The organism is Nocardiopsis sp. LOL_012 (genome assembly GCF_048060475.1).
GTDB lineage: Bacteria > Actinomycetota > Actinomycetes > Streptosporangiales > Streptosporangiaceae > Nocardiopsis.
In genome coordinates, this window is sequence record NZ_JBHMIV010000023.1 from 1 (window position 1) to 54890 (window position 54890).

At 71.9% G+C, this 54890-nt stretch carries 55 protein-coding genes and 1 tRNA gene (2 of these 56 only partly in view); 30 read left to right on the forward strand and 26 right to left on the reverse strand.

What is annotated here, in order from left to right:
• The first annotated feature begins 165 nt into the window (after positions 1 to 165).
• The gene (locus ACFHWE_RS15580) at positions 166 to 798 is read left to right on the forward strand and encodes a class I SAM-dependent methyltransferase (RefSeq protein ID WP_416602428.1); all 633 of its coding nucleotides are present in this window, start codon (positions 166 to 168) and stop codon (positions 796 to 798) included.
• Between the two features lie 241 nt (positions 799 to 1039).
• Entirely contained in the window at positions 1040 to 4192 is a 3153-nt protein-coding gene (locus ACFHWE_RS15585; RefSeq protein WP_416602363.1) for a transglycosylase domain-containing protein, read from the forward strand.
• A 52-nt stretch (positions 4193 to 4244) separates the two neighbouring features.
• Here ACFHWE_RS15585 and ACFHWE_RS15590 read toward each other — a convergent pair whose 3' ends face one another.
• The 4 genes from ACFHWE_RS15590 to ACFHWE_RS15605 form a co-directional block, all read right to left on the reverse strand.
• On the reverse strand, positions 4245 to 5285 hold the full coding sequence (locus ACFHWE_RS15590; RefSeq protein ID WP_416602364.1) for a prenyltransferase: 1041 nt from the start codon (positions 5283 to 5285) through the stop codon (positions 4245 to 4247).
• Entirely contained in the window at positions 5285 to 6004 is a 720-nt protein-coding gene (locus ACFHWE_RS15595) for a class I SAM-dependent methyltransferase (RefSeq protein WP_416602429.1), read from the reverse strand. The genes ACFHWE_RS15590 and ACFHWE_RS15595 overlap by 1 nt, the downstream gene beginning before the upstream one ends.
• A 15-nt stretch (positions 6005 to 6019) precedes the next feature.
• Positions 6020 to 7327, reverse strand: coding sequence for a glycosyltransferase family 4 protein (locus ACFHWE_RS15600; protein WP_416602365.1), 1308 nt, complete (start codon positions 7325 to 7327; stop codon positions 6020 to 6022).
• Between the two features lie 148 nt (positions 7328 to 7475).
• Positions 7476 to 8486, reverse strand: a complete 1011-nt coding sequence (locus ACFHWE_RS15605; protein WP_416602366.1) for an MBL fold metallo-hydrolase — start codon at positions 8484 to 8486, stop codon at positions 7476 to 7478.
• A 254-nt stretch (positions 8487 to 8740) separates the two neighbouring features.
• On the opposite strand from ACFHWE_RS15605, the gene ACFHWE_RS15610 reads away from it, so the two are divergent.
• Positions 8741 to 9328 (forward strand): TetR family transcriptional regulator, encoded by a 588-nt coding sequence (locus ACFHWE_RS15610; protein WP_416602367.1) that lies wholly within the window; start codon positions 8741 to 8743, stop codon positions 9326 to 9328.
• 8 nt (positions 9329 to 9336) lie between these two features.
• Here the strand turns inward: ACFHWE_RS15610 and ACFHWE_RS15615 are convergent, their stop codons facing one another.
• Positions 9337 to 10710, reverse strand: coding sequence for a sigma-70 family RNA polymerase sigma factor (locus ACFHWE_RS15615; protein ID WP_416602368.1), 1374 nt, complete (start codon positions 10708 to 10710; stop codon positions 9337 to 9339).
• A 150-nt stretch (positions 10711 to 10860) separates the two neighbouring features.
• Complete coding sequence (nadA, locus tag ACFHWE_RS15620; protein ID WP_416602369.1) at positions 10861 to 11859, reverse strand: quinolinate synthase NadA; 999 nt, start codon at positions 11857 to 11859, stop codon at positions 10861 to 10863.
• A 166-nt stretch (positions 11860 to 12025) separates the two neighbouring features.
• Between nadA and ACFHWE_RS15625 the strand changes: the two genes are divergently transcribed.
• Positions 12026 to 12727 carry an NUDIX hydrolase gene (locus ACFHWE_RS15625; RefSeq protein WP_416602370.1) on the forward strand — a complete coding sequence of 234 codons (702 nt, stop codon included), beginning with the start codon at positions 12026 to 12028 and terminating at the stop codon, positions 12725 to 12727.
• A 35-nt stretch (positions 12728 to 12762) separates the two neighbouring features.
• Positions 12763 to 13437 carry an HAD family hydrolase gene (locus ACFHWE_RS15630; protein WP_416602371.1) on the forward strand — a complete coding sequence of 225 codons (675 nt, stop codon included), beginning with the start codon at positions 12763 to 12765 and terminating at the stop codon, positions 13435 to 13437.
• Between the two features lie 33 nt (positions 13438 to 13470).
• Here ACFHWE_RS15630 and ACFHWE_RS15635 read toward each other — a convergent pair whose 3' ends face one another.
• Both ACFHWE_RS15635 and sppA read right to left on the reverse strand, forming a co-directional pair.
• The gene (locus ACFHWE_RS15635; RefSeq protein WP_416602430.1) at positions 13471 to 13929 is read right to left on the reverse strand and encodes a flavin reductase family protein; all 459 of its coding nucleotides are present in this window, start codon (positions 13927 to 13929) and stop codon (positions 13471 to 13473) included.
• Between the two features lie 20 nt (positions 13930 to 13949).
• A complete protein-coding gene (gene sppA, locus ACFHWE_RS15640) occupies positions 13950 to 15677 on the reverse strand; it encodes a signal peptide peptidase SppA (protein ID WP_416602372.1) in 1728 nt (575 codons plus the stop codon).
• A 163-nt stretch (positions 15678 to 15840) separates the two neighbouring features.
• Between sppA and ACFHWE_RS15645 the strand changes: the two genes are divergently transcribed.
• The 4 genes from ACFHWE_RS15645 (at position 15841) to ACFHWE_RS15660 (ending at position 20830) form a co-directional block, all read left to right on the forward strand.
• On the forward strand, positions 15841 to 16524 hold the full coding sequence (locus ACFHWE_RS15645; protein ID WP_416602373.1) for a hypothetical protein: 684 nt from the start codon (positions 15841 to 15843) through the stop codon (positions 16522 to 16524).
• A gap of 152 nt (positions 16525 to 16676) precedes the next feature.
• Entirely contained in the window at positions 16677 to 18005 is a 1329-nt protein-coding gene (locus tag ACFHWE_RS15650; protein WP_416602374.1) for a M16 family metallopeptidase, read from the forward strand.
• 36 nt (positions 18006 to 18041) lie between these two features.
• Entirely contained in the window at positions 18042 to 19388 is a 1347-nt protein-coding gene (locus tag ACFHWE_RS15655; RefSeq protein WP_416602375.1) for a M16 family metallopeptidase, read from the forward strand.
• A gap of 281 nt (positions 19389 to 19669) precedes the next feature.
• The gene (locus tag ACFHWE_RS15660; RefSeq protein ID WP_416602376.1) at positions 19670 to 20830 is read left to right on the forward strand and encodes a serine/threonine-protein kinase; all 1161 of its coding nucleotides are present in this window, start codon (positions 19670 to 19672) and stop codon (positions 20828 to 20830) included.
• A gap of 200 nt (positions 20831 to 21030) precedes the next feature.
• Here ACFHWE_RS15660 and ACFHWE_RS15665 read toward each other — a convergent pair.
• Positions 21031 to 21105, reverse strand: a tRNA-Leu gene (locus tag ACFHWE_RS15665).
• Positions 21106 to 21168: 63 nt separating this feature from the next.
• Positions 21169 to 21651, reverse strand: a complete 483-nt coding sequence (locus ACFHWE_RS15670; RefSeq protein WP_416602377.1) for a peroxiredoxin — start codon at positions 21649 to 21651, stop codon at positions 21169 to 21171.
• 264 nt (positions 21652 to 21915) lie between these two features.
• On the opposite strand from ACFHWE_RS15670, the gene ACFHWE_RS15675 reads away from it, so the two are divergent.
• Positions 21916 to 23031 carry a CDP-alcohol phosphatidyltransferase family protein gene (locus ACFHWE_RS15675; protein WP_416602378.1) on the forward strand — a complete coding sequence of 372 codons (1116 nt, stop codon included), beginning with the start codon at positions 21916 to 21918 and terminating at the stop codon, positions 23029 to 23031.
• A gap of 18 nt (positions 23032 to 23049) precedes the next feature.
• Complete coding sequence (locus tag ACFHWE_RS15680) at positions 23050 to 23448, forward strand: DUF3618 domain-containing protein (RefSeq protein WP_416602379.1); 399 nt, start codon at positions 23050 to 23052, stop codon at positions 23446 to 23448.
• Between the two features lie 28 nt (positions 23449 to 23476).
• Here ACFHWE_RS15680 and ACFHWE_RS15685 read toward each other — a convergent pair whose 3' ends face one another.
• Entirely contained in the window at positions 23477 to 24688 is a 1212-nt protein-coding gene (locus tag ACFHWE_RS15685; RefSeq protein WP_416602380.1) for an alanine racemase, read from the reverse strand.
• A 166-nt stretch (positions 24689 to 24854) separates the two neighbouring features.
• Here ACFHWE_RS15685 and purU point away from each other — a divergent pair, with 166 nt between their 5' ends.
• From purU to ACFHWE_RS15730, 9 genes are all read left to right on the forward strand, one after another.
• On the forward strand, positions 24855 to 25739 hold the full coding sequence (gene purU, locus ACFHWE_RS15690; protein ID WP_416602381.1) for a formyltetrahydrofolate deformylase: 885 nt from the start codon (positions 24855 to 24857) through the stop codon (positions 25737 to 25739).
• A 309-nt stretch (positions 25740 to 26048) separates the two neighbouring features.
• Positions 26049 to 26522, forward strand: coding sequence for an Asp23/Gls24 family envelope stress response protein (locus ACFHWE_RS15695; RefSeq protein ID WP_416602382.1), 474 nt, complete (start codon positions 26049 to 26051; stop codon positions 26520 to 26522).
• A gap of 2 nt (positions 26523 to 26524) precedes the next feature.
• Positions 26525 to 26827 (forward strand): hypothetical protein, encoded by a 303-nt coding sequence (locus ACFHWE_RS15700; protein ID WP_416602383.1) that lies wholly within the window; start codon positions 26525 to 26527, stop codon positions 26825 to 26827.
• 35 nt (positions 26828 to 26862) lie between these two features.
• Positions 26863 to 27036, forward strand: a complete 174-nt coding sequence (locus ACFHWE_RS15705; protein ID WP_197024184.1) for a hypothetical protein — start codon at positions 26863 to 26865, stop codon at positions 27034 to 27036.
• 10 nt (positions 27037 to 27046) lie between these two features.
• On the forward strand, positions 27047 to 27412 hold the full coding sequence (locus ACFHWE_RS15710; RefSeq protein ID WP_416602384.1) for an Asp23/Gls24 family envelope stress response protein: 366 nt from the start codon (positions 27047 to 27049) through the stop codon (positions 27410 to 27412).
• A gap of 1 nt (position 27413) precedes the next feature.
• Positions 27414 to 28019 carry a DUF6286 domain-containing protein gene (locus tag ACFHWE_RS15715; protein ID WP_416602385.1) on the forward strand — a complete coding sequence of 202 codons (606 nt, stop codon included), beginning with the start codon at positions 27414 to 27416 and terminating at the stop codon, positions 28017 to 28019.
• 13 nt (positions 28020 to 28032) lie between these two features.
• Positions 28033 to 28611 (forward strand): alkaline shock response membrane anchor protein AmaP, encoded by a 579-nt coding sequence (locus ACFHWE_RS15720; protein WP_416602386.1) that lies wholly within the window; start codon positions 28033 to 28035, stop codon positions 28609 to 28611.
• A 102-nt stretch (positions 28612 to 28713) separates the two neighbouring features.
• The gene (locus tag ACFHWE_RS15725; RefSeq protein ID WP_416602387.1) at positions 28714 to 28965 is read left to right on the forward strand and encodes a type II toxin-antitoxin system Phd/YefM family antitoxin; all 252 of its coding nucleotides are present in this window, start codon (positions 28714 to 28716) and stop codon (positions 28963 to 28965) included.
• Positions 28958 to 29218 (forward strand): type II toxin-antitoxin system RelE family toxin, encoded by a 261-nt coding sequence (locus ACFHWE_RS15730; protein WP_416602388.1) that lies wholly within the window; start codon positions 28958 to 28960, stop codon positions 29216 to 29218. Before ACFHWE_RS15725 ends, ACFHWE_RS15730 begins: the two co-directional genes overlap by 8 nt.
• 66 nt (positions 29219 to 29284) lie before the next feature.
• Here the strand turns inward: ACFHWE_RS15730 and ACFHWE_RS15735 are convergent, their stop codons facing one another.
• The 4 genes from ACFHWE_RS15735 to gcvT form a co-directional block, all read right to left on the reverse strand.
• Positions 29285 to 29938, reverse strand: a complete 654-nt coding sequence (locus ACFHWE_RS15735) for a hypothetical protein (protein ID WP_416602389.1) — start codon at positions 29936 to 29938, stop codon at positions 29285 to 29287.
• Between the two features lie 174 nt (positions 29939 to 30112).
• Positions 30113 to 31384, reverse strand: a complete 1272-nt coding sequence (gene glyA / locus ACFHWE_RS15740; protein ID WP_416602390.1) for a serine hydroxymethyltransferase — start codon at positions 31382 to 31384, stop codon at positions 30113 to 30115.
• Positions 31385 to 31391: 7 nt separating this feature from the next.
• Entirely contained in the window at positions 31392 to 31772 is a 381-nt protein-coding gene (gene gcvH / locus ACFHWE_RS15745) for a glycine cleavage system protein GcvH (RefSeq protein WP_416602391.1), read from the reverse strand.
• A gap of 49 nt (positions 31773 to 31821) precedes the next feature.
• Positions 31822 to 32937 (reverse strand): glycine cleavage system aminomethyltransferase GcvT, encoded by a 1116-nt coding sequence (gene gcvT, locus ACFHWE_RS15750; protein WP_416602392.1) that lies wholly within the window; start codon positions 32935 to 32937, stop codon positions 31822 to 31824.
• A 331-nt stretch (positions 32938 to 33268) separates the two neighbouring features.
• Here gcvT and blaOXA point away from each other — a divergent pair, with 331 nt between their 5' ends.
• On the forward strand, positions 33269 to 34159 hold the full coding sequence (blaOXA, locus tag ACFHWE_RS15755) for a class D beta-lactamase (protein WP_416602393.1): 891 nt from the start codon (positions 33269 to 33271) through the stop codon (positions 34157 to 34159).
• A 42-nt stretch (positions 34160 to 34201) separates the two neighbouring features.
• Here the strand turns inward: blaOXA and ACFHWE_RS15760 are convergent, their stop codons facing one another.
• Both ACFHWE_RS15760 and ACFHWE_RS15765 read right to left on the reverse strand, forming a co-directional pair.
• Positions 34202 to 35260 carry a 3-deoxy-7-phosphoheptulonate synthase gene (locus ACFHWE_RS15760; protein WP_416602394.1) on the reverse strand — a complete coding sequence of 353 codons (1059 nt, stop codon included), beginning with the start codon at positions 35258 to 35260 and terminating at the stop codon, positions 34202 to 34204.
• Between the two features lie 193 nt (positions 35261 to 35453).
• Complete coding sequence (locus tag ACFHWE_RS15765; protein WP_416602395.1) at positions 35454 to 37172, reverse strand: AMP-binding protein; 1719 nt, start codon at positions 37170 to 37172, stop codon at positions 35454 to 35456.
• A gap of 159 nt (positions 37173 to 37331) precedes the next feature.
• Here ACFHWE_RS15765 and ACFHWE_RS15770 point away from each other — a divergent pair, with 159 nt between their 5' ends.
• Both ACFHWE_RS15770 and pip read left to right on the forward strand, forming a co-directional pair.
• The gene (locus ACFHWE_RS15770) at positions 37332 to 38189 is read left to right on the forward strand and encodes a DUF4429 domain-containing protein (protein ID WP_416602396.1); all 858 of its coding nucleotides are present in this window, start codon (positions 37332 to 37334) and stop codon (positions 38187 to 38189) included.
• A 56-nt stretch (positions 38190 to 38245) separates the two neighbouring features.
• Positions 38246 to 39205: a prolyl aminopeptidase gene (gene pip, locus ACFHWE_RS15775; protein WP_416602397.1), complete on the forward strand. Its 960-nt coding sequence runs from the start codon at positions 38246 to 38248 to the stop codon at positions 39203 to 39205.
• A 27-nt stretch (positions 39206 to 39232) separates the two neighbouring features.
• Here the strand turns inward: pip and ACFHWE_RS15780 are convergent, their stop codons facing one another.
• Together ACFHWE_RS15780 and ACFHWE_RS15785 are read right to left on the reverse strand one after the other, a co-directional pair.
• Positions 39233 to 40501: an NAD(P)/FAD-dependent oxidoreductase gene (locus ACFHWE_RS15780; protein ID WP_416602398.1), complete on the reverse strand. Its 1269-nt coding sequence runs from the start codon at positions 40499 to 40501 to the stop codon at positions 39233 to 39235.
• 37 nt (positions 40502 to 40538) lie between these two features.
• The gene (locus ACFHWE_RS15785; RefSeq protein WP_416602399.1) at positions 40539 to 41510 is read right to left on the reverse strand and encodes an asparaginase; all 972 of its coding nucleotides are present in this window, start codon (positions 41508 to 41510) and stop codon (positions 40539 to 40541) included.
• A 220-nt stretch (positions 41511 to 41730) separates the two neighbouring features.
• Between ACFHWE_RS15785 and ACFHWE_RS15790 the strand changes: the two genes are divergently transcribed.
• The gene (locus tag ACFHWE_RS15790; RefSeq protein WP_416602400.1) at positions 41731 to 42645 is read left to right on the forward strand and encodes a PolC-type DNA polymerase III; all 915 of its coding nucleotides are present in this window, start codon (positions 41731 to 41733) and stop codon (positions 42643 to 42645) included.
• Here ACFHWE_RS15790 and ACFHWE_RS15795 read toward each other — a convergent pair.
• The 3 genes from ACFHWE_RS15795 to ACFHWE_RS15805 all read right to left on the reverse strand — a co-directional run bounded on the left by ACFHWE_RS15795 (position 42626) and on the right by ACFHWE_RS15805 (position 44439).
• The gene (locus ACFHWE_RS15795) at positions 42626 to 42841 is read right to left on the reverse strand and encodes a hypothetical protein (protein ID WP_416602401.1); all 216 of its coding nucleotides are present in this window, start codon (positions 42839 to 42841) and stop codon (positions 42626 to 42628) included. The genes ACFHWE_RS15790 and ACFHWE_RS15795 overlap by 20 nt on opposite strands.
• Before the next feature lie 147 nt (positions 42842 to 42988).
• The gene (locus ACFHWE_RS15800; protein ID WP_416602402.1) at positions 42989 to 43648 is read right to left on the reverse strand and encodes a TetR/AcrR family transcriptional regulator; all 660 of its coding nucleotides are present in this window, start codon (positions 43646 to 43648) and stop codon (positions 42989 to 42991) included.
• 104 nt (positions 43649 to 43752) lie between these two features.
• Positions 43753 to 44439 carry a heme oxygenase (biliverdin-producing) gene (locus ACFHWE_RS15805; protein WP_416602403.1) on the reverse strand — a complete coding sequence of 229 codons (687 nt, stop codon included), beginning with the start codon at positions 44437 to 44439 and terminating at the stop codon, positions 43753 to 43755.
• A 417-nt stretch (positions 44440 to 44856) separates the two neighbouring features.
• On the opposite strand from ACFHWE_RS15805, the gene ACFHWE_RS15810 reads away from it, so the two are divergent.
• The 5 genes from ACFHWE_RS15810 (at position 44857) to ACFHWE_RS15830 (ending at position 49871) form a co-directional block, all read left to right on the forward strand.
• A complete protein-coding gene (locus ACFHWE_RS15810) occupies positions 44857 to 46131 on the forward strand; it encodes a PP2C family protein-serine/threonine phosphatase (RefSeq protein WP_416602404.1) in 1275 nt (424 codons plus the stop codon).
• A complete protein-coding gene (locus tag ACFHWE_RS15815; RefSeq protein WP_416602405.1) occupies positions 46128 to 47915 on the forward strand; it encodes a sensor histidine kinase in 1788 nt (595 codons plus the stop codon). Before ACFHWE_RS15810 ends, ACFHWE_RS15815 begins: the two co-directional genes overlap by 4 nt.
• Before the next feature lie 29 nt (positions 47916 to 47944).
• Positions 47945 to 48358: a response regulator gene (locus tag ACFHWE_RS15820; protein WP_416602431.1), complete on the forward strand. Its 414-nt coding sequence runs from the start codon at positions 47945 to 47947 to the stop codon at positions 48356 to 48358.
• An 80-nt stretch (positions 48359 to 48438) separates the two neighbouring features.
• Entirely contained in the window at positions 48439 to 48954 is a 516-nt protein-coding gene (locus ACFHWE_RS15825; protein WP_416602406.1) for a low molecular weight protein-tyrosine-phosphatase, read from the forward strand.
• A gap of 5 nt (positions 48955 to 48959) precedes the next feature.
• Entirely contained in the window at positions 48960 to 49871 is a 912-nt protein-coding gene (locus ACFHWE_RS15830; RefSeq protein ID WP_416602407.1) for a fructosamine kinase family protein, read from the forward strand.
• Between the two features lie 25 nt (positions 49872 to 49896).
• Here ACFHWE_RS15830 and ACFHWE_RS15835 read toward each other — a convergent pair whose 3' ends face one another.
• The 3 genes from ACFHWE_RS15835 to ACFHWE_RS15845 form a co-directional block, all read right to left on the reverse strand.
• Positions 49897 to 50868 (reverse strand): carbohydrate ABC transporter permease, encoded by a 972-nt coding sequence (locus ACFHWE_RS15835; protein ID WP_416602408.1) that lies wholly within the window; start codon positions 50866 to 50868, stop codon positions 49897 to 49899.
• The gene (locus ACFHWE_RS15840; protein ID WP_028647530.1) at positions 50865 to 51842 is read right to left on the reverse strand and encodes a carbohydrate ABC transporter permease; all 978 of its coding nucleotides are present in this window, start codon (positions 51840 to 51842) and stop codon (positions 50865 to 50867) included. Before ACFHWE_RS15840 ends, ACFHWE_RS15835 begins: the two co-directional genes overlap by 4 nt.
• Before the next feature lie 363 nt (positions 51843 to 52205).
• On the reverse strand, positions 52206 to 53567 hold the full coding sequence (locus tag ACFHWE_RS15845; RefSeq protein WP_416602409.1) for an ABC transporter substrate-binding protein: 1362 nt from the start codon (positions 53565 to 53567) through the stop codon (positions 52206 to 52208).
• Between the two features lie 222 nt (positions 53568 to 53789).
• Between ACFHWE_RS15845 and ACFHWE_RS15850 the strand changes: the two genes are divergently transcribed.
• A protein-coding gene (locus ACFHWE_RS15850; RefSeq protein WP_416602410.1) for a Gfo/Idh/MocA family oxidoreductase crosses the window boundary here: on the forward strand, positions 53790 to 54890 show its 5' portion. It continues 9 nt past the right edge of the window; the window shows 1101 of its 1110 coding nt (coding positions 1-1101); it begins with the start codon at positions 53790 to 53792; the stop codon falls past the right edge of the window.
• Positions 54874 to 54890, reverse strand: the end of a protein-coding gene (locus ACFHWE_RS15855; protein ID WP_416602411.1) for a TetR family transcriptional regulator. It continues 568 nt past the right edge of the window; only the last 17 of its 585 coding nucleotides appear in the window; its start codon lies off the right edge, out of view — the gene reads right to left on this strand; its stop codon occupies positions 54874 to 54876. The genes ACFHWE_RS15850 and ACFHWE_RS15855 overlap by 26 nt on opposite strands.

Consider the following 54890-nt stretch of genomic DNA (forward strand, 5'->3'; position numbering starts at 1 on the left):
GCTGCCACGGTTGTTTGTTGAAGAAGGGGTCGGGGTCGTTCCTTGTGGGGGCGGCTCCGGTTCTTTCTTTTTTGTTGCCGGGGATTGTGCAATCGTGAATGGCGGTGGGGCGGCTCCGAACGGCCGCTGAGATCGGGTCATGGGAGAATCGCCCCTATGACCCCTATGACGAAGAACATGCCCGAGGAACTCCTGGCGGTCGCCGAGTCGGCCAAGGGATTCATGCCCACGGACGAGGGCGCCGTTCTCTTCACCACCGCACTCGACTACGCGCACGTCGGTCCCATCCTGGAGATCGGGACCTACTGCGGCAAGTCCACGGTCTTCCTGGGGGCGGCAGCCCGGCAGGCGGGGGGAAAGGTCTACACGGTGGACCACCACCGGGGCTCCGAGGAGCACCAGGTGGGATGGGAGTACCACGACGAGACCCTGGTGGACGGCGCCAGCGGGAAGTTCGACACCCTGCCGCACTTCCGCCGCACGATCACCCGGGCCGGGCTGGACGACGAAGTGATCGCCCTGGTCGGCCCCTCGGCAGATCTCGCCCGTGTCTGGGGCGCGCCGATCGGGATGCTCTTCATCGATGGCGGCCACAGCGAGGAGGCCGCCCAGAACGACTACACCGGATGGAGCCCGCACCTCGCGGTGGGCGGCGCGCTGGTCATCCACGACGTGTTCCCCGACCCCGCAGACGGGGGTCGGCCACCCTACGACATCTACCGCAGGGCCCTCGGCTCCGGCCGCTTCGAGGAGCGGCGGGCGGTCGGATCGATGCGCGTCCTCGAACACGTCGAGTGACCTGTGCGGGAGAACACCCTGGCGCTCGATATCGCTTGTATAACGGGGAAGCCGGTGCCGGATCCTCCGTTGGGAGCGAGGCCCCCGACGATCTGCTGTTTTCCGCGGGTATCGTGGATGGGAGGACCGGGCGGACATGGCGTTATTCCCCGAGCCATTGCTTCGGTCCTGATTTCCACTGAACCGAAGCAGGGTACTCGCGCGTCGAAGTCGACGAGGTCGCAGACAGCGGTGCCGGCACGTGATTGGTCATGGGGGCGGGGAACTGAGCGAGAGCACACACGGCGGCGGTGGGGCGGACGGGCAGCGTCCTGAGACCGATACGCCGGAAGACACCAACACCTCTGCTGAAGAGCTGCCCAGCGAGACGACTCCTGAGAGCGGTGTTCCCACTGCGGACGAGGGGCAACCCTCCGAGAACGCAGGGGATGCCCCCGCTCCCCAGTTCATCAACCCCGTCTCGTTCAAGACCAGCGGATCCTTCTTCCGGGAGCGAGTCGCCCAGGCCCTGGCGGAACAGGGGTTCGGTACCGACGAGCCCACCGCTGAACCCACTGCGGACAAGGACGAGGACCCCGTGTCCTCCGAGGGGTCCGAGGACACGGAGCGGTCGGCGCAGCCGGTGGAAGCCGCCGCCGATACCGGAGAAGAGGACGGGGAGGCGACCCTTCCCGAGCCGAGCGGGGCCGACGTCTCCGGGACCGGTGCCTCCGAGCGGGACCGTACCGCTGAAGGCGCCGCCGGAGCGGACGAGGGCGGCGAGGCCACCCTTGCCGCTCTCGACAGGGCCGACATCGCCGAAGAGGTAGCCTCCGGGAAGACGGCCGGAGCCACGACGGACCCGGGGGACAGGACGGAGCCCTTCGAGGCGCCGCCCGTGTCCGCTGCCGCCGCCGCTGCGCCGGAGGCCGCTGCCCCGGAAGCGGGTGACCACGGCACTGGCGCGTCGTCTTACGGGGCCGAGAGCGCTTCGGTTCACTCGGGAGCGCAGGCCGACGGCGGCGGTGCCGAGGCTGGAACCGGTGCCGAGGCCGACGACGCCACGGAGCGGCTGTGGCCGACCGGGCAGCGGCTCTCCGAGGTGGAGACCGCTGACCGGGCTCCCCGCCCCGCCGCGCCGACCCCCGGCCCCGCCTCCGCGGCGGCTGCGGGCGGCACACCGCCTCCGGAGCACTTCGGTCCCCCGTCCGCGCCGCCGCAGGGCCCCCCGGTCCCGGGCGGCCCTCCGACGGGACCGGGCAGTCCGAAGGGCCGCCCGTCCGGCAAGCGCACCAGGCCTCTGTGGTGGCGGATCGTCCGGGTCCCCCTCGTCGTCCTGGGACTGATCCTCGTCGTCGGCTGCGGAGTGTTCGCCTACTTCTACTCCACGGTCGAGGTCCCCGACGCGGCCAAGGCCGACGTCTTCACCGAGGGCTCCACCTTCTACTACGCCGACGGCGAGACCGTGTTCGCCGAGCGCGGCGTCGACCGGGAGATCCTCTCCTACGAGGAGATGATCGCGGGCGGGGACCACATGGTCGAGGCGGTCATCTCCGCCGAGGACCGGGGCTTCTGGGAGGAGCCCGGCGTCTCGGTGAGCGGGACGACCCGCGCCGTCTGGAACACCGCCACCGGGCAGCAGGTGCAGGGCGGTTCCACCATCACCCAGCAGATGGTCCGCAACTACTATGAGGGCGTTTCCCTGGAGCAGACGGTCAGCCGGAAGGTCCAGGAGATCGTCATCGCCATCAAGATCGACCGGAGCGAGTCGAAGGAGTGGGTGATGGAGCAGTACCTCAACACCATCTACTTCGGCCGCCAGGCCTACGGGGTCCAGGCCGCCGCCGAGGCGTACTACCGCAAGGACGTCCAGGATCTCACTCCGGAGGAGGCCGCGTTCCTCGCCGCTGCCATCCAGCAGCCGACCCGGTTCGGTGAAGCCGACGTGGAGACCACGCCGGCGATGGAGGAGCGCTGGCAGTACGTCATCGACGGCATGGTCGTCACCGGTGCCATCACCCAGGCCGAGGCCGACGCCATGGAGTTCCCGGCGCCCGAGCCGACCCGCCAGGGCTCCGACCTCAGTGGGTACCGCGGCTACATGCTCCAGGAGGCGATGAGCGAGCTGGAGCGGCTCGGCTTCACCGAGGACATGATCAACCGGCAGGGCTACCGGATCGTCACCACGTTCGACCGGGGCATGATGCAGGCCGCCTACGACGCGGTCGACGCCCTCGTCACACAGGAGGACCTGCCCGAGGGCGTCAACATCGGCCTGAGCAGTGTGGACCCGGCCACCGGCGAGGTCCTGGCATTCTTCGGCGGGCACGACTACAACGCCAACCAGTACGACAGCTCGTTCCTGGGGTCGGCGCAGGCGGGGTCGGCGTTCAAGCCGTACGTGCTGGCGACCGCGCTCGAACAGGGCATCGGCCTGTACACGACGGTGGACGGGCGCGGCCCGAAGGACATCAACGGCGCCCGTATCCAGAACGCGGGCAACTCGGCCGGCGGCATCATGACGCTCACCCAGGCGACCCAGGTGTCCAACAACCTGGGCTACATCGAACTCGCCGAGCGGGTGGGCTACGAGGAGATCCGGGAGACCGCCTACGCGGCCGGACTGCCCGAGGGCAGCATCCCCGACAGGCAACTGGTCCCGGTCATGCCCCTGGGCGCGAACAGCGTCAGCCCGGTCGACCAGGCCAGCGGGTATGCCACCTTCGCCAACGGCGGTGTGCACGTCGAGAGGCACGTGGTCAGGGAGATCGTCAACCGGGACGGTGAGAACGAGCGCCCGGAGGTGGAGAGCGGCCGGGTGCTGTCCGAGGCCACCGCCGCCGACCTCACCTACGCCCTGGAGGGTGTGGCCAACAACGGAACCGGCCGGAACGCGAACCTGTGGGACCCGGACCACCCTACCGCGGGCAAGACGGGGACCGTCCGGGACGAGCAGAGCGGCGGGACCGCCGCCGCCTGGTTCGTCGGGTACACGCCCCAACTGTCGACGTCCGTCGGGGTGTACAGCGACAACAACCGCGGCTTCACCATCCCCGGCCAGGTCATCGCCAGCACGGGACTGCCCTCGCAGATCTGGAACGACTACATGACGGTCGCGATGGAGGGCTACGAGCCCGCCTCCTTCCCGGAGCCGGCGTTCGGCGGGACCGACCAGAACTGGGCACCGGTGATCACCGAGCCGCCCGCGGAGGACACCGGAGAGCCCGAGGAACCGACCCTCCCGGAGGCTCCTGAGCTCCCCGAGCTGCCGATCGATCCCCCCGTCGACCCGGTCGACCCCGTCGATCCGGTGGACCCGGGCGGGACCGGCACGCCGGTGGACCCGGGCGGCGGTGAGACCGACCCCTGGGGCGGTGGGGACACACGCGACGGAGTACCGGGGGAGTCCAGGTAGCCGGGTAGCACGAGGGGCGCCCTCCGCGTCGACGGATGCGGAGGGCGCCCCGTCAGTCTTCGTCCCAGGCGTGCAGGAACACCCGGGAGCCGCCGGTCGCCCCGGCCAGGGCGTCCACCGCCAGGATCACGGCCGCCGAGGTCCAGGTGCTGCGCTCCACAGGCCAGCGGGTCTGCTCGGTGAACTGGTAGCCGGTCCAGTAGGCGCCGTCACGGGGGTCGCGCAGGTGCTGCACGTCCCGCAGGAGCCGGACCGCGGCCTCACGCTCGCCCATGGCGGTCAGGGCCAGGACGAGTTCGGACGACTCGGCCGCGGTCACCCAGGGTTGGTCGCTCACGCAGCGCACCCCCAGGCCCGGGACGACGAACCGGTCCCAGCGCTCCTTGAGGCGCTCCTTGGCGGCCACGCCGGTCACGGCACCGCCGAGGATCGGGTAGAACCAGTCCATCGAGAACCGGCTCCGGTCCGCGAACAGGTCCTCGCGCCCGTTGATGAGCTCCTCCAGGCGGTCGGCGGCCGCCTCCCACGCGGGGCGCTCCCGGCCCAGGCGGGCGCCCAGGGCGGCACCGCAGCGCAGCGCGTGGTGGACGCTCGAACAGACGGTGAGCAGCGCGTGGTCGCCCGGGGACCCGTCCTCCGCGCGTGCCCACAGGATCTCCCCGTGCGCGCCGCGCAGGGCCAGGGCGAACTCCAGCCCCTCCTCCACGAGCGGCCACATCCGTTCGGCGAACACGGTGTCACCGGTGGTCAGCAAGTGGTGCAGCAGCCCGACCGCGGGGTAGGCGGCGTGGTTGGCCTCGCGCAACCCGGCGGCCGGGACCCCCTGGCGGAACTTGGCGGGCCAGCCGCCGCCGGGGTGGCGGACCGACTCCAGCCACAGGTAGGCGCGGCGGGCGGCCGCGGCGTGGGAGGGGACGGACAGCCCGGTGACGGTCAGGGCCATGGCGCACTCGACGTGGTCCCACACGTCGGTGTGGCCGCCGGGAAACCAGGGGATCGCCCCTCCCGGCTCCTGGCTGTGCGCCAGGTACTCGGCGGAGCGCGCGATCTGTTCGGCTCTCAGTACCCCCGGGAGGCTGAGGAGGGCGCCCATCAGGAGCCGAGGGGCTTGCGCACGTACACGGCGACGCTCTTGCCCAGGAGGGGGTTGAGCAGGTGTTCGGCCACCCGGGTCACCTTCGGTGCCTGGAGCATGTCCCACACCAGCAGGTCGTGGTAGCGCCGGGCCGCCGGGTGGTCGTCGTTGTCCGTTCCGACGGCGCACTTGATCCACCAGTAGGGCGAGTGCAGCGCGTGGGCGTGGTGGTGCGGGCCGATCTCGAAGCCGGTGGCCTTGAGCTTGGCCTCCAGTTCGGCGCGCGTGTAGATGCGGATGTGGCCGCCCTCGTTGGTGTGGTACTCCTCCGAGAGCGCCCAGCAGATCCGTTCGGGCAGGAAGCTCGGCACGGTGACCGCGGCGATCCCGCCGGGGCGCAGTACGCGGTACAGCTCCTCCATGGCGGCCGTGTCGTGGGGGATGTGCTCGAAGATCTCCGCCGCGACGACCCGGTCGAAGGAGCCGTCGTCGAAGGGCATGTCGAGGGCGTCACCCTTGACCGTCTCGGCCGCGGCCCCCTCGGGCGCCTCGCCCTCGGCGCGCATGGCCGAGAACATCGTCTGGACATCGGCCAGGTCGGAGACGTTCTGGTCGAAGGCGACGACGTCGGCGCCGCGGCGGTACATCTCGAAGGCGTGCCGGCCGCCACCGCAGCCGAGGTCGAGAACGCGGTGGCCCGGCCCGACGGGGAACAGGGCGAAGTCGACGGTGATCAGTGGAGGCTCCTCGGGTCAGGCGTCGTGCGCGGGGGCCGCTGGTCCGGGGGCACCCCGGACGGCGTCGATGGTGGAGGCGTAGCGGCGGGCGGTGAGTTCGGCGACGGCGCGCCAGGTGAACCGCTCCTGGACGCGGCGCCAGGCGGCGGCCCCCATGCGGGCGCGTTCCCGGTCGTCGTCGAGCAGGTCGGTGAGCGCGCCCGCCAGGATCTCGGGGTCTCCCGGGGGGATGAGGCGTCCGGCGTCGCCGTCGGTGCCCACGACCTCGGGGAGGGCCCCCGCGTGGCTGGCCACGAGCGGCGTGGCGCACGCCATGGCCTCCACGGCGGGGAGGGAGAACCCCTCGTAGAAGGAGGGGACGACGGCGATCTGGGCGCTGGCGATCAGTTCGGCCAGTGCCGTGTCGTCGATGCCGTTGACGAAGGTGACACGGTCGGAGAGCGACAGTTCGTCCACGAGCCGGTCGGTGGGGCCGCCGGGGCGGGGCTTGCTGACGATGGTCAGGGACACGTCGCGTTCGGTGGCGATCTTGGCGGCGGCGCGCAGGAGGGTGGCCACGCCCTTGAGCGGGCTGTCGGCGCTGGCCGTGCACACGATGCGTCCGGGGACGCGCTCCACCTCGGTGCGGGGGTGGAAGTGGCGGGTGTCCACGCCCAGGGGCGTGACCTCCATGGCGGAGGGGGCGACGCCGAACTCCCCGGCGATGTCGTCGGCGGAGGAGCGGGAGGGGACGAGGATCGGGTTGAGTCTGCGGGCGACTCTGGCCTGCATCTTGACGAACCCGTACCAGCGCCGTTTGGAGAGTTTGTGCAGCCCCTTGGCCTCGGCGATCTCGATGCGGCGGTCCACGCTGATGGGGTGGTGGATGGTGGTGACGAGGGGAAGTCCCGCGGCGGCGATGCGCAGCAGACCCCAGCCGAGGGTCTGGTTGTCGTGGACCACGTCGAAGTCGGTGAGGCGCTGGCGCAGGGCGCGGTTCGCGCGCAGCGAGAACGTGAGGGGTTCGGGGAAGCCGGCGGTCCACATGGTGGCGACCTCCAGGACGTCGATCCAGTCGCGCCACCGGGTAGGGGGCGGGGTCTTGAACGGGTGCGCGTCGTTGTAGAGGTCGAGGGAGGGGATCCTCTCCAGTGTGACGCCCTCGTCGAGGACGGGGTAGGGCTGGCCGGAGAAGACGGTCACCTCGTGTCCGAGGGCGGCGAGTTCCCGTGACAGGTGGCGTACGTACACGCCCTGGCCGCCGACGTGCTGTTTGCTTCGGTAGGACAGCAGCGCGACGCGCAGGGGGCGGCTGGGTCCGGTGCCGGCGCCCGGCTGGGTCAAGAGTCCACCTCTCATGGGGTCGCGGGTGCGGTCACCGTCGGTGTGAGTGCGGGGCCGTCCGGTGAGGCCGTGCGGGTGCCCACATGTTACTCGGGAGTTGTGTGGGGGTTCGCGTGGGGATGGGCTGAACGTCATCCGGTGGGTGGGTTCAGGGTGTGGCGATCCAGCGCGGCCGGTCGGCGGGGCCGGTCCGTGACACGCGTGCGCGTTCCTCCAGGGTGCGCAGGTGTGCGGCGGTCTCGGAGGCGGCCATGTGGCGGGACCGCGGGCCCATCGTCTCCCAGGCGCGCTTCCAGGACAGGCGGGAGGTGACCTCCCACAGCGTGGCGGGCCCCTCCGAGAGCAGGGCCGCCATCGCGTCGAGGCGCTTCTCGTGGTGGCCGGTGATCTCCGCGGTGCGTTCGGGCAGGCCCGTGAAGCGGGACTCGTGCGAGGGCAGGCAGGTCAGCACGTCGGCGTCGGGCAGCAGGCCGATGGCGGCCTGGGAGGTGAGGAAGTCGCCCAGCGGGTCCCCCTCGGCGGCGTGGAGGGGGAACTGGCCCACGTGTGGGGTGATGCCGGGAAGGACGTGGTCCCCGGTGAAGAGGAGGTGCGCGTCGGCCAAGTGCAGGCACAGGTGTCCGGGCGAGTGGCCCGGGGTCCACACCGCCCGCAGGTCGCGCCCGGGCAGTTCCACGGAGGCCCCGTCGTCGATGGGGAGGTCGGCCGGTTCGGGGGGTGCCAGCACGTGCGGGGCGGCGAGGAACGTGTCGATCTCCTCCGAAGGGAAGCCTGCGGCCCGCAACTGCGCGGCGATGGACTCGGCGCGCCGCTCGGGGGCGGTCGAACGCAGTTGCTCGACCACGGCGATGTCGGCGGGGTGCATGGCGATCCAGGCGTCGGAGGCCTCCCGGAGGCGGCCGACGAGGCCGGTGTGGTCGGGGTGGAAGTGGGTGAGGACGGCGCCGCGGATGTCCTCGACCGCGTGCCCGGCCTGTTCGAGGCCGAGGGTGAGCGCCTTCCAGGAGTCGTCGTGGTTCCAACCGGTGTCGATGAGCACCGGCCCCTCGTGGCCCTCGACCAGGTAGACGAACGTGAAGCCGAGCGGGTTGCCGGGGATGGGCACGGGCAGGCTCCACACGCCGTTGCCGAGGCTCTCGACCTGGGGGATGTCGTTCATCAGTGGCGACCTCTCCAATGGAAACCGAATCACGTTCGAGTCTAGGTTGGGGTGCCGCGCACCGTGGGTGCCGGGGTGCGCCGGCGGCGGTTCCCCGGCCGTGGACGACCGTACGCGAGGCCCGCGGCGGCGGTGGTGGGCCCGGGCGCGCCGTCCCGGACGGTCCGTGCGCCGTTGGATAACGTGTTGCCGTTCGGCCTTCGCGGGAGCGTCGGGAGGCGGTGGCCGGGGCGGCCGTAGGGCGAGGGGGACCCGTGGAGGCGCAGGCGTCGGCTGAGGGTGCGGTGCGGCACCGGGAGCAGCGCCGCGAGCGCATCGTGCGGACCGCCGCGGTGCTGGTCGCGCGCGTCGGCGTCGACGCCATGCAGATGCGGTCGGTGGCCGAGCGGGCCGGGGTCGCGCTCGGCACCCTCTACCGTTATTTCCCCTCCAAGATGGACCTGGTCGCGGCGGTGGCAGCCGAGGAGGTCGATCGGATGGAGAGCGGGATCGCCCCTACCCCGTCCACGGCGCCGACGCCGGCCGGGCGTGCCGTGGACGTCCTGATGCGTGCCACGCGGTGGCTGATGCGCGAGCCCGAACTCGCCGACGCGCTGGTCCGGTCGCTCCTGACGGCCGAGGGCGCGCCCGGGACGCGTGTCTGCGACCTCGTGCGGCGGGCAGCCGGGGAGCCCGGCAGCGGGGGGTCGGTCGACCGGGAGGACCCGGGGCAGGTCCTGGCCGGGGCGCTGACCAGCGTGTGGGTCCTCGAACTGGTGGGGGTCCTGCGGGGCCGCCGCGACCCCGACGGTGTCGAGCGGCGTCTGCGCACCGTTGCGGAGCGCCTGCTCCCACCTCGCTGAATGATCCCTCACTCGCCGCCGAGGAGCAGGTCGAGCAGGCCGCCGATCAGCCCGTCCGGGGTGTCCTGCCCGCCGTCCGCCGTACCGCCGCTGGGGCTCTCCTGCGGGGCCGTCGCGGTCTCGGGGGACGGCGGAGGGGAGGACGCGGGTTCGGGCGGGGAGGCCGGGGCGGCGGACTCGGCGTCCGCCGCCGACGGGGACTCGGGGGCGCCGGAGGGGGAGTCCTCCGCGGAGGGGGCGGTGTCCTGTGGGCGGCCGGCGGTGGACTGGTTTCCGAGCGTCCCCTCACCGGGGTGCGTGTCGGTGGGGGAGGGCGGTGCGGGGACGTCGTGCACCTGAGGGCTGCGCGCGGCCTCGGGCGCCTCGGTTCCGATCACGGTCGGGGGCGCGCCGAGCGCACTGGCCCACGACCAGAGGACGACGGCCAGGGCGATCGTGACCAGCCCCGAGACGGCCGACAGCGGCCAGTGCCGGGGCAGGGACCGCTGTTCGGGGGCGTGCACGGCGTCCGGGGCGTCCAGGGCGGTGGTCACCTCCTCGCGGACCGGGTGGTCGCGGGTGGTGACGCGATCCCCGGGCAGGGCGCGCGGCAGGGGCTCGGCGGGAGGCTCGGACGTCTCCGGTTCGGGCTCCTCTGCGGGGCCGCCCGCGCGGCCCCGGTGTACCGGGTACCCCTCCGCGGTGAGTGGACGCATCGCGTCGGCGATCCGTGCGCGTGCTCCGGCCAGGGCCGGGTCCAGGCAGGTGCCGACCACGAGGCCGCGCAGGCCGGGGGGCGGGCCGGGCGGCCGGAGCAGGGCGAGGGCGGAGGAGACCTGTTGGACCTGGGTGCGCCACAGGGCCTCCGGGTCCTGGAAGGCGTCGTGTTCGGCCAGCCCCTCGAAGGCGCGGCGGATCGCCGAGCGCGACAGTTCGGAGCACAGCGCCCCGTCCAGGCCGAGGACGCGCGCGATGGCGGCAGGCGGCAGGGCGTGGCGCAGGTTCAGCTCGACCAGTTCCCGGTGGCTCGCGGGCAGCCGGGAGAACATGCGTGCCACCGGCTCCTCCGCGGGGACGGTGGCCAGGTGCGTGTAGGGGCAGGTGAGGGCGAACCCCCGGTGCTGGCAGGCGGAGCGGACCAGCGCGTAGAGGCGGGGCCCGCGGTCGTCGGGGTCGTCGCGGCCAGGGGTGAGGGCGACGGCGGCGACCAGGCCGTCGTGCACGGCCTCGGCCGCGAGGTCGGCCGGAGCGGTCCCCTCGTCCCGCTCGGGGCCGGGCACGGCGGTGCCGCCCAACAGGGTCCAGGCGTACCGGTACAGAGCGGGTGCGAAGGCGTCGTAGAGCGCCTCCACATCGGCCTGTGCCGGTACGCCTCTTTCGGTGTTTTCGCTACCTCTGGTCACGATTCTCCCCCCGCTCGAACCGAGACGCTAGCGAGGGGAGTCCAGCGCTGCTGGAGAATCGATGACCTGTGGCCTGAAGGTAAGACTTCTGTTACCACAGGTACAAAGAAGCCTTCCCTTTCGGTGGTGGGCGACCGTCGGAGCGCCCCCTCACTCACCGCCCCGCGACGGGGAGCCGATAGCGATCATGCGCTCGACCGAGCGGCGGGCGCGCTCGGAGGTGCCGGTGTCGACGGTGATCTCGGTGGTGCCCAGACGCAGCGAGTCGAGTAGCTTCTGGGAGTCGATCATCTTCATGTAGTGGCACTCGGCGCGCGAGTTCACCGGTTCGAACTCGGTGACGCTGTTGCTGTTGCGCAGTTGGTGCAGCATGCCGGTCTCGGTGGCGATGAGCACCTTCTTGGCGCTGGTGTTCTCCGCGGCGGTGAGCATTCCGCCGGTGGAGAGGATCTTGACGCGCTCCTGGGGGACGGCGCCGCTGCCCACGAGGTACAGGGCCGAGGTGGCGCAGCCGCACTCGGGGTGGACGTAGACCTCCGCGTCCGGTTCGGACTCCACCCGCTCGCGCAGGGTGTGGCCGTCGATGCCGGCGTGGACGTGGCACTCGCCCATCCACACGTGGATGTTGTCCCTGCCGGTGACCCGCTTGACGTGCGCGCCCAGGAACTGGTCCGGGAGAAAGAGGATCTCCCGGTCCTCGGGGATGGAGCGGATGACGTCGGCGGCGTTGGAGGAGGTGCAGCAGATGTCGGTCTCGGCCTTGACCGCCGCCGTGGTGTTCACGTAGGCGACCACGACGGCGCCGGGGTGCTCGGCCTTCCAGGCCCGCACGTCCGCGGCGGTGATGGTGTCGGCCAGCGAGCACCCGGCGTTCGGGTCGGGCAGCAGGACGGTCTTCTCCGGGGCGAGGATCTTCGCGGTCTCGGCCATGAAGTGCACGCCGCAGAAGACGATGGTGCCGGCGTCGACGCTCGCGGCCAGCCGGGAGAGGGCCAGGGAGTCACCCGTGTGGTGGGCGACGTCCTGGATCTCCGGGCGCTGGTAGTTGTGCGCGAGGATGACGGCGTCGCGCTCGTCGGCCAGGCGGCGGACCTCGTCGGCCCATTCCTGCCTGCTCATGGTGTCCGCGGAGGCGGTGACCGGTGCCATTGTGTACTACTTCCTTGAGGCTGGGGCGCGCCGCTCGGGGCGCCGCGCCGGGGTCGGTTGTTCCTGACCGCTGGTTTTTGTCTGTCAGTCACAAACCTCGTGTAGCTTAACATGACGTGCAACAGAAGGGACAGGGGTGGACATCCCCGCAACAAACGGACAGGTTATGGCGGATCCCACAGGGCACGCAGAGCCTCTCGCCGCGCACGAGGCCCTGGCGGTGGTGCTGCAGATCCGCGCGGGCCGCCTGTGCGTCCTGCTATGGCGCCGCGCACTGCCGCCCTGCGAGGGTGCGTGGGCCCTGCCCGGCGGACGCCTGCGGCCCGACGAGAACCTGGGTGCCTCCATCGCGCGCCAGCTCGCCCAGAAAGTCGACGTGCGCGATCTCTCCCACCTGGAGCAACTGGAGACCCGCAGCGACCCCGGCCGGCGCCCCGGGCACCGCACACTCGCCACGGCCTACCTCGGCCTGGTCCCCGCCCACATCGACCCCGTCGTCCCCGGCGACACCGACTGGCACCCGGCCTCGGACCTGCCGGCGATGGCCTTCGACCACGCCTCCATCGTCCGCTCCGGGCGCAAGCGCCTGCGCTCCAAGCTGAGCTACACGAACGTGGGCTTCGCACTGGCGCCCCCCGAGTTCACGATGTCGGAGCTGTCGGGGTACTACCGGGCCGCCCTCGGACACGACGTGACCGCCACCAACCTGCGCCGGGTCCTGCTGCGGCGCGGACAGATCGAGGAGACCGGGAGGTCGGTGCCCTCGGGCCGCTCCGGCGGGCGCCCCGCCGCGCTCTTCCGCTTCCGAGCGCGCGAACTGGAGGTCACCGACGCCTTCGCCGTGCTGCGCCCGCCCGAACGTGCCTGACCGGAGGGACGAGGACCCCGATAGACTCCCTGACCGTGGCAATTCGTACTGCGGTGTTCGACGTCGGCGAGACCCTGGTCGACGAGACCCGGATCTTCGAGCGCTGGGCCGCCCGGCTGGGGGTCCCGCGCATGGCCTTCTTCGGCACCATCGGCGGCGTCATCGCCACCGGCGGGACCCTCACGGAGGCGTTCCGCCTCGTCGCCCCGGGGTTCGACCTGGAACTTGAGAGCGCGCGCTGGCGCGAGGAGGAACCCGACGGGGAGCGGGAGCACTTCGGAGAGGCGGACCTGTACCCCGACGTGCGCCCCGCCTTCGCCGCGATGCGCGGAGCCGGGCTGTCCCTGCTGATCGCCGGGAACCAGCCCCCCGAGGCCGGACCGGCCCTGGAGGCCATGGACCTGGGCGTCGACGGCATCGGCATCTCCGACACCTGGGGCGTGCACAAGCCCGAGCCCGCGTTCTTCGACCGCGTCCTCGCACTCGCCGCCGCCGACCGCCCGGCGATCACCCCGGACGAGATCCTCTACGTCGGGGACCGGGTCGACAACGACGTCCTGCCCGCCCGCCGGGCCGGGATGCGCACGGCCCTGCTCCGCAGGGGCCTGTACGGCTACCGGCACGCCGCGGCCCCGGAGGCCGCCGAGGCCGACGCGGTCGTGGACGACCTCCACCAGCTCGCCGCCTGGATCGGGTCGTTCCCGTCCTGAGACGCTTGTGCTGGGGCGCCCTCGCTGTGTGGGTCAGTCCACCGAGTGGTAGCGGCCCGCCCGGCGCACCAGGGCCGGGCCCCTGCCCCCGACAGCGGGCAGGCCAACGATGTCGGCGAAGAACACCGCGTGGTCGCCGACCTCCACCTTCTGCCGCACCGAGCACTCCAGTGCCGCCAGCGCGTCGTCGAGGACCAGGGCGCGCGTGTGCCCGCCCCGGTGGTGGGGCTGGCCCGAGACGAGCAGGCGGGCGCTGGGCCGCCCCTCCGCGGAGAAGCGGCCCGCCAGGGCGCGCTGGCCGGCGCCGAGCACGCTCACCGCGAAGGCGCCGACCTCCTCGATCACCTCGGCCATGTAGCCGTCCGAGCCCACGCTCACCGACACGATCGGAGGGGCGGTCGAGACCGATCCGAACGCGCTGACCGTCGCTCCGACGTCGTCACGGCCGTCGGCCACGGTCACGACGGTCACACCGGTGGCCACGAGTGCCATCGCGTCCAGGAACGGGCCGGTCAACGGACCTCCCAGCCGCCGGGCATCGTCAGCGGGCCCGCGGCGGGCAGCCCCATGGCCAGGGCCGCCTGCTCCAGCGGACCCCAGGCCCCCAGGGTGCTCTGAGGCTGGGCGGCGGCCAGGTCCTCGCTGGACTCGTGCGAGCGGAGCCGGTCCAGCGGGTGCGTGTGCGGGAACGGCCGCAGCGGCAGCGGCCCGGAACCTGCCCTGGCGCGGGCCAGGCGCACCGCGGTGGCCAGCCCGCCGAGTTCGTCCACCAGGCCGTGCCCGTGGGCGTCGCGGCCCGTCCAGATCCGTCCGCGCGCCACCTCGTGCACCTGTTCGCGGGTCATGCCGCGCGCCTTGGCGACCTTGCCGACGAAGTCGTCGTAGATGTCGTCCAGCAGCGCGTTGACCCGCTCCCACTCCGACGTGCTGAAGGGGCGGGCGGTGTCGAACATCCCCGCGTGCGGTCCGCTGCTCACCGAGTCCGTGGTGACACCGAACCGCTCCATGAGCGCACCCAGGACCGGCTTGCCGACGATGACGCCGATGGACCCGGTGATGGTGCCGGGCTGGGCCACGACGGCGTCCGAGCCGAGGGTCACGTAGTACCCGCCCGAGCCGGCGATGTCGCCCATGGCCGACACCACGGGGATCCCCGCCTTGCTGGTCAGTTCGCTCTCGCGGCGGATCGCGTCCGAGGCGGTGGCGGAGCCGCCCCGGCTGTCGACACGGAAGACCACCGCCTTGACCCGGGGATCCTTGCGGGCGGCGCGGAAGGCGGCCGCCACGGTGTCCGACCCCATGACGGCGCCGCCGCCGAGCGGGGAGCGGCGCGACCGGCCCAGGGTGATCGGGCCGGACGCCGAGATCAGCGCGATGTAGCCGGGGCCGCCCGCCACCCTCGGCCTGGGGGCGGGCACGTGCTTGCGGTGGTAGCGCGCCACGAACCTCAGTTCCGGCTCGCGGCCCCCGCCGTGCTCGCGGCGCACGCGCTCCATCACGTCCCCGTACACCTCGTCGCGGTAGGCCAGGGCGTCGACCAGGCCGGCGTCGAGGGCCTCCCGGGGCATGAACGGGCCGCGTTCGACCAGTTCCCGCACGGCCTCGCCCGTCAGACCGCGCGCTTGGGCGACAGCCTCGGTGACCTGGTCGCTGAGCGAGGTGACGATCCCGTCCACCGCCTCGCGGTGGGCGTCGGTGAACCCGGTCTCGGTGACCCCGTTCAGGGCGTTCTTGTACTCGTGCCGCTTGCCGACCTCGTAGGTGACCCCGAGCTTGTCGATGGCGCCCTTGACGAAGGTGCCCCGCATGATCAGCCCGGTCAGGCCGAGGGAACCGGTGGGGGACATGACCACCCGGGAGAACGCGCACGCCAGGTAGTACGGGAGGTTGCCCGACCCGGCCTCGCCGAAGGAGTCGGCCCACGCGATCGCGGGCTTGCCCGAGGCGCGGAAGTCCGCGACCGCCTCGCGCAGCTCCTGTACCTTGGCGAACCCGAGGTTGCGGGCGTCGATCCTCGCGACCAGCGCCGCGACCCTCCGGTCGCGCGCGCCCCGCCGGAGCCCCTCGACGACGTCGAGGAAGTGCTGTCGGCGGCGGTTCATGATCTGGCTGATCGGGTCGGAGGGGGCCTCGTCGGCGACCCCCTCGGTCAGGTCCAGTTCCAGCACCAGCGGCCCGTGCGGGCGCGGTCCCAGACCGGAGAGGGACAAGGGCTCCGTGATCTTCGCGAGGTCCACCATGGCCCCAGGGTAGTGGCCGCTGTCCAGCCGGTCCCGCGTCCGGCGCGGCTCTCTGGTGATTCGGCCGGTGTATTCCGCTAGCTGCGTTTACGCGAGGTCTGCCGTCTATGCCCTAAGGTCGGAGTGTTCTGATCCGCGGGACGCAGGTTGAGAGGGACGACGCATGGCGGGCACGAGGGACGGGACCGTCCACGGCGGACGGGTGACCGGGGCGGTTCGGGCCGGAGCGGCCGCCGCCGCGGTCCTGGTGCTCGGCGCCTGCGCCGGCGGCGGGTCCGAGGGAGGGACCGCGGGGGGCGCCGAGATGGTGCTCGGGCAGAGCGGCTCGATGCCCCCGGTCGCGCCCTCCGACATGGAGGTCCTCGTCCCGACCGAGCTGTCGGGCATCGCCCTGGGGGTCCCGGAGGAGTGGGAGGCACGCCAGGAGGGCGGCGCGCTGTGCGTGATCCCGCCCGGGCAGCCCGACTGCGCCTACGGTTCGATCCGGTTGGTGCCCCACGCCGCGGAGAACCACCCCCAGGGCTGGCCGGGGAAGGACGAGTCCTTCAACGACGAGAACGGCTGGGCCGCCGCTCCCGACGAGTGCCGCAGCCTCAACACAGCGGCCTCGGGCAGTATCGGCGTGCGGGAGGCGAGCCTCTCCCACGGTTTCTTCGACCACGCCGACACCCTCACCTCGCACCACTCCGTGTGGACGGTGACCTGTGCCAACGACGACACCTTCGAGGTGCGGATGTGGTTCCTGCCGCTGAGCGACGTGCTCCTGTACGTGTGGTCGGCCGACGCCCAGTACGGCGCCGTCTACGACCGGATCGCCGAGTCCATGGACACCACGAACTACCAATGACCGGGGCGCGCTCGGCCCGCCGGAGGAAGTCCGGGCGGATTGTCCGGATCGGATGTCGGCACACCCCCGTGAAGGCCGTAGGGTCGTAGTCGTGGGGCGCCACAGGGTGGCGCCGGACGTTCGGCTACGGCGCAGATCGGGGTGCAGCACTGGTGACCACCATTGGAGCGGCGGGGCGTGTGGGGCAGTACACGCTCGACAACGGATTGCGCCTGGTGACCGTTCCGGCCTCCACCGGGCAGGTAGCCGCGGTGAACCTGTGGTACGGGGTCGGCTCCCGCCACGAGGTGCCCGGACGCACGGGCTTCGCGCACCTGTTCGAGCACCTGATGTTCCAGGGCAGCGGCAACGTCGTCAAGGGTGAGCACTTCGACGTGGTCGAGCGGCTGGGCGGCGAGATCAACGCCTCCACCTCCACCGACCGGACCAACTACTACGAGACGGTCCCCGAGCACGCGCTCGACCTCATCCTGTGGCTGGAGGCGGACCGCCTGTCCACCCTGCGCGAGGGGATGACCCAGGAGGTCCTCGACAACCAGCGCGACGTCGTCAAGAACGAGCGCCGCCAGCGCTACGACAACCAGCCCTACGGCACCGCACTGGAGCGCATCCTGCGCTTGGCCTACCCGGAGGGCCACCCCTACCACCACCCGACCATCGGCTCCATGGCGGACCTGGACGCGGCCGACCTGGACTACGTGAAGTCCTTCCACAAGGTGCACTACGGCCCGGACAACTGTGTTCTGACCGTGGTCAGCGGCCTCGACCCCGAGGACGTCCTGGCCCGCGTCAAGCACCACTTCGGCCCGATCCCCGCTCGCGAGTCCGCCCCCGAGGCGCCCGACGCCTCCCTCCCCGCGCCCCTGGGCGGCCCGGTGCGGGACGCGGTGACCGAGACGGTTCCCGCCGCCGGCGTGTTCGCCGGGTATCGCGTCGCCCCCTACGGCACGCGCGAGTTCGACGTCATGCACCTGGCCTCGGCGGTGCTCGGGCAGGGGCAGGGCAGCCGCCTCTACCGCTCCCTGGTGGTCGACCGGCCCATCGCCGCCGACGACGGCGGCGCCGCCGCGGACCTCCTGCCCTTCCGCTACACCGACAGCCTGCTGCTGGTGAACATGCTCTCCCGGGACGGGGTGAGCGGCGACGAGCTGGAGGCCGCCATGCGCGAGGAGATCGCCAAGCTCGCCTCGGGCATCACCGAGGAGGAGCTCGACCGCGCCCGCGCCGTCTTGGAGCGCGACCACCTCCAGTCCATCTCCGGACCGGCGGGCCTGGCAGACGCCCTCGGCAGTGCCACCCAGCTTCTGGGCGACCCCGAGCTCGTCTTCATCTGGCCCGAGCGCTGGGCCGACATCACCGCCGAGGAGGTCCGGTCGGCGGTCGAGCGCCTACTCGTCGACGACAACCTCCTCATCGTCCGCTTCGACCCCGAGACGGACGGGGAGCCGGCAGACGGGGTTCCCGAGACAGCCGCGCCCTAGTCCGATTCCGTACGCCGCAGAAAGAGCCGCAGAGCCATGCCGCAGACCCGCCCGGACCTCGGTGCCCCAGCGTCCTACTCCTTCCCCAAGCCCCAGCGGATCACCGTCGGGGGCGGCCGCATCGTGGCCGTCGACCTACCCGGCCAGCAGTTGGTCTCCCTCCGCCTCGTGCACCCCCGCGGGGGCGCCGCCGAGCCCCTCGACGCGATGGGCGTCAGCGCGCTCACCGGTGAGGTCCTGGAGGACGGCCCCGAGGGCAACAGCTCACTGGCCCCCGCCCTGGAGCGCCACGGGGCGGAGTGGACGTCCCGTGTCACCTGGGACGCCTTCATCACCGGTGTCGACGTGCCCGTCGCCCGCCTGAACGAGGCCGTGCGCCTGTTCGCCGACGCCGTGCGCCGCCCCGCCCTGAACGCCGACGACGTCGTCCGCCGCCGCGACCAGCTTCTGGAGCGCTTCTGGCTGGAGGCCGCCTCGGCCTCGACCCTGGCCATGCGCAGCCTGGGCGGCCAACTGTTCACCGGGCGCTACGCCACCCCGCTCGCCGGGGGGCCGGTGCGGCTCGCCGACGTCACCCCCGAGACGGTGGCGCGCTTCCACGCCGATTCCCTCAGCTCGGTCGCCGGGACGCTCGTGATCGTCGGCGACCTGTCCGGGGTGGACCTGGAGGCCCTGGGCAAGTCCGTGTTCGGGGACGCGCAGGCCGCCCTCGCCCCGGACACCGCCGAGCCCGCCCCGCCGCCCGGTGAGCTGCCCCGGGTCCTGGTGGTGGACCGCCCCGGTTCGGTGCAGTCGGCACTGGTCATCGCCCACCGGGCCCCGTCGCGCTCGCAGGTGGACATGCCGCGTGCGGACGGCGTCAGCGAGGTCCTGGGCGGTATGTTCACCTCCCGCCTCAACATGGAGCTGCGTGAGCGCCTGGGCTACACCTACGGTGCGGGTTCCCGGTTCGACCTGCGGCGCGACAGCGGTGTCTTCCTCGCCTCCACCCAGGTGGAGGCGGACACCACGGCGCACTCGATCACCTCGGCCCTGGAGCAGTTCGCCAAGCTCCGCGCCTCCGGGGTCACCGAGGAGGAACTGGAGTCGGTCCGCGAGTCCAACACCGTGGGGCTGCCCGTGGCCTACTCCACGGCCCGGGCCGTGGCGGGTGCGCTCGTCGACATCGTCGTCCACGACCTGCCCGACGACTACGTGGACCGCAACCGCGCCGGGTACGAGCGGCTCACCAAGGACGACCTCGACAGCGCGGCCGTGGAGTACCTGCGCCCGGACGAGGCCGTCGTGGTGGTCGTCGGCGACGCCGAGCGCCTGAGCGAGCCCCTCTCCTCCATCGGGGTGGGCCCGCTGGAGGTGCGCTCGCCCGAGAGCCTCTGGACCTGAGCGGGTCTCCCGTGTCCGGTGCCCCGGTCCCTCCCGGGGCGCTGGACATAACGAAAACGGACCCAGTTTCCGCGTCTTCCGGGGTCTACCTGCGTGTACTCGGCGCGGGACTGATATAACCAATGATCCGTGTACCTTCGTGGTGACAGCAACCGCAATGCTCCACAGGAGGCCGCCATGGCCGGTGAATGGACCCGTGGATAACCTTGTCCTCCCTAGACGACCCCCACATCCGGCGGCCCGACGCGTCGCCGAGTCCGGCGCACCCGGAGGAGACCGTCATGGCCGCCCCAGAGCCTGAGGGACGGCTGCTCCAGGGGCGCTACCAGCTCACGTCGGAGATCGCCCGCGGCGGCGTGGGCACGGTCTGGCGTGCCACCGACCGCGTCATCGACCGCGAGGTCGCCGTCAAGGAGCTGCGCCTGCCCGACGACCTCACCAAGGCCGAACGTGAGTCCCTCCTCCAGAGGACCACCCGTGAGGCGCGTGTGGCCGGACGGCTCACCCACCCCGGCCTCGTCACCGTCCTGGACGTGGTGGACGAGGACGCGCGCCCGTGGATCATCATGGAGCTGGTCGAGGCCTCGACCCTGGAGGAGATCATCCAGTTGGGCGGGCCGCTGCCCTATCAGCGGGTGGCGGAGATCGGCCTCCAGTTGATCGACGCGCTCCAGGTGGCGCACGCCGAGGGCATCGTCCACCGCGACGTCAAGCCGGACAACGTGATGATCAGCGAGTCCGGCCGGGTGGTGTTGACCGACTTCGGACTGGCGGCGTGGAACGGCGAGTCCGCGCTGAGCCAGTCCGGGCGCATCATCGGATCCCCGGCCTACATCCCGCCGGAGCGCGCCAAGGCCGGGCCGGTCGGTCCGGAGTCGGACCTGTGGTCCCTGGGAGCCACCCTGTACGCGGCGGTCGAGGGCCACCCGCCCTACGACCGCAAGGGCTACATCAAGATCCTGCGCCAGGAGCAGTTGGACGAGCCGGCCGAGGCTGCCAACGCCGGCCCGCTCGCCCCGGTCCTGGCGGGCCTGCTCAAGGTCGACCCCGACGCCCGTCTCAGTGCCGCCCACGCGGCCAAGATGCTGCGGATCGCGGCGCTGGCCCCCTGGGCCCCCGACCGCACCCGGGAGGATGCCGGGGCCGAGGAGTCCGACGATGCCGGTGAGGGGGAGACCGAACGCGAATCGGCGCGGGAGCACTTCCGTGCCGGTGCCCACGCTCTGGCCGAGTCCATCAACGAGCGGCTGCGCAACCGCCCCGACGCCATGGACTCGTTCATGAGTTCGGTCCGCGAGTCCACCGACACCCTGGGGCTGACCCACGCGGGCCGACACGTGGAGAAGCGCAGTCGCCTTCCGGTGGTGGCCGCCACCGTTGTGGTGCTGGTGGGGGTCATGGTGGCGCTGGCGATCGTGCTCTGGGCCCTGATGGGCCGCTGAGCCCCGCGGCGGGGGTCCGGGGGTTGTCCCCCGGGGGGAGGTGACGGGCGGTCCGGTGAGGTGGCCGAAGGCCCCCGAACAGGGGCATCCCGAGGCGGGGCGGAGCCCCAGCGGGGGTCCGGGGGTTGTCCCCCGGGGAGAGGTGACGGGCGGTCCGGTGAGGTGGCCGAAGGCCCCCGAACAGGGGCATCCCGAGTCCGTGGGGCCGGCGGGACTCGAACCCGCACTGTACAGCACCTAAAGCTGCCGTCTCCTGCCGATTGGACTACGGCCCCTATCGGGACAACTGTACCGGGACCGCGGGGCCGGGCGTCCGGCCCCGGGCCATGGCGGGGCGCTCAGATACCCAGTTCGCGCCTGATCCGGGCGACGTGCCCGGTGGCCTTCACGTTGTAGAAGGCCCGGGTCACCCTGCCGTCGGTGCCGACGACGACGGTGGAACGGATGACGCCCTGCACGAGGCGGCCGTAGTTCTTCTTCTCACCGAAGGCCCCGTAGGCGCGCAGTGTCCCCTTCTCCGGGTCGCCGAGCAGGGGGAAGGTGAGCCCCTCCTTGTCGCGGAAGGCGGCGAGCCGGTCCGGGGTGTCGGGGGACAGGCCCAGCACGGTGAAGCCCGCGGAGTCGAAGTCGCGGAGGTTGTCGCGGAAGTCGCAGGACTCCGTGGTGCACCCCGGCGTCATGGCGGCGGGGTAGAAGTACAGGACGACGCTCTTGCCGGTCTCCGCCAGTACCTCGCTGAGGGTGACGGGCTTGCCGTCGGCGTCGGGGAGGGTGAAGTCGGGTGCCTGGTCGCCGGGGGCCAGACGGATGGGCTCGCTCACGTGGTGTTCCTAACTCTGACTGACGGGGGCGGTCGGCCGCCTCGGGTCCCACCCTAACGACCGGGCGTCCGGCCGACGGTGTGCGCGGCGTGCTTGGATTGCGATTGCGGTTCGGTTCCTTCGGGACGCGGGAGCCAGGGCGTTCGTTCGCTACGCTGGGGCGCACCCGTGTTCTTCGACCGTGCGTGGGCCCCTGTGGCGGGCGGACCGGAAGAAGAAAGAGCCGGAACACACCCGCTTTGTGCTTTGGAGCGATGGGCCACGATGGCTGGATTCACACTCGACGAGGTCAGGACCCGGACGCTCAAGGAGCGCGACTCCTGGTGGACGGTCTATCTCGTGGACCCGATCGCGATCCGCCTCGTGCTCCTGGCGGCGAACAGGACGTCGCTCACCCCCAATCAACTGACGGTGGCCGCGCTCTTCCTGGGGCTGGGCGCCGCGGTCTGCTTCGCGCTGGGCTACTGGCAGGCGCTGCTGCTGGGGGCATTCCTGTACTACCTGTGCTTCCTCGTGGACTGCGTGGACGGCAAGCTGGCCAGGCTCACCGACAGCGAGTCGATCTTCGGTTCGTGGATGGACTACGTGTCCGACCGCTTCCGGGTGCTGGTGTGCGCGGTGGCCCTCATGGGCGGCCAGTACGTCCTCATGACGGAGCGGGACCCCGAGTCCGCGCCCGTGGTGCTGGCCTGGCTGGCGCTGGTCGTGGTGTTCCTGGACATGCTGCGCTACCTGAACGCGCTCCAGGTCCACAAGGTGCGTCGGGAGATGCGCTCACATCTGGCCGCTGCCCTGGAGCGGGCGCGCGCCACGCTGTCGATGCTGGAGCCGGAGGAGCGCGGCGGCCCCTCCGGCGGCGCGCTGAGCGACGGCGGGGAACAGGCCGTCCTGCGGCACGGCATCGGTGTCCTGGAGGAGATCCTGCGCAGCCAGAACGAAAGGGAGGCGCGCGACAACAGGGTGGCGGGGAAACAACCCGACCTGACCCTGCCCAAAGTGGACCTGCACCAGGAGTTCCGCTCCCGTTTTCCCTGGTATCAGCGTTTCTGGTGGGTGCTGAACGGACACAGGGTCCGCACCCACCTGTTCAGCGGTATCGAATTCCAGATCGCGATGTTCGTGGTCGCGCCCGTGGCCGTGGCCGTGAGCGGGATGCCCGCCTTTCTGGGGTGGATCGCCGTGGCGGCGGGTGTTTTGCTGCTCGTGTTCGAGATCGGCATCATCTATAAACTGTGGTTGTCCACGCGGGACTTCTTCCGTGTGGTCGACGGAATCGACGGCGCGTTGAGATTTTCCGGTCCGTCCGACGGCGCGGAGGAGACGGGCCCGGGCACCGGCCCGGAGGACCCGGGCCCGGACGCTTCGACGGAACGCCCCTGACTTCTAGGAAGGCAACCAATGACGGGAAGCGACACCGAACCGCGCCAGACCCCCGACCAGGTCCGGGACGAGATCAACCGTGAGCAGCGGCTGCTGGCCGAGACCCTCGACGCGCTGACCGACCGGGTCCGCCCGTCCTCCGTGGCGCGGCGCCAGATGGACCGGGTGCGTCGGCGGGGCTCCCGGATGGCCGACGGCGCGCGTGCGCTCGTGGGCAGGGGCCCGGGGCACGAGGAGGGCCTCCCCGTCGAGGTCGGGGAGGGGCTGCTGCTCAAGAGCGACGAGGAGCTGGTGGCCGCCTACGAGGAGTCGGACCGGCGGCTTCCCCCGGAGGCGCTGATCCTCATCGCCGGTGTCGGCGCGGTCGTCGCCGTCGGCGTGGTGGCGTGGGCGGTACGCCGCAGACAGGGGCTGTGAGCCCGGTTCGACGCGGGCGGGGGTCGGATCAGAGGAAGGTCTGGCCCTCGCCGCGGTAGGTCGGGACGGCCTCCACGTAGGTGCCCGTGTCGGAGTCGATCAGGTGCAGCGCGGCGAAGCGCTCGCACAGCTCTCCCGCCTTGGCGTGGCGCATCCACACCCGGTCCCCGACCGACAGGTCCCGTGCTGCCCTGCCCGTCAGCGGGGTCTGGACCTCGCCGGCGCCCTCGGTGGCGCTGTAGGACAGGCCCTCGGGCAGGTAGGGCACGGGTGGGCGGTGCCGGTCAACCGGGCCGGAGGCGGGGTAGCCGCCACCCAGTACCGTGGCCGTTTCCGGGGCGGGGCGGCGTACGACGGGCAGTGCGAACAGGGCCGCGGGGCGGCCGTCGAAGTCGCGGAAGTGGTCGAACAGGTGCGGGTGGTACAGCCCTGAGCCCGCGGCCAGTTCGGTGACGGCGCGTTCCCTGCCTGTGGTGTGCAGGCTGCCGGTGCCGCCCCCGTTGACGAAGCGGATGTCGGCGACCTCCCGGACGGCGCGGACGACGGCCGCCCTCCGTTTGGCCAGCTCGATGGCGGAGGCCCGCTGGACCGTGCGCAGGAGCCGCCCGTAGAGGGGGCGTCCGGGGGGCGCGTCGCCGACCCCGGCGATCTGGCCCTCGTAGGCCATGATCCCGTCGAGTTCCAGTCCGGGGCGGTCGGCGGCGGCGCGGGCGAGGGCGGCGGCCTGGGCCGGGGTCCGTACGGGGGAGCGGTGGGTGCCCACCCGCAGCCCCGGCCCGAGCGGCTGCCAACTGGTGTCGATGTCCAGGCACACCCGGATCGGTGGTGCTCCGGGGGCGTTGTCGGCCGCGGCGGCGATCATGTCCAGGTGGGCGGGGGAGTCCACCATGAGGGTGATGGAGCGCGCCGCCGCCGGGGTGCGCGCCAGCCGGGCGAGGGCGTCGGTGTCCGCGGTTGGGTAGGCCACGAGGATGTCGTCGCTGAGCGGCTCCCCGTCCGTGGCCAGCCAGAGGGCCTCGGGGAGGGTGAAGGCCATGATCCCGGCGTATCCGGGCAGGTCGAGGGCGGCCCGCAGGAGGGCCCGGCTGCGCAGCGACTTGCTGACGACCCGGACGGGCCGACCGTGGGCGCGCCGGGTGAGGGCGGCCGCGTTGGCGCGGAAGGCGGCCAGGTCGACGACGGCGAAGGGGGGTTGGAGGCCGTGGGTGGCGGACTCCAGACGCGCGCGCTGAGTGGTCATGCGACCGAGCATGCCAGAACGTGAAGAGTGTTCATGTCGTCGGGGGGCAGGGGCTGTGGCGCGCGGCGCCCTTCGGGGCCGCCGCGGCCGACCCCCGGTCCTGCCTCGGCCTATATCCTGGGCACCGTGGCTGTCCAAGCCGTTCCGATCCTGGAGTAGGCCCTTCATGAGTGAGCGCGAGTACGTCCTGACCCTTTCGTGCCCCGACAGTCGGGGCATCGTCGCCGCGGTGGCCAACCTGCTGTCCGACCACGGGTGCAACATCACCGAGAGTCAGCAGTACAGCGACCACTACACCGGCCGCTTCTTCCTGCGGATGCAGTTCGTGGTCGAGGAGGGGCCAGGCGGGGCCGTGGGTGAGGACGTCCTGCGCGGTGCCTTCGCCGCTCTGGCGGGCGACTTCGGGGGCTCCCCCGACCAGGTCGTGGAGTGGACCCTGCACGCCGTCGACGTCCGCCCGCGCATGATCGTCATGGTCTCCAAGTTCGGGCACTGCCTGAACGACCTGCTCTACCGGCACCGCAGCGGGCTGCTCGACATCGACATCGCCGCGGTCGTCTCCAACCACCCCGATCTGGAGTTCCTCGCCGACTCCTACGGGGTGGACTTCTACCACCTGCCGGTGACCGCCGAGACCAAGCCGGATCAGGAGGCCCGTCTCCTGGAACTGGTGGGCTCCTACGACGTGGACCTGGTCGTGCTGGCGCGGTACATGCAGGTGCTGACCGAGCGGCTGTGCGCCAAGATGTCCGGCCGGATCATCAACATCCACCACTCCTTCCTTCCGAGCTTCAAGGGTGCGCGCCCCTATCACCAGGCGCACAAGCGCGGGGTGAAGCTGATCGGGGCGACCGCCCACTACGTCACCGCCGACCTCGACGAGGGGCCGATCATCGACCAGCAGGTCTCCCGGGTCGACCACACCCACAGCCCGGAACAGCTCACCGCGATCGGCCGGGACCTGGAGTCGGTGGCCCTGGCGCGCGCCGTCAACTGGCACGCCCAGCGCCGGGTCCTGCTGAACGGGCACAAGACGGTCGTCTTCGACTGAGGTCCGCCCCGTCGGGGCCGGGACGCCATTGGGCGTCCCGGCCCCGGCTCTGTCGACCGGGGGTTTCGGACATACAAGCGCGTTTGAGGGGGAAGACCCTGGTCGTACCGCTCTTCTGGGGGTAGCGATGCCAGTTGGAGATGGATGGCAGTTTTATGACTGTCTCCACCTGGGGATATTACTTTTAGCTTCTTGATGGCTACTAAGAGTGTGTATACGGTGTGGTGGGGACGAACACCACCACAACGGATTTCGGCCCGACCGCATGGCGGGGTCGCGATCATAGGTTTCTGCACACAAGGGGGACCCGTGCCGGAGACAAGAACCGAGAGCAAGGTGCCCGGCGCACGCGAGGCGTCACGGGGTGAACAGGGGGCCTCGGCGGGAAGCGGCCACACGCACATCGCCGACGGCGTGGTGGCCAAGATCGCCGGGATGGCCGCGCGTGAGATCGGCGGGGTCCACGCCATGGGCGGTGGGAAGGCGCGTGCGGTCGGGGCCATGCGCGACGCGATGACGGGGGGCTCCGACGGGTCGGTGACACGCGGGGTCTCCGTCGAGGTGGGTGAGCGCCAGGCAGCCGTCGACATCGACCTCGTCGTCGAGTACGGCATCTCCATCCAGGACCTGGCCGGCTCGGTGCGCCGCAACGTCACCACGGCGGTGGAGCGGATGACCGGGCTGGAGGTCACCGAGATCAACATCAGGGTGGACGACATCCACCTGCCCGACGAGAGCGACGAGTCGGAGGGCTCGGACACGTCGGCACCGCGGGTCCGGTAGCGGTGGCCGACCACGACACCCGAGAGGAGGTCGCCCGGCGCCTGGCCGAGGCGGCCTCGGGCTTCCCCGACGTCGTGGAACTGTCCGCGGGGTCGTTCGGGACGATCAGCACCCCGGCCAGGGGTGGCGTCGTGCGAGGCGTCGCGGTCCGCCAGGCCGGTGTGGAGGTCGGGCTCGTGGTGCGTTTCGGGCGGCCGATCCCGGCCATCGCCGAGGACGTCCGCTACGGACTGGCCCCGCTCGCCGGCGGCCAGGAGGTCCACGTGTTCGTGGAGGACGTGGTCGCCGGGCTGGGCGGCGGTTGAGGCTTCGTTGGTACTGGGCACGAGAGGGGGAGGCCATGTGGTCCATCGTGGGGTTGTCGTTCGGTACGGTCCTCGGCCTGGCCGCGGCGTTCGGGGGGTTCGTCGCCTTCGCGCTGGTGCTGGTCCTGGGAGCCGCGGGTTTCGTCGCGGGCCGGGCGATGGAGGGCGAGATCGACCTCGCCCAGGTGTTCACCCGGCGCTCGGCGTAGGGGTGCGGCGGTGACGACGACACGGATCGGATCGCTCCCCCGGCAGAGGAGCGCGGAGCCGCCGTGGGCGGCGGGCGGGGCCGAGCCCCCGCGCGACCCCGGGGGGCGCATCACCGTCGAGCCGAGGGTGGTGGAGAAGGTGGCCGTCCAGGCGGTCCGCGAGGTGCCCGACGCCGGACCCGCCCGTTCGCGCGGGGCCCGGGCCCGGATGAGCGGCGGCGGCGTCACGGTGCGGCTGAGGATCGTGGTGCGCTACCCGGTGCCGGTGGGCGAGGTCGCCGAAAGGGTGCGCGCCCGTGTCAGGGAACGGGTCGAGTGGGTCACCGGGGGCCGGGTCCACTACGTCGACATCGAGATCGCGGAGTTGGTGCGCTGACATGACCACCGTGGAAGAGGTCCTGGGCCGTCCCGACCAGGGGGCCGACCGCCGGGCGAAACGCGTGGCGATCCACACGTTCCGCCCCCGGCGGTCCTGGCCCGCCGTGGCCACCGCGACGGTGGTCCTGCTCCTGGCCGTGCTGTCGGCCGCCGAGGTGATCTCCGCCCTCGCGGGCACGCCGCTGCGCGTGCTGCCCGTCGAGGCCGCGGCCGACTACGCCGCGGCCACCACGTGGTCGCAGCCGTCGGTACAGGTCGCCTCCGGGGTTCTGGCCCTGATCGGGCTGGCCCTGATCGCCCTGGCTCTCGCCCCCGGCACCGGCCGGTGGGCCGCGCTGCGCACCGACGACCCGGCCCTGGTGGTCGGGCTGACCCGGTCGGCGCTGCGCCGGACGGTGGAGTCCGCGGCGCAGGAGGTCAGCGGGGTCGACAGTGTGGACGTCGTGGTCCGGGGGCAGCGGATCAGGGTGTACGTCCGCACACGGATGCCCGACTGGGGTGGCCTCCCGGCCGAGGTGACGGCCGCCGTGGAGCGCCGTCTGGAGGAGTTGGCGCCGCTGCGCAGCATGCGGATCGCCACGGACGTGCGGCACGCGGAGGACTGACATGGGGCGGGACATGAGTCGCAGGTCGGCCCGGGGCAATCGGCTGGGCCTGGTCGTCGTGGGCGGCCTCCTGCTCGCCTCTGGCCTGGCCGCACTGGCCGCCGGGCGCGGGCTCCTGGGGCCGGAGGTCGCGCGGGACACCCTCGCCGGAGCGTGGACGGGGGGTGTGCTGGAACAGCGGTGGATGCCCTACGCCGCGGTCGCGGTCGCGCTCCTCGCGGGTTTCCTGGCGCTGCGGTGGCTCCTGTTGCAGGGGATGAACGACACCGTAGGCAGGGTGGTGCTCGACGGCGGGGGCGACGGGCGGGTGGAGATGAGCGAGGGCGTGGCGCGCGGCGCCCTCGAACGGGAGGTCTCCGACTACCCGGGCGTGCGCCGGGCCCGCGCGCGCCTGACCGAGTCCGGGAACGCGCCCCACCTGCGGCTGGCGCTGACCCTGGAGGAGGACGCCGACGTCACGGCGGTGTGGGAGCGGGTGAGCGCCGAGGCGCTGGCCGACCTGCGCCAGGCCCTGGGGCTGGGGCGCGTCCCCGCGGTGGTGCGGATGTCGATGGCGGCCCCCGTGCGGGCCCCGCGCCGCGAACTGGCCTGACTCTCGGGCCATGCCGGGGCGTGGGCGTGCTGTGTCTCCCTCACCGCGAGCTTCTCTGCATTGTTAATTGTGTACACAGAGAACTCTGGGTACTCTGTAGTCATGACTGAGACGCTTTCCTCCCGTGAGTTCCGGGCGCACCTGGCCGAAGCCATCGATCGGGTCAAGGCGGGTGAATCGACTGTGGTCACCAGAAACGGCAGGGCTGTGGGGGCCTTCGTGCCGATGGAGGTTCTCGAACGGGCCAGACGGCACGACGAAGAGGAGTTGCGGCGGCTCATCGAGGAACGCCGCGACTCCCCGACGGTGCCCATGACCGAGGTGATGGCTGAGACGTTGGGACGTGATGAGTAAGTACGTCACGGTCTTCAAGGTCGAGGCTCAGGCCGAACTTCGTAAGATCCCCCGTGAACAGGCCATGGCGATTCTGCGCAAGCTTGCAGAACTGGAGTCCGATCCCTTCGCGTTCGGCGCCACTGCACTTGTGGGGGTCGCAGGGCACCACCGGCTCCGGGTGGGGGACTACCGGGTGATCTACACCGTCGAACAGGGGCGTCTGGTCATCGTCGTCGTTCATGTGGACCATCGTTCGACCGTCTACGACTGACGGAAGGGCTGGTTCCGTCGTTTCCGTGGACAGCAACCGCCATGATCACCGGGGCTCGCGGTGCTCTCAGGGGGGCGGGGCGGCGGGGTGGACCTGCTCCTCGACCAGGAGGAGTTCGGGGACCCGGTCCAGGTACCGGACCCCGGAGGCCGCCTCGGCGTTGATCCAGGACAGGACCCGGTAGATCGTGTCGTGGTCCGCCTTCAGGTGGCGGTGGTGGATGGGCTCGTGGTGCATGATCCGGTTGCGGAACGTGCGCAGGTAGTCCATTTCCCGGTGCAGGTCGGCGCGCGGGCCGCGGTAGTGGGGGAAGGCCCGGTGCAGCGCCGTGCGCCAGAGGGTGCGGTCGTACTGGGCGACCAGGAGGAAGGCCCAGAACCCGAAGGACAGCTCGGTCACGATGTCGTCCGGCGCGGCGGGGGAGCCCCGCTTACGGCAGTTGCGCTCGGCCTTGGCCACCAGCCGGGCGCTCTCGCGGTGCAGCGGCGCGCTCCGCCACCAGTCGGCGCGGTCGAAGTGCTCGGAGAGCCGGTCGTGCACGGAGTTGCGCAGGGCCAGTTCGAGGACGTGCAGGGGCTGGTAGAAGGCGGAGGAGACCGCGACGTTCCAGTGGTACAGCTCGGCCGCCCGGGTGGTGTCCCCGCCGCAGACGGTGATGTAGGGGGCCAGGCGCGGCCGTGAGTAGACGGTGTACATCCACACCGGCATGCCGTCGCTCAACGGGGGCCTCCCTGCGTCTCGTCCGCGGTTCGGGGCTGTTCGCATCGGGCACCGCATGTTACAGTCGGAGGCGTACGCCCCGGGCCGCCTCTGCACAGCGCACGCCACCCGGGGCACAGCTTTGTCCGGACCCGTCCGGCGGCGCGGGACGCTCGTGCGCCCCGCGCGCGCAGACTACAGGTTCGGGTACAGCGGGTGCTCGGCGGTCAGTGCCTTGACGCGTCCGCGCAGGGACTCGGCGTCGAACTCCGGCTTGAGCGCCTCGGCGATGATGTCCGCGACCTCGGTGAAGTCCTTCTCCCCGAACCCGCGGGTGGCCAGCGCGGGCGTGCCGATGCGCAGGCCCGAGGTGACCATGGGCGGCCGCGGGTCGTTGGGCACCGCGTTCCGGTTGACCGTGATACCCACCCCGTGCAGCCGGTCCTCGGCCTCTTGGCCGTTGATCTCGGAGTTCACCAGGTCGACCAGGACCAGGTGTACGTCCGTGCCGCCGGTGAGCACCTTGACGCCCACATCGGCCATGTCGGGGCGGGTGAGGCGGTCGGCGAGGATGCGGGCACCCGCCACGGTGCGCCGCTGCCGGTCGGCGAACTCCTCGCCCGCGGCGACCTTGAAGGCCACGGCCTTGGCGGCGATCACGTGCTCCAGCGGGCCGCCCTGCATGCCCGGGAACACCGCGGAGTTGATCTTCTTGCCCAGTGCCGCCTTGGACAGGATCATGCCGCCGCGCGGGCCGCCCAGGGTCTTGTGGGTGGTGGTGGTGACCACGTCCGCCAGCGGTACGGGGTTGGGGTGCAGCCCCGCCGCGACCAGGCCGGCGAAGTGGGCCATGTCGACCATCAGCAGCGCGCCCGCCTCGTCGGCGATCTCGCGGAACCGTGCGAAGTCCAGTTGGCGCGGGTAGGCCGACCAGCCCGCGATGATCATCTTCGGCCGGTGCTCCTTGGCCAGGGCCGCGACCTCGTCGTAGTCCACGGTGCCGTCCTCGTCGCGTACGTGGTAGGCGACGGCGTTGAGGATCTTGCCGGAGTAGTTGATGCGCATGCCGTGGGTCAGGTGCCCGCCGTGCGCCAGGTCCAGGCCCAGGATCGTGTCGCCGGGCTTGAGCAGGGCGAAGTACACGGCGGTGTTGGCCTGTGCCCCCGAGTGGGGCTGCACGTTGGCGTGCTCGGCGCCGAACAGGTCCTTGGCGCGCTCGATCGCCAGGCGCTCGACGACGTCGACGTGCTCGCAGCCGCCGTAGTAGCGGCGGCCGGGGTAGCCCTCCGCGTACTTGTTGGTCAGGACCGTGCCCTGCGCCTCGAGGACCGCCTGGGGCGCGAAGTTCTCCGAGGCGATCATCTCAAGCGTGTCGCGCTGGCGCGCCAGTTCGGCGTCGACCGCGGCCGACACCTCCGGGTCCAGCTCGCTCAGGCTCCGGTTGAGCGGGGCATTGTCGGTAGCCATCGGTGGCCTACTCCTCGTCCTTGGTCATCTGCTCGTACTCCTGTGCGGAGAGCAGGTCGGTGGGTTCTTCGTCAACACGGGCCCGGAACAGCCATCCGTCCCCGTAGGGGGCCTGGTTGATCGTCTCAGGTGTGCTCTCCAGCGCCGCGTTGACCTCCGTGATCTCGCCGTTCACCGGTGAGTACACGTCGCTCACGGACTTGGTCGACTCCACCTCGCCGCAGGGCTCGCCTGAGGTCACCCTGGTGCCCGGTTCGGGGAGGTCGACGAAGACGACGTCGCCCAGCGCGTCGGCGGCGTAAGCCGTGACCCCGACCGTGGCGATGCCGTCCTCGACCAGGACCCACTCGTGTTCGGCGGTGTAACCCAGATCCGTGGGAACGCTCACTTCGACTCTCCTTGGAATGTGTCTCGCGTCGTCCGTGCGGTGCGCTGCCCTATGCCGACCGCTTGTAGAACGGGAGTTCGACCACGTCGACCTCCTCGGTGCGCCCCCGCACGTCCACGGAGAACGTGCCGGTGGCGGTGTCGAGGTCACCGTCCACGTAGGCCATGGCGATGGGGCGGCTCAGAGTGGGGGAGGGGGCGCCGCTGGTGACGGTGCCCACGGCCGTGCCGTCGCGCAGTACCTCCTGGCCCCGGCGCAGGGGGCGGCGGCCGCGGGAGGCCAGGCCGATGAGGCGGCGCTCTCGGGAGGTGCGCGCGGCCGCCTCCAGGGCGGCGCGGCCGACGAAGTCCCCGGGCTTGTCGAACGTGACGACGCGGCCCAGGCCGGCGTCGAAGGGGGTGAGGTCGGCGGTGAGCTCCTGCCCGTACAGGGGCATGCCCGCCTCCAAGCGCAGGGTGTCGCGGGCGGAGAGGCCCGCCGGCACCAGCCCCTGCCCGGAACCCGACTCCATGAGCGCCCGCCAGACGGCGGGGGCCCCGTCGGCGGGGCGCACGAAGATCTCGAACCCGTCCTCGCCGGTGTAGCCGGTGCGGGCGAGAAGGACGGGGTGGTCGGCGACGGTGTGCCCGTAGCCCGCGTAGTAGCGGATCGCACCGAGGTCGGCGTCGGTGAGCGGGGCGAGGACGTCCACCGCGCGGGGCCCCTGCACGGCGATCAGCGCGTGGTCGGCGGACTCGTCGGTGACCTGTGCGTCGAAGGTCTCGGCGCGTTCGGCCAGGGCGTCGGCGACCGTCGCGGTGTTGGCGGCGTTGGCCACGACGAGGTACTCCTCGCCGCCCAGCCGGTAGACGATGAGGTCGTCCAGGACGCCGCCGTCGGCGGAGGTGAGCATGGTGTAGCGGGCACGGCCGACCTTCACCTTGGACAGGTGGCCGACCAGCGCGTAGTCCAGGGCCAGGTCCGCCTCGGGGCCGCTCACGCGGATCTCGCCCATGTGGGAGAGGTCGAACAGGCCCGCTGCCCGGCGCACCGCCCGGTGCTCGGCGGTCTCGCTGCCGTAGCGCAGCGGCATCAGCCATCCGGCGAAGTCGACCAGGGTGGCGCCTGCCTGTTCGTGGATCTCGCGCAGCGCCGTGGCACGCGGCGCGGAGGCGGGCTCTGACATGGGCACTCCCGAGAAGGATGGGCTTGGTGTCGTGCGTGGCGTTGCCATCCTCCCCCGCCGCCGCCGGTGCCTGGGAGTCTCACCGCGTGGTCGGCGTGGTCCCGCCCCGGTGCTCTCCGGGAGCGGTCCGCCGCGGTCGCGGGAGGGGGCGGTGCGCTCGGCGGTCGGTGTGGTCCGCGGGTCCGGCAACGCCCTCAGCCTAGCAGCGGCCGTGGACGGCGCCCGGGAGCGGTCGCGGCAACAGGCCTGTGGATTTGCGCCTACGGCGGGTTCGGGGGCGTTATCGTGGGCGCGACGAGCCGTGGAGCCGCCGTTCGAAAGTGGGAGAACAGTGCCCCGTGCAGCCGTACTGACCGCCGGGTGCGTCCTGGCCATGACCACCGCCACCGCGTGCGGGCCGAGCGAGACCGGCACGGCCGACCGCGTCCGCACCGAAGCGCTCCCCGTCGAGCGCGTAGGCGGGGACGTCCCCGCCGCCGAACGTGAGGACCTGGAGGCGGTGTTCGAGCGGGCGGGCGTGGAGGGCACCTTCGTCCTCTACGACACCGAACGGAGCCGGGCCATGGTCGTCTCCCCCGAGCAGGCCCAGCGCCGTGACGTACCCGCCTCCACGTTCAAGCTGGTCAATTCGCTGATCGCCCTTCAGACGGGGGCGGTCGCCGACGTCGACGAGGTGATCCCCTACGGCGGCGGGCCCCAACCGGTCCCCGCCTGGGAGCGGGACATGAGCATGCGCGAGGCGCTGCCGGTCTCCAACGTGCCCGTGTACCAGGAGCTCGCCCGCCGGATCGGCCACGACCGGATGGCCGCCTGGGTGGACCGGTTCGGCTACGGCGACCGGGACGTGGGCGGCGCGGACGCGGTGGACCGCTTCTGGCTGGAGGGGCCGCTGGAGATCTCGGCGATGGATCAGGTGGCGTTTCTGGCCGACCTGGCCCGTGCCGAGCTTCCGGTGGACGTCGAGCACCAGCGCGCGGTACGTGAGATCGCCGTGCACGAGAGAACCGACGACTACGTACTGGTCGCCAAGACCGGCTGGGGCGCGGACACGGACCCGGCCCCCGGGTGGTGGGTCGGCTGGGTGGAACGCGGCACGGAGCTGCACACGTTCGCACTGCGCATCGACGTGGCGGAGGACGTGGACGCGGAACTGCGCGAGCCGCTCGGCCGCGAACTGCTCGTCGCTCTGGAGGTCCTGCCCGCCGAGGCGCTCACAGCGTGAGGGCCGGGGCCCGACCGCGGCGGCCGGACCCCGGAGCCGCTCCTATGCCTGCTTGCGGCGCTGCTGCACCGACTCGGCCAATTCGGCGAGCACCTGCTCGGTGGTCTCCCAGCCCATGCACTTGTCGGTGATGGACTGCCCGTAGGTGAGGGCGGCCGGGTCGCCGAGCTTCTGGGCGCCCTCCACGAGGAAGCTCTCCAGCATGACGCCGACGATGCCCCGCTGGCCCTCGGCGATCTGTGCGCCGATGGCGGCGGCCACGCCCGGCTGGCGGGTGTGGTCCTTACCGCTGTTGGCGTGGCTGGCGTCGATCATCAGGCGGCGCTCCAGCCCCGCTCCGGCGATGACGTCCAGGGCCTCGTTGACCGGACCGGCCCCGAAGTTGGGCCCCTTGCGGCCGCCGCGCAGGATGACGTGGCAGTCCGGGTTTCCGTCGGTGACGACGACGGACCCGGCACCGGCCGGGTCCACGCCGAAGAAGGTGTGCGAGGCGGCTGCGGCGCCGACGGCGTCGACCGCCACCTGCACGTCGCCGTCGGTTCCGTTCTTGAAGCCCACCGGGGTGCTCAGCCCGCTGCTCAGTTGGCGGTGTACCTGGGACTCGGTGGTCCGGGCGCCGATGGCCCCCCACGCCACGGCGTCGGCGATGTACTGGGGGGTGATCGGGTCGAGGAACTCGGTGCCGGCCGGCAGCCCCAGCGCGTTGATGTCCAGCAGCAGCTTGCGGGCGGTGCGCAGCCCGCGGTGCACGTCGTAGGTGTCGTCCAGGGCCGGGTCGTTGATCAGGCCCTTCCAGCCCACGGTGGTGCGCGGCTTCTCGAAGTACACGCGCATGACCACGCACAGGTCGTTGCGCACGGAGGGCACGAGTTCGGCCAGCCGGTGGGCGTAGTCCATCGCCGATTCGGTGTCGTGCACCGAGCAGGGGCCGACGACGACCAGGAGCCGGTCGTCCTCGCCGTCGAGCACGCGCTTGACCTCGGCGCGGGAGGACGCGACGAGGGCGGCCTGCTCGGCGCTCATCGGCAGTTCGGCGAGCAGGTCACGGGGCGCGATGAGCGGTTGGTAGCTGGCCACCCGGGTGTCGTTGGTGTTGGGCATCGTGCTTCCTCAGGTCCCGTCTGTCGGTGCTGGATGTCGCCACGGAGAACAGTAGTGCGGACAGGCCGGGGCGCGACGGGAGGCGCGGGTTTCCCGTACTGGGACCGTGCGGCGGCCCGGCGCGCGTCCGGACACCGGCGTCCCATCGTGTGAGACGCGCTTCTTCCGGGCGGCGGTACCCCGCGGAGCGGGGTCAGCCCTTCAGGCCGGGGAGGTCCTCCTCCCAGAACTCGCATGGGTTGCGCGCGCAGTCCGCCATCGTGCCGCGCTCGGCCTCGGCCTGGCGTAGCCTCGTGCGGCTGATCTTACCCGAGGAGCTTCTGGGGAGTTCGGCGAACTCCAGGCGGCGTACCCTCATGTGGGGCGAGAGGTGCTCGCGGGCGTAGGCGAGGATGGTGCGGGCCGTGTCGGCGTCCGGAGGCACCCCGTCGGCGAGGACGACGAAGGCCTTGGCGACGGACAGGCGCAGCGGGTCGGGGGAGGGGACGACGGCCGCCTCGCTGACGTACTCGTGCTCGATGAGCGTGCCCTCTATCTCGAATGGTGAGACACGGTAGTCCGACGCCTTGAAGACGTCGTCGGTCCGGCCGACATAGGTGAGGCGGCCGTCGGGGCCGCGGGTGGCGATGTCGCCGGTGCGGTAGAAGTCGCCCTGCTCCTCCTTGCGCGGCGCGTCCGAGCCGTCGGCGTAGCCGGCCATCATCCCGGCCGGGGCCCCCGAGAGGTCCACACAGATCTCGCCGGAGTCGGTCGGCTCACCGCTGCCCTGTTCGAGGAGTTCGATGTCGTATCCGGGCATCGGCAGGCCCATCGACCCCGGTGTGACCGGCTGCCCGGGGGCGTTGCCGATGAGCAGGGTCGTCTCCGTCTGTCCGAAGCCGTCGCGGACCGTGACGCCCCAGGCTTCGCGCACCCGGTCGACCAGGTCGGGGGGGAGCGGCTCGCCGGCGGCGACCGCCTCGCGCACACGGACCGTCCGCGACACCAGGTCGGTCCGGACGAGCGCCCGCCACACCATCGGGGGCGCGCACATCGTGGTCACGCCGCAGCGCTCGATCTCGTCCAGCAGCAGTTGGGCGTCCAGGCCGCTCTGGTTGACGACGAGGACGGTCGCCTCGGCGTTCCAGGGGGCGAACATGCTGCCGTAGGCGTGCTTGGCCCACCCCGGAGGGGAGACGTTCAGGTGGATGTCGGCCGGCTGGACGCCCAGCCAGTACATGGTCGACAGGTGCCCCACGGGGTAGGAGCGCTGTGTGTGCGTCACCGGTTTGGGCAGGGCGGTGGTCCCGGAGGTGAAGTACAGCAGCAGGGGGTCGTCGGGGTCGGTCGCGTGCGGCGGCGCGAAATCCAGGGCGGCGTGCTCGGAGTCGGGGTAGCTCAGCCACCCGTCCATGTAGCCCACGCACACACGGGTCCAGTGCCCCTCGAATGCCTCGAAGCGCTTCGTGTCGTCGGGGGTGCACACCACGTGTGCGACGGCGCCCCGCTCCAGGCGGTCGGCCAGGTCGCCGTCGGTCAGGGCCGGGGGGGTGGGCGTCACCACGGCGCCCAGTTTCACGGCGGCGAGCAGGGTCTCCCACAGCTCCACCTGGTTGCCGAGCATGAGCATGATTCGGTCGCCGGGGCGCACCCCCTGGCCGATCAGCCAGTTCGCCACCTGGGAGGAGCGCTCGGACAGGTGCCGGTAGGTGTATTTGGCCTCCTCGCCGTTCTCCTCCACGATCCACAGGGCTGTCCGGTCGGGGATGGTCTCGCCCAGGGGGTCGAAGTAGTCCAGGGCCCAGTTGAACCTGTCGGATGCGGGCCAGGCGAACTCCCGGTGCGCCCGTGCCCGGTCCTCGCGGTGGCGCAGTAGCAGGTCGCGCGCGGCCCTGAACTCCTCTGCGCCCTCGGCGCCCCTGTCCTTGGACATCATCGGCGACCTCCGGTCCGGGGACGGCGGTGGGAACCGGGCCGTCCGGGTACCCCGCCCTGCTGGGACGGGAGAAACGGTTGTGCCTGGTGTGTTCTACCCGCTGGAGGCGCGGCCGACGCCTCCTCCTGCCTCCCCCGCCGCCCCTAGGATGGGGCCATGGAGGAGGAACTGAGCGGAGACCAGGGAACCTGGTGGGCGGACGGGGAACGGGTCCGGGCCCGGTTCGGCTCCGGAAGGAGGGTCCCGCACCTGTGCAGGGTGCTCGGTGGTTTCTCGCTCCCCCTGGAGGCGGTGCGCGAGGTGGAGTTCGACCGGGGCGACCGCAAACGCGGATGGCGCCTGCGCCTGCGCCTGGTCGAGGGCACCGACCCCTACGCGGAGGCCGCCGCCGGGGCATCCGACACCACGCCCCTGGTGCTCACCGGTCCCGGAAACGGGGAACTCCTCGCCGAGTACTTCTCCGACAGGCTCCGTTCGTGGGCCGAACTGGCCCGGGGCGGCGGCCGCGAACCCGATCCGCGCACGGTACGCCTCGGGCTGGTCGGCCGTACGCCCCTCAAGGCGCGTACGGCCGAGGGCACGGCCGAGTTCGACGGGACCCGGGTGCGGATCAGATGGGACGGTCTGCTGGCCGGCGGCGCCAAGCAGCGCGAGAAGTCCCGCGAGTACCCGCTCTCGGAGATCGGCCGCCTCACGTGGACTCCGCCGGTCGACGTGACCGAGGGCCACCTGCGCGTCCTGCTGCGCGGTGTGACGATCCCCGACGCCGCCGCGCTCGACCACGACCTCTTCACCCTGGCCTCCCACGGCGCCAAGGGCGCGGAGGAGACGCTGCTCATGGCCGCGACCGTCAACGCCCACACCACGGACGGCCCCCCGGCACCGCCGAGCGCCGGGGACGGGGGCGAGACGGTCTTCGCGACGATCCGCGAACTCGGCCGCCTCCACGAGGAGGGCCTGCTCACCGACGAGGAGTTCGCCGCCAAGAAGGCCGAGCTCCTCCGACGGCTCTGATCCCCCGTACAGCCGCCGGGACCCGCCCGGAACCGCACCAGGAGAGGTGGCACGCCTTGCGCACTCTGTACCCGCCCATCGAGCCCTACGAGACGGGGATGCTCGACGTCGGCGACGGCGACAGCGTCTACTGGGAGCTCAGCGGCAACCCCGAGGGCAAGCCGGTGGTCTTCCTCCACGGCGGCCCCGGCGGCGGCTGTACCCCGGCCCACCGGCGGCTGTTCGACCCCGAGCGGTACCGCATCCTGCTGTTCGACCAGCGCAACTGCGGGCGGTCCACGCCCCACGCGAGCGCGATGGACACCGACCTGTCCGCGAACACCACGTGGGCACTGGTGGCCGACATCGAACGTCTGCGCGCGATGGTCGGCGTGGAGCACTGGCAGGTGTTCGGCGGCTCCTGGGGCAGTTGCCTGGCCCTGGCCTACGCCCAGCGGCACCCCGAACGGGTCACCGAACTCGTCCTGCGCGGCGTCTTCACCCTGCGCGAGAAGGAGCTGCGCTGGTTCTACCAGCACGGCGCCTCCATGATGTTCCCCGACCTGTGGGAGTCCTACCTCGCTCCCATCCCCGAGGAGGAGCGGGGCGACCTCATCGCCGCCTACGCGCGCCGTCTGGGCGACCCCGACCGAGAGGTTCGACTGGCCGCCGCCCGGGCGTGGAGCGTATGGGAGGGCTCGACGGTCACCCTGCTGCCGGACGAGGGCATCCGGTCCCAGCACGCCGGAGAGGACTACGCGCTGGCCTTCGCACGGATCGAGAACCACTACTTCTCCCACCGGGGCTTCCTCGAACCGGACCAGCTCATCGACGGCGCCGGGCGCCTCCGGGACATCCCCGGCGTGATCGTGCAGGGCCGCTACGACGTGTGCACCCCGGTCCAGACCGCTTACGAGCTGCACCGGGCCTGGCCGGAGGCGGAGTTCCACATCGTCGACGACGCCGGGCACGCCTACTCCGAACCGGGCATCCTGGACCGGCTCATTGAGGCCACCGACCGCTTCGCCGGAAAGTAGGGGCCGCCGCGGCCCGGGGCCCGGGCCTCAGCGGCCGCCGCCGGCGGCGGCCAGGGCCTCCTCCCAGGGGGTGGGCCGCTCCAGCAGGGGGCGGTAGCGCATGGTGCGCGGGGTGGAGCGCAGCCCCAGGATCCCGGTGAGGAGGCCGCCGCGGCCCAGGAAGGCGACGAACTTGCGGTCCTCGGGGCGGCCGTGCACGAACGCGACCCGGTCGGCGGGCGCCCCTTGGCCCAGCAACTGGACCTTCATGCCGTACTGGTCCGACCAGAAGTAGGGCACCGGGGCGAAGGGCGTGCGCCCCCGGCCCGCGAGGAGGTTGCGCGCCGCGGCCTCGGCCTGCTCGCTCGCGTTGGTCCAGTGCTCCAGGCGGATGCGGCCCCCGTAGCGGGGGTGCGGCCAGTTGGCCAGGTCCCCCGCCGCGTAGACGTCCGGCACCGACGCGGCCGCGTACTCGTCGCAGGCCACCGATCCGTCGGCGAGCAGGTCCACGCCGGAGCCGCGCAGCCACTCCGTGTTCAGGTGCACGCCCACCCCGGCGACCACGAGCGAGGCCTCGATGGTGGTGCCGTCGGCCAGTCGGACGCGCTCGACCCGCCGGTGGCCCTCGAACCCGGTCACGCCGGCGCCCAGCCGCACGTCCACGCCGTTCTCCCGGTGCAGGTCGGTGAGGACCCGGCCGATCCGCGGGTCGACCACCCGGGTCAGCGGTGTGGCCGCCGCCTCCACCAGGGTCACCTCCATGCCCACGGCGCGGGCGCTGGCCGCCACCTCCGCGCCGACGAACCCGGCGCCCACGACCACGGCGTGCCCGCCGGGGGCGAGGGCCGCCCGCACCGCCTCGGCGTCGTCGAGGGTGCGCAGGACGTGGACGCCGTCGAGGCCGGTGTCCGGCCGCCGCGCCCGGGCGCCGCTGGCCACGATGAGCCCGTCGTAGCCCACCTCCTCTGCGGTGCCGCCGGTTCCGGTCAGGGTGACCCGGCGCCTTCGCGTGTCGAGCCCGGTGGCCCGGCGGCCCAGGCGCAGGTCCAAGCCGAGGGCGTCCACGGCGTCGTCGTCGCGCAGCCGCAGGGCGCGGTGGCCGGCCAGAGGAGCGGGGCCGGGGCCGTCCTCGGCGGCGCCCATACCGATCCCGGTCAGTGCCTCCTTGGACAGCGGCGGGCGCGAGTACGGGCGGTGGGGCTCGTCGCCGATCAGGGTGATCCGCCCGTCGAAGCCGTTCCCGCGCAGGGCCTCGGCCGCGTGGAGGCCCGCCATTCCGGCGCCGACGATGACGATGTCGTTGAGGGTGTGCCGCACGTGTCGTGGTGCCCTTTCCGGGGGTCGCGTCGGTGGTTCACAGGGGGCGGACCGTGCCGACGGGCGCTCCGCCCCCGTGGACGTCGGCGCGCAGCCTGTCCTGGACGGGGGAGACGTCCGCGCCGACGGTGCGCAGGGCGTCGAGGGCGACCAGGGTGCGTGCCCGCCCCTCGGCGTCGCCGTCGCTGATCTTGACGGCGGCGGTCTCCCCGGTGGGGGCGACGAGGACCTGGACGCCCTCGGCCCCGATCTTGGCCACCATACCGGGCAGGCGGGTCATGAGTTCGGTGTCGATACGGTCGGTACCCGCCACGTATCCGGGGTGGGCGCTCATGGCGTCGACCACGCGCCGCTGCGGGGTGCCCTCGGGCGAGGAGCGCATGCGCCACAGGCCTCGGGCGAGTCCGGCCAGGGAGAGGGCGAACTGGGGGGCGCCGCAGCCGTCCACGGCGGTGTGCGCCACCTGTTCGCCGGCCATCTCCTCGGTGGTCTCGCGGACGAGGACCTGGAGGGGGTGTCCGGGAGAGGTGTAGGTGCCGGTGTCCCATCCCCGCGCCCTGCACGCCGCGAGCATGCCCGCGTGCTTGCCTGAGCAGTTCATGAGCAGGCGGTGTGGGGCGCGGCCCGCGCGCAGGAACGCCTCCCGGGCGGCCCGGCCCATGGGGGCGTCCTCGGGGCAGCGCAGGGCGTCGGGGGTCAGGCCGGCCCGCTCCAGGATGCTCCGTGCCCCGTCCGCGTGGACGTCCTCGCCGCTGTGGCTGCCCGCGGCGAGCGCCAGATCGGCCCCCTCAAGGGGCGCGTCCGCGCGCAGCACGGCCAGCGCCTGGAACGGCTTGGCCGCCGAGCGCGGGAACATCGGCTGGTGGACGGGGCCGCGGGCGTGGGCGATCCCACCCGTGGCGGAGAGCGCGACGACCGCTCCGTAGTGGACGCTCTCCCGTATTCCGGAGCGCGTCACCTCCGCGAGGGGCACGTATTCCGGGGGCGGGAGCGTGCGAACCTGGGGCATGCGGGCTCTCCTGCGTCTCGCACCGTTCGGGCGAGAGATATGTAGGTCTTTGTGTGGGCATCACAGAGAACGTTAATGAATACGCTTTTCTTCCGATTATGTGATGTTGTTGACCACTTTGTAGAGTCTGCTCGGCACCGCCGCCCGGAGGATACGTCGCAGGTGCGCAGTAGTGTCGGTGCGGACGTGCGGCGACAAGGAAGAGGAAGCGGTGCTCGCGATGGGAACGCTGCGAAGGGGCGCGCTGACCCGCAGACGGGTCGGCCTGCGGGCGGCGGACCTGGAGTACGCGGTGCTCGACGTGGAGACCACCGGCCTGGACCCGCGCACGGGCGCCCGGGTGGTCGAGGTGGGTGTCGTCCGGGTCCGCGGCGACGGTACACCGGTCGAGGAGTTCAGCACCCTGGTGGACCCGCGCACCGAGGTCCGGGGGCGCGAGTTCCACGGCATCGGCGACGGTGACACCGTCGGAGCGCCCACGTCGGCACAGCTCGCGGCGAAGCTGGCCGAACTCCTCTCCGGGGCCGTGGTGGTCGGGCACAACCTGGACTTCGAGGAGCGCTTCCTGGCCTCGGAGTTCGCTCCCCTGGGCCTGCCCCGCGGCCAGTCCGGACTGTGCACGCTGCGCACCCTGCGCTCCCAGGTCGACCTGGCGCGCTACTCGCTGGCCCGGGCCTCCTACGACCTCAGCGGTGACTGGCCGACCGGCCAGCACACGGCGCTGGGCGACGCCAGGGCCTGCGCCAGGCTTCTCGTGGAGCTGCTCGCCAACGCCCCCGGAGCGCTGCACTACACCGGGCCGCCGCCCAAGGACCTCACCCCCGCCCTCCCCTCGGGGTCCGGAGCGCCGGTCCGCTGGAAGCCGCGTACGGGCGCGGCCCCGCAGGGGATGGGCCCGGTGCGGCCCTGGCGGCCGGCCTGGCGCGCGGTGGAACTGGACCCGCTGATGTGCGGAGGGGTCTTCGGCGCCCGGGAACGGGCCGCCGCGCAGTCGGCCGCGCACCGGGACAAGCGCCTGCGCGCGGGGCTGGCCACCGCGGCGGCCGTCACCGGTGGTCTGGCGGCGACGGCGGTCGGCGGGCTGATCGTGCGCATGGCCGGTGGTCGCGGAGGGCTCACCGGCCGGACAGGCTGAGGAAGAACGCCACGATGAGCGCGCTCCCGCCGACGGCGGTGCACAGGGCGCGGCCCTGTTCGGTGAGGCGCGCGGGCCGCAGCCGAAGCCGGGCGCGGCCGGCGGTCGCGGTGGTGCCCCGGACGAACCCGGGCACCTTGTTGAACAGGGCGAGCGAGACCAGCGGGATGCCGAGCAGGATGAGCACGAGGGACACGTGGGGGCCTTACGACGCGGTGGGGCGGATGCATCGCCTTGGGGAGTGCGGTCCGATTCTCACCGAAGACGCTGACGTGTCGCCAATCGCCGGGCCCCGATCGGGCCCGTCGGGGCGGTATGCGGACCGTCCCTTATCTCCGCGTGTTCACGAAGGGTGGCCTTGGGTCAGGTTCTGCTCCGGGCCGGGGAGGATCGTGTCGACGGTCTCGGTCGCCACCCCCAGGGCCCGCAGGACGAAGCGGGTGATCAGAGCGTGGGTCCCGTCCAGGTCGATCTGTCCGCTCACCAGGGGGATGCGCTGGGAGCCGACCATCGACAGGGTCAGGCGGGCGACCGCCTCCGGGGGCAGCGAGTCGAACTCGCCTGCGGCGGTGCCCTCCTCCAGGATCTCCGTGAGCAATTGCTGCATGGGGGCCACGTGCGCGGCGAGCGCCTTGTAGGCCTCCGGGCCGAGGCTGGCCCCGAGTTCGGCCGCGGGCGGATGGGGGTGGGCGGCGATGCCTTCGAGCTGGAGCCGGACGAAGGCGGAGAGGCGGCGCGCAGCCGAGACCCCGGAGGGGAGGTCGCGCCTGTACTGGTCGACGAAGGCCCCGCTGACCTCCTCGGTGAAGGCCAGGAGCAGTGCGGCCTTGTCCGGGAAGTAGTTGTACAGGGCGGTGCGGGTGATGCCCGCGGCGCCGGCCACGTGGGTCATGGAGACGCGGTCGATCCCCTGGGTCCGCATCAGCTCGTCGACGGCCGCCATGATGCGCTCCCGTGTGCGGGCACGGTGCGCGGCGATGGTCGGTGCCGAGATCTTGGGCATCCCCCCATGGTGGCACGGGATCCGGGGCGGGCACACGCCCCCGGGACCTCTCCCTCACGCTCGGTGCGCTCCGCGGGGGAGGCGGGAGGGTCCGGCGGGCGCTCTCAGGGGCGGGCGGAGGGGCCGGGGGCGTGGACGCGCCCGAGGTCGGCGAGGACCTCGGTGTTGAGCCGGTAGGCCAGGCGGGCCTCGTCGATGAGCCGCTCGGCCGCCTCCGGGGCCAGGTCCAGGGAGTCCAGCCGTGCACGGTAGTCGGCGCGAAAGCGCGGCAGGCTGCCGAGTCCGTCGAAGACGTAGAAGGACACGCCCGCGTGGGTGAGCCCGTAGGCCTGTGCCACGACGCGGCGGATGAACTGCCCGCCGGATACGTCGCCCATGTAGCGGGTGTAGTGGTGCGCGACGAACCCCTCGGGGCTGTCGGACATCCGCTGGAGGCGTGCCACGTAGGTGCGTGTGGCCGGGGTTGGGGAGACGCGGTCGCGCCAGCCGGGGCCCAGCAGGTGCTCCAGGTCGGCGACGAGCGCGGGGACTCGCAGGAGGGCGGGATAGGAGAAGCGCCCCGCGACGGGGTCGTCGGCCAGCGCGCGGCCCGCCTCCTCCAGGGCGGCGTAGGCGAAGTAGTGCTGGGCGACCATCGCGGTGTAACCGTCGAGGGGAAGGGTGCCGTCGAGGAGGGCCTGGGTGAAGCCGTGGTACTCGGCCGCTTCGTGGTCGCTCCAGGTGGCGGTCTTGAGCCGTTGGGAGAAGGGCGTGTCGGCGTCCGCCGCGGTGGGGGGTGCCGTCGGGCTCATCAGTGCTGTCCGCCTTCTGCTCGATTATTTTATGACATGATGTCATTTAGATCCCGAGCTGTGTCAAGGGTCGACGGTGCTGCCGGAAGGGCACGCCGGCGGTGTCGTATGTCACATCGTGGAGGTGTGGGATGGTCGGGATCCCGCTCCCGACACGGAACGGTGCGCACGTCCTTCGCGGCTCCGATGGGTGCGGCGGGGGCGGTCCGCGCACCGCGCGGCCGTCGGCGGGAACGGATGCCCCTCGTCACCCACGCTGGTCAAGAGGTCGCCACGGCGTTTATCGTTTTGGGTGTCGCGCGGTCCGCACCATCAGGAGGAACCGAGGCGTCCGCCCGGCGTCACCAGACGCGTCGGCGTACCCCCGCGGACCCGCAGACCCAAGCGATGAGTGGCTAGAGAACAGGACGCGATCCCGTGACGGTGATCGGTGAGGGGGCGGGTGGCACCGCCCCCCTGCACGGCTCCGCCGTATCCGGCGGCGCCGTCCTTGGCAACGGCACCACTCCGACCCACCGTGTGGAGGCTCCCGTCGAATCCGTTGACATCCTCCTCGTCGAGGACGACCCGGGCGATGCCCTCATCGCGGAGGAGTTGCTCGCCGACACCCCGCTCACGGCCCGCATCACCTGGGCGTCCACCCTCGCCGAGGCGCGCGGCCACCTGAAGGACTTCCAGGGCTGCGTCCTGCTCGACCTCAACCTGCCCGACGCCGCCGGACTGGACCTGCTGCGCGAGGTGCTCCAGAGCGCGCCCTCGGCTGCGGTCGTGGTCCTCACCGGCCTCGACGACGAGGAGGAGGGGCTGGCAGCGGTCGCCGCCGGCGCCCAGGACTACCTCGTCAAGGGCCAGGTCGACGGCTCGCTTCTCGGCCGAAGCCTGCGCTACTCGCTGGAGCGGCGCCGCGCCGACGACAACGCCCGGCAGCTCCACGAGGCGCGGATCCGCGCCCACGAGAACATGCGGCTCGAACGCGGACTGCTGCCCCAGGTGCTGCTGGGCAGGTCTCCGCTGAACCACCGCGCCTACTACCGCCCGGGCCGCAAGCGCGCCCTGGTCGGCGGCGACTTCTACGACGCCGTCGAGAAGAACGGGACCACCCACATCGTCATCGGCGACGTCAGCGGGCACGGCCCGGACGAGGCCGCCCTCGGCGTGAGCCTGCGCATCGCCTGGCGCACCCTGGTCATGAGCGGGGTCGAGGAGCACCTGGTCCTGCCCAACCTGGAGGAGGTCCTGGTCAGCGAGCGCGCGCGGGAGGAGATGTACGCGACCCTGTGCATGGCCAGCCTGGACACCGGCTCGGAGAGCGTGCGCATCCGCGTGCTGGGACACCCGCCGCCCATGGTGGTCCGGGACGGCTCGGTCCTGGAGACGCGGGCCGTGCCCCAGCCCCCGCTCGGCGTGCTGCCCGTCGAACAGACCGACGTAGACGAGGTCGCACTGCCCGCGGGCGCCACCATGCTCTTCTACACCGACGGGCTCGTGGACGCCTACGACGCCGGGGGGCCCGAGCGCCTGGAGGTCGCCGGTCTGCGCACGATGGTCGCCGGGCTCCTCGACCACGGTGTACCGCTGTCCCGCCTGCCCGAGTACCTGGTGGACGAGGCCGAGCGCAGCAACGGCGGGCCCCTGCAGGACGACGTGGCGATGCTGCTCATCGAGCACGCCGGGAACGAGGAGGATCAGTGAGCCGCTCCGAGGACACGGTGGCGGGGGCCGGCGGCGGACAGGCGCCGAGAGCGGTCCCGGTCGGGAGCGGGGCCTCCTTCGCGGACGGCGTCGTGCCCGAGCCGCCGCGTCCGCGCAGCTCCTGGAGCCTGCGCCGCCGGGTCACCAGCCTGCTGGCAGTGGTGGCGGTCGTCCTGGTCACCGCGGTGTCGGTGATCAGCCTGGCCGCGTTCAACGCACGCGACTCGCTCAACCTCCAGGTCGACTCGCTCACCCCCGCGGTCACCGCCGTCGAGCAGACCCGTTCGTCCTACCTGGCCCAGGACCACGCGCTGCTCAGCTACGTGGTCAGCCAGGACCGCGAACTCCTGGAACCCTACCTGGAGAACAAGGTGACGCTCCTGGACAACCGCGCCGAGCTCACCCGCCTGGCCGAGGAGTACCCCATCGTCAAGGACGGGGTCGAGGAGCTGCTCAGTGCGGGCCAGACCTGGACGGACGACTACGCCGAACCCGTCCTGGAACAGGTCAGCAACGGGGAGACCCCCTCGGAGCAGGACATGCAGCGCGGCCGTGTGCTCTTCCTGGAGCTGAGCCGGGCCAGCGACTCCGTCGTCCAGCAGCTCCAGGGCGATATCCTCGACGCGCGCAGCGGCCTGACCATGGCCACGCAGCAGGTCGTCGCCCTGCTGGTGCTCATCGGGCTGGTCGTGGTGTTCCTGTCGGTGTTCCTGTGGGTGATGCTCCAGCAGTGGATGCTGCGGCCCCTGGAGGAGCTCGCCTGGCACATGCGGCAGGTCTCCGAGGGCTACTACACGCACCGCATCGCCCTCCAGGGGCCGCCCGAGATCGTCCGCCTCGGCAGGGACGTGGACGCCATGCGCGAACGCATCGTCCACGACCTGGACGAGGTGGGCTCCGCACGCCGCAAGCTCCAGGAGCAGTCCGCCCTCCTGGAGGCACAGACCGAGGAGCTGCGCCGCTCCAACCTCGAACTCGAACAGTTCGCCTACGTCGCCTCCCACGACCTCCAGGAGCCGCTGCGCAAGGTGGCGAGCTTCTGCCAGCTTCTCCAGCGCCGCTACCAGGGCCAACTGGACGAGCGGGCGGACTCCTACATCGATTTCGCGGTCGAGGGCGCCAAGCGCATGCAGACCCTCATCAACGACCTCCTCGCCTTCTCCCGGGTCGGCCGGACCAGGAACTTCGCCCCCGTGGACCTGGACGCGGCGCTCCAGGACGCCCTCAGCAGCCTGTCCACCAGGCTGGAGGAGGACGACGCGCGGGTCACCAGCGACCCGCTGCCGACGATCCAAGGCGACCGCACCCTGCTCACCCAGGTGTTCTTCAACCTCGTCGGCAACGCCGTGAAGTTCCGTGCCGAGGAGGACCCGCGCGTCCGCATCAGCGCACGCAGGCAGGGGGACGAGTGGGTCTTCTGCTGTGCGGACAACGGCATCGGGATCGAACCGCAGTACGCCGAGCGCGTCTTCGTGATCTTCCAGCGGCTGCACACGCGCGACAAGTACACCGGAACCGGTATCGGCCTGGCGATGTGCAAGAAGATCGTGGAGTTCCACGGCGGCCGCATCTGGCTGGACACCGACGGCGATGGCGGCGGTGCCCCTGTCTCCGAAGGCGGCGGAACGCGCATATGCTGGTCATTGCCCGCGGACCCCGACGACGAGGACGCGGCGTCCGCCGCGGGGGCCGAGGGCGCCGAACGCGGGGGCGAGGACGCACCGGAGGCCGGGTCCGCCGACCCGGTCTCCGCTGCCACGGGTGACAGGGGTCTGCAAGCGTGAGTGAGGTCAGGTTGGCGCATCCCATCGAGGTGCTGCTGGTCGAGGACGATCCGGGGGACGTCCTGATGACCAAGGAGGCGTTCGAGGAACACGATCTGGGCAACCGCCTGCACGTGGTCTCCGACGGGGTGCAGGCGCTGCGGTTCCTGCGCCGCGAGGGGGAGTACGCCGAGGCGCCCCGGCCGCACCTGATCCTGCTCGACCTCAACCTGCCCCGCAAGGACGGCCGCGAGGTCCTGGAGGAGGTCAAGGCAGACGACGCGCTCGCGCACATCCCCATCGTCGTGCTCACCACCTCCGAGGCCGAGGAGGACGTGCTGCGCAGCTACCGGCTGCACGCCAACGCCTACGTGCCCAAGCCCGTGGACTTCGAGCAGTTCATCAAGGTGGTCCGGCAGATCGACGACTTCTTCGTCACCGTGGTGCGCCTGCCCGAGCAGTAGGGCCCGCGCCGCGGGAAAAACCCGCCGACAGCGGATGCCGGGCATGTGGGATGCGTGCTTTTTCGTTTACGGTAAGGGGCATGAGCTTGCCGGAACCGCGCGATCCCTCCGGTCCCTACCGGATCGCCCTCGTCTGCCTGGGCAACATCTGCCGCTCGCCCATGGCGGAGAAGGTCCTGGCCGCCGACCTGGAGCGTGCGGGGCTGGGCGCCCTCGTCCGGGTGGACAGCTTCGGCACCGGACACTGGCACGTGGGCGGGGGGATGGACCCGCGCGCCGCCTCCACCCTGCGCGTGCACGGCTACCTCACCGGCCACACGGCCCGGCAGGTCACCCCCGGCGAACTCGCCCTGCGGGACCTGGTCCTGGCCATGGACCTGGACAACCTGGAGGAACTGCACCGGTCCGCCGGAGAGCACGGCCTCGACGCCTCCCGGCTGCGCCTGTTCCGCTCCTTCGCTCCGGGGGCCGGAGTCCGCCCGGAGGTCCCCGACCCCTACTACGGCGGTGACGACGGCTTCACCGCGGTCCTCACCATGGTGGAGGCCGCCGCCAAGGGGCTCACCGGAGAACTCGTCACCCGGCTGCGCGGATAGCCCCCGTGGACCGGCATCCGCCCGCCCGCGCCCCGGACAGCCCCGCAGGGACCCCAGACCACCTGGCCGAACGGCTCACCGCGCTGCTGGGTCGCGAGGTCCGCCGCACGGCCCGGGCCGGGACCAGCCACGACTGGGAGATCTCCTACGCGGAGCTCACCGACGGGACCCGCCTGTTCGTCAAGTCCCTGCCGCGCGGAGCCCCGGCCAGCGGTGTGCTGGCAGCGGAGGCGCGGGGGCTCCACTGGCTCGGCCACGGCCTCGGCTCGCCCGCCATCGGTGTCACGGCCTGGGACGAGCGCACCCTGGTCCTGCCCTGGGTCAGGGAGGAGGAGCCCTCCCCGTCCGCAGCCGAACACTTCGGCCGACGCCTGGCTGGCATGCACCTGGCGGGTGCGGACCGCTTCGGGGCGGACTGGGCCGGCTACATCGGGCCGCTGCCCCTGGACAACACCCCCTCCGACGACTGGCCGTGCTTCTACGCCGAGCAGCGGCTGCGCCCCTACCTGCGCCGGGCCGTGGACCAGGGGGCGCTGACCCCCTCCGACGCGCGCACCGTCGAACGGGTCGTCGACGCCGTCCCCGGACTGGCGGGCTGGGCCGAGCCGCCCGCACGCGTCCACGGCGATCTGTGGAGCGGCAACGTGCTCTGGCGCGCCGACGACGCGGTGCTGGTGGATCCCGCCGCGCACGGCGGCCACCGGGAGGCCGACCTGGCCATGCTCGCCCTGTTCGGCCTGCCCCACCTGGACCGGGTCAGGGACGCCTACAACGAGGTGGCGCCGCTGGCGGACGGCTGGCGGTCGCGGGTGGCGCTCCACCAGCTCCACCCGCTCCTGGTGCACGTGTGCCTGTTCGGGGCGGCCTACCGGACCACCGCTCTGGAGGCAGCCCGCGCGGCCCTGTCCGGAGGCTGACCCGCCCGACGGCCGCGCCGCCCCCTCACCCTTTGACGCCGCCCGCGAGCAGGCCCCGTACGAAGTAGCGCTGGAGCAGGAAGAACACCGCCAGCGGCACGATCATCGACACGAACGCCCCCGCGGTCAGCCGGTGCCAGGCCTCGCCGCGCGTCCCGGCCAGTTCGGCCAGACGAACGGTCAGCGGGGCGGTCCCGCCGTCGCCCCCGGTGAAGATCAGCGCCACCAGCAGGTCGTTCCACACCCACAGGAACTGGAAGATCCCCAGGGAGACGAGGGCCGGCACGATGAGGGGCAGGACGATCCTCGTGAAGATCCTCCCGTGGCCCGCCCCGTCCACCCTGGCCGCCTCGAACAGCGACTTCGGTAGCTGCGAGACGAAGTTGTGCAGCAGGAAGACGGCCAGCGGCAGTCCGAAGACCGTGTGCGCCACCCACACGTTGGTGAAGGCCATGGCGCCTGTCAGCTCCCAGGCGGGCAGGACCTGCACGCCACCGACGGAGACGCCCTGGGAGAAGAACCGCAGCAGCGGCACCAGCGACATCTGGAGCGGGACGATCTGGAGGGCGAAGATCCCCAGGAAGATCCAGTCCCGGCCGCGGAAGTCGATCCATGACAGGGCGTAGGCGGCGAGCGCCCCCACCCCCAGTACGAACACCGTGGAGGGCAGGGTGATCACGATGGAGTTGACGAAGTAGCCGATGAGCTGTCCGTCGCTGGCACTGCCGAACAGGACGTCGCGGTAGTTGTCCAGGGTCACCTGGGGTGAGGAGAAGAACGTCCACCACCCGGTGGTGCGGATCTGTTCGGCGGGCCGCAGCGAGGAGACGAACAGTCCGGCGGTGGGGACCGTCCACAGCACGGCGATCGCCAGTGCCGCCAGGCTCGCCGCCGAGCCGCTCAGCCTGCGGCGCACGCGGGAGGCGGCCCCTCCCCGTGCCCTCGGTGCGGGCCCCTTGGTGGCCTCGGCGGCGGGGGCCGTCTGAGTGGTCGTCATACCAGTTCCCTCGACTTGCGGTTGCGGCGGATCTGCACGATGACCAGGGGGATGACCAGGACGAACAGGAACACCGCGAGGGCGGAGCCCTGGCCCACCTGTCCCTGCTGGAACGCCTGGCTGTACATCTCGTTGGCGATCACGCTGGTCCCGTAGTTGCCGCCGGTCATGGTGCGGACGATGTCGAACACCTTCAGGGTCTGCACGGTGATGGTGATGAGCACGACCAGCAGCGTCGGCCACACGGCGGGCAGCGTGATCCGGGTGAACAGGTGCCAGGCACCCGCGCCGTCGATGCGGGCGGCCTCGGTGATCTCGGCGGGGATCGCCTTGATGGCGGCGGAGAGCACGACCATCGCGAAACCGGCCTGTACCCAGATCAGCACCAGGATCAGCAGGAAGGTGTTGAGCGGCTGTTCGAGCAGCCACAGCCGCGGTTCTCCGCCGAGCCAGACCACGACCTGGTTGAACAGCCCGTACTGCTCCTGGTCGGCGGGACGGTAGGCGAAGACGAACCGCCAGATGATGCTCGCCCCGACGAGGGAGATCGCCATCGGCATGAACACCAGCGACTTGGCCACCGACTCGAACCGCGACCGGTCGATCAGGACGGCGTAGAGCAGGCCGACGGCCGTGGCGAGCACGGGGGCGAACAGCACCCACAGCAGGGTGTTGCGCAGGACGAGCAGGATCTCCGGACGCTGGAACATCCACAGGTAGTTGGCCAGCCCCACGAACTCGGTGCCCGAGCGGTCGTAGAGGGACAGCGTGGTCGTGCGCAGCATCGGGTAGACGAGCCCGCCGAGGAGGAGGACCAGGGCCGGGGCGAGGAAGAGGAACGCCTGCCAGCGGTCGCGCCGGGTGCGCGGCAGGTCCATCACGGTGAGCATCAGACCGATGACGGCCAGGAAGGCGGCGATCCCGATGAGCATCCACACGATCTTGGGAAGCTCGTTCAGGAACGAGTAGTCCATGGAGACCTCTTGTCGGTCGACAGGGGCGGTGGGGCCGACCCGCGCGGGCCGGCCCCCGTGTATTCAGGGCAGGGGCCTCTAGGCTGTGTTCTTTGAACCTCCGCCCGCCCGTCGCCCGCCACCGCCCTCAACGGACGCCTGGCGGCGCGGTTCTTGACCTGACCGTCGCCCGCCACCGCCCTCAACGGACGCCTGGCGGCGCGGTTGTTTCTTGGGTTCGTGCTCGGGCGCCCGGAGAACGGGAACCTTCGGCACCTACGGCGTGTTCACCCGTTCCTCGCGAACCCGCCTCCGGCACCTCCAGAACTCCGTGGGCGCCCTCGCAACCCCCTGCGGTGCGGCACCGCGTTCAAAGAACAGCTCCTAGGGCCAGGCGGACTCGATGGTCTCCAGGACGTCGTCGGTGGAGCTTCCGGTGACCCAGTCGACCATCCCGCTCCAGAAGACGTCGGTCCCCACGGAGGAGGGCATGGAGTCGCTGGCGTCGAAGTGGAAGACCGTGTCGGGCGCGAGCAGCACGTCGGCCGCGAACTGGGAGGCGGGGTCCTCGATCACGGACGTGTCCATGTTCCGGTTGGCCGAGATCCAGGCGCCCTGGGACGCGCGGCTGTCAGCGTACTCCGGGGTGGACAGGTACTCGTGCACCGCCGCGACCTCGGGCCGGTCGGCGAAGGGGACGGCGAACTCGCCGCCGCCCATGACCGGGACCTCGGCACCGGCCTCCAGCGGGGGCAGGACGAAGCCGTAGACGTCGCCGTCCTCGGCCACCACGACGTCCTCCTCGAACTGAGCGGAGTAGAAGGAGCCCATCAGGTACATCGCGCACCCGCCGTCGAGCAGGGGCAGGCCCGCCTCCTGGAAGGAGGTGACGGCGATGCTCTCCACCCCGCCGAACGTGCCGTTGACGTAGTCGGGGTTGCGGACGATGCCGTCGGCCAGGTCGAAGGCATCGGCGACCTGCGGGTCGTCGAAGGGGATGTCGTGGGAGATCCAGTCGTTGTAGGCGTCGGTGCCCGACGTGCGCAGCAGCGCGTTCTCGATCCAGTCCGTGCCAGGCCAGCCGGTGGCGTCGCCGGACTCGAAGCCCACGCACCAGGGGTCGGTGCCGGACTCGGCGATCTCGTCGCTCAAGGCCAGCATGTCGTCCCAGGTCTCGGGGGTCTCATAGCCGTTCTCCGAGAAGTAGGCCGGCGAGTACCACACCATCGACTTCATGTTGGCGCCGTAGGGGGAGCCGTACAGTTCACCGTCGAAGGTGGCGTAGCCGCGCCAGTCCTCGCCCCAGCCCTCCTCGACGTTGGCCCTGACCCCGTCGGCCACGGGGACCGCGTGGCCGTCCGCCACGACCCGCTCCAACAGGCCCGGCTGGGGGATCAGCGCCAGGTCGGGGGCGTTGCCGCCCTCCAGGCGGATGGGCAGTTGCGCCTCGAACTCCCCGCTGCCCTCGTGCTGGATGTCGATCCCCGTGCACGCCTCGAAGTCGGCCCAGGAGCGGTCCATGCGCTCGGCCTCCTCGTCGCGGATGGACGAGTAGACGGTGACCGTGCCCTCGGTGCCGCTCCACTGCTCGAAGGGGGCGCAGTCGACACCGGAGGCGTCGCCCGTGTCCGTGCCACCGCCCTCACCGCTGAGGAAGGTGCAGCCCGAGGCCGCGAGGACGACGCTTCCGGCCGCTGCCGCCAGTGCCAGCGATCGGCGGCGCGCTCGGTGCTCTGGTCTCAGCATGGGGGACCTCTCCCTTGTCTCGGGGGCCAGTGTGACCCAGGGCATAACGCTCACGATGCAAGCTGTTCTGGAAGGGAATGTCCATACTCTTCGCAAGATCTTTCGTAACAATGACGAAAACCCCTGGTGGCAACCGGAAAGTTCTTGCTGCTCTCCCCGGTGCCGGTCCTCACGCCGCACACCTGCGGGCGCTTCGGTGCGGCCGCGTTCTAAATTGGTGGCATGCCTGACGCATCCCAGGGCCCTGACCGGGGCGGACACAGCGGACCCGAACTGCACACCGCGCTCGTAGGGTACGGCAAGGGCGGCGAGGTCTTCCACGCCCCGCTCATCGACGCCGTCCCGGGCCTGCGGCTGTCCGCCGTGGTCACCGGCAGCCCCGAGCGCCGCGCCGCGGCCGAGGCCCGCTACCCCGGCGTCACCGTCTACCCCACGGCCGAGGCGCTGTGGGCCGACGCCGACCGGTACGAGATCGCGGTCGTGACCACGCCCAACGACACCCATGCGCCCCTGGCCCGGGCCGCCCTGGAGGCCGGGCTCGCGGTGGTCGTGGACAAGCCCTTCGCCCTGACCGCGCACCAGGCGCGCGCGCTCACCGGCCTGGCCGGTGAGCGCGGCCAGGTGCTCACCGTGTACCAGAACCGCCGCTGGGACGCGGACTTCCTCACCCTGTGGAACCTCGTCGAGGAGGGGGCGCTGGGCCGGGTGCACCGGTTCGAGTCGCGGTTCGAGCGCTGGCGCCCCGAGGCCAGGGGCACGTGGCGCGACAGCGGGGGCACCGCTGTGGGCGCGGGGATCCTCTACGACCTGGGACCGCACCTCATCGACCAGGCGGTCAACCTGTTCGGCCCGGTCGCCTCCGTCTACGCGGAGGTGGACGCCCTGCGGGAGGGCTCCGCCGACGACGACGTCTTCCTGGCCCTCACCCACGCGCGGGGGACCCGCTCCCACCTGTGGATGAGTGCGCTCAGCGCCCAGAACGGGCCGCGGCTTCGGGTTCTCGGCGACCGGGGCGCCTTCACCGTCCAGGGCATGGACGGCCAGGAGGCGCGGCTCGGCGCGGGTGAGCGCCCCGACGCCCCCGACTGGGGCGTGGTGCCCGAGGAGGCGTGGGGCGTGTTCGGCTCCGGAGGGGACGTGCGCCCGGTTCCCAGCGAGCGCGGCGCCTACCCGGAGTTCTACGCGGCGCTGCGGGACGCCGTGGGCGAGGGGGAGCCGCTCCCGGTCGACCCGCACGAGGTGATCCACGGCCTGGAGGTCATCGAGGCGGCGCGCCGCAGCGCCGCGACCGGTGCCGTGGTCCCGCTCAGCGGCGCAGCGCGT

Bases quoted from the DNA above. Each gene is read 5' to 3' on its own strand.
- ACFHWE_RS15580 (WP_416602428.1), top strand. From the start codon at position 166: ATGACGAAGAACATGCCCGAGGAACTCCTGGCGGTCGCCGAGTCGGCC.
- ACFHWE_RS15590 (WP_416602364.1), bottom strand. From the start codon at position 5,285: ATGGGCGCCCTCCTCAGCCTCCCGGGGGTACTGAGAGCCGAACAGATC.
- ACFHWE_RS15605 (WP_416602366.1), bottom strand. From the start codon at position 8,486: ATGAACGACATCCCCCAGGTCGAGAGCCTCGGCAACGGCGTGTGGAGC.
- nadA (WP_416602369.1), bottom strand. From the start codon at position 11,859: ATGGCACCGGTCACCGCCTCCGCGGACACCATGAGCAGGCAGGAATGG.
- ACFHWE_RS15625 (WP_416602370.1), top strand. From the start codon at position 12,026: ATGGCGGATCCCACAGGGCACGCAGAGCCTCTCGCCGCGCACGAGGCC.
- ACFHWE_RS15635 (WP_416602430.1), bottom strand. From the start codon at position 13,929: ATGGCACTCGTGGCCACCGGTGTGACCGTCGTGACCGTGGCCGACGGC.
- sppA (WP_416602372.1), bottom strand. From the start codon at position 15,677: ATGGTGGACCTCGCGAAGATCACGGAGCCCTTGTCCCTCTCCGGTCTG.
- ACFHWE_RS15645 (WP_416602373.1), top strand. From the start codon at position 15,841: ATGGCGGGCACGAGGGACGGGACCGTCCACGGCGGACGGGTGACCGGG.
- ACFHWE_RS15655 (WP_416602375.1), top strand. From the start codon at position 18,042: ATGCCGCAGACCCGCCCGGACCTCGGTGCCCCAGCGTCCTACTCCTTC.
- ACFHWE_RS15660 (WP_416602376.1), top strand. From the start codon at position 19,670: ATGGCCGCCCCAGAGCCTGAGGGACGGCTGCTCCAGGGGCGCTACCAG.
- ACFHWE_RS15675 (WP_416602378.1), top strand. From the start codon at position 21,916: ATGGCTGGATTCACACTCGACGAGGTCAGGACCCGGACGCTCAAGGAG.
- ACFHWE_RS15680 (WP_416602379.1), top strand. From the start codon at position 23,050: ATGACGGGAAGCGACACCGAACCGCGCCAGACCCCCGACCAGGTCCGG.
- ACFHWE_RS15685 (WP_416602380.1), bottom strand. From the start codon at position 24,688: ATGACCACTCAGCGCGCGCGTCTGGAGTCCGCCACCCACGGCCTCCAA.
- purU (WP_416602381.1), top strand. From the start codon at position 24,855: ATGAGTGAGCGCGAGTACGTCCTGACCCTTTCGTGCCCCGACAGTCGG.
- ACFHWE_RS15705 (WP_197024184.1), top strand. From the start codon at position 26,863: ATGTGGTCCATCGTGGGGTTGTCGTTCGGTACGGTCCTCGGCCTGGCC.
- ACFHWE_RS15715 (WP_416602385.1), top strand. From the start codon at position 27,414: ATGACCACCGTGGAAGAGGTCCTGGGCCGTCCCGACCAGGGGGCCGAC.
- ACFHWE_RS15720 (WP_416602386.1), top strand. From the start codon at position 28,033: ATGAGTCGCAGGTCGGCCCGGGGCAATCGGCTGGGCCTGGTCGTCGTG.
- ACFHWE_RS15725 (WP_416602387.1), top strand. From the start codon at position 28,714: ATGACTGAGACGCTTTCCTCCCGTGAGTTCCGGGCGCACCTGGCCGAA.
- ACFHWE_RS15730 (WP_416602388.1), top strand. From the start codon at position 28,958: ATGAGTAAGTACGTCACGGTCTTCAAGGTCGAGGCTCAGGCCGAACTT.
- glyA (WP_416602390.1), bottom strand. From the start codon at position 31,384: ATGGCTACCGACAATGCCCCGCTCAACCGGAGCCTGAGCGAGCTGGAC.
- gcvT (WP_416602392.1), bottom strand. From the start codon at position 32,937: ATGTCAGAGCCCGCCTCCGCGCCGCGTGCCACGGCGCTGCGCGAGATC.
- ACFHWE_RS15760 (WP_416602394.1), bottom strand. From the start codon at position 35,260: ATGCCCAACACCAACGACACCCGGGTGGCCAGCTACCAACCGCTCATC.
- ACFHWE_RS15765 (WP_416602395.1), bottom strand. From the start codon at position 37,172: ATGTCCAAGGACAGGGGCGCCGAGGGCGCAGAGGAGTTCAGGGCCGCG.
- ACFHWE_RS15770 (WP_416602396.1), top strand. From the start codon at position 37,332: ATGGAGGAGGAACTGAGCGGAGACCAGGGAACCTGGTGGGCGGACGGG.
- ACFHWE_RS15785 (WP_416602399.1), bottom strand. From the start codon at position 41,510: ATGCCCCAGGTTCGCACGCTCCCGCCCCCGGAATACGTGCCCCTCGCG.
- ACFHWE_RS15790 (WP_416602400.1), top strand. From the start codon at position 41,731: ATGGGAACGCTGCGAAGGGGCGCGCTGACCCGCAGACGGGTCGGCCTG.
- ACFHWE_RS15800 (WP_416602402.1), bottom strand. From the start codon at position 43,648: ATGCCCAAGATCTCGGCACCGACCATCGCCGCGCACCGTGCCCGCACA.
- ACFHWE_RS15805 (WP_416602403.1), bottom strand. From the start codon at position 44,439: ATGAGCCCGACGGCACCCCCCACCGCGGCGGACGCCGACACGCCCTTC.
- ACFHWE_RS15825 (WP_416602406.1), top strand. From the start codon at position 48,439: ATGAGCTTGCCGGAACCGCGCGATCCCTCCGGTCCCTACCGGATCGCC.
- ACFHWE_RS15835 (WP_416602408.1), bottom strand. From the start codon at position 50,868: ATGACGACCACTCAGACGGCCCCCGCCGCCGAGGCCACCAAGGGGCCC.
- ACFHWE_RS15840 (WP_028647530.1), bottom strand. From the start codon at position 51,842: ATGGACTACTCGTTCCTGAACGAGCTTCCCAAGATCGTGTGGATGCTC.
- ACFHWE_RS15845 (WP_416602409.1), bottom strand. From the start codon at position 53,567: ATGCTGAGACCAGAGCACCGAGCGCGCCGCCGATCGCTGGCACTGGCG.